Annotated in this window: 55 protein-coding genes (1 of these 55 cut by a window edge); 20 read left to right on the top strand and 35 right to left on the bottom strand. The window is 60.9% G+C overall.

Annotation, left to right across the window (positions count from 1 at the left end):
- Positions 1-185, top strand: the 3' portion of a protein-coding gene (locus tag ACPYOP_RS00275) for a MaoC family dehydratase (RefSeq protein WP_481408399.1). 304 nt of this gene lie to the left of the window's left edge; only the last 185 of its 489 coding nucleotides appear in the window; its start codon lies beyond the left edge, outside the window; its stop codon occupies positions 183-185.
- Here the strand turns inward: ACPYOP_RS00275 and ACPYOP_RS00270 are convergent.
- From ACPYOP_RS00270 to ACPYOP_RS00245, 6 genes are all read right to left on the bottom strand, one after another.
- Positions 182-730 (bottom strand): sarcosine oxidase subunit gamma, encoded by a 549-nt coding sequence (locus tag ACPYOP_RS00270; protein WP_481408398.1) that lies wholly within the window; start codon positions 728-730, stop codon positions 182-184. The two genes, ACPYOP_RS00275 and ACPYOP_RS00270, sit on opposite strands and share 4 nt — an antisense overlap.
- Positions 723-3,719 (bottom strand): sarcosine oxidase subunit alpha, encoded by a 2,997-nt coding sequence (locus ACPYOP_RS00265; protein ID WP_481408397.1) that lies wholly within the window; start codon positions 3,717-3,719, stop codon positions 723-725. Before ACPYOP_RS00265 ends, ACPYOP_RS00270 begins: the two co-directional genes overlap by 8 nt.
- Positions 3,716-4,081, bottom strand: a complete 366-nt coding sequence (locus ACPYOP_RS00260) for a sarcosine oxidase subunit delta (protein WP_481408396.1) — start codon at positions 4,079-4,081, stop codon at positions 3,716-3,718. Before ACPYOP_RS00260 ends, ACPYOP_RS00265 begins: the two co-directional genes overlap by 4 nt.
- 15 nt (positions 4,082-4,096) lie before the next feature.
- The gene (locus ACPYOP_RS00255) at positions 4,097-4,516 is read right to left on the bottom strand and encodes a hypothetical protein (protein ID WP_481408395.1); all 420 of its coding nucleotides are present in this window, start codon (positions 4,514-4,516) and stop codon (positions 4,097-4,099) included.
- Entirely contained in the window at positions 4,516-5,769 is a 1,254-nt protein-coding gene (locus ACPYOP_RS00250) for a sarcosine oxidase subunit beta family protein (RefSeq protein ID WP_481408394.1), read from the bottom strand. Before ACPYOP_RS00250 ends, ACPYOP_RS00255 begins: the two co-directional genes overlap by 1 nt.
- Before the next feature lie 162 nt (positions 5,770-5,931).
- The gene (locus ACPYOP_RS00245) at positions 5,932-6,210 is read right to left on the bottom strand and encodes a hypothetical protein (protein ID WP_481408393.1); all 279 of its coding nucleotides are present in this window, start codon (positions 6,208-6,210) and stop codon (positions 5,932-5,934) included.
- Positions 6,211-6,560: 350 nt separating this feature from the next.
- Between ACPYOP_RS00245 and rpsU the strand changes: the two genes are divergently transcribed.
- The 4 genes from rpsU to ACPYOP_RS00225 all read left to right on the top strand — a co-directional run bounded on the left by rpsU (position 6,561) and on the right by ACPYOP_RS00225 (position 10,872).
- Positions 6,561-6,773 carry a 30S ribosomal protein S21 gene (rpsU, locus tag ACPYOP_RS00240; RefSeq protein ID WP_004117638.1) on the top strand — a complete coding sequence of 71 codons (213 nt, stop codon included), beginning with the start codon at positions 6,561-6,563 and terminating at the stop codon, positions 6,771-6,773.
- 137 nt (positions 6,774-6,910) lie between these two features.
- Positions 6,911-7,786, top strand: coding sequence for a tetratricopeptide repeat protein (locus ACPYOP_RS00235; protein WP_481408392.1), 876 nt, complete (start codon positions 6,911-6,913; stop codon positions 7,784-7,786).
- Positions 7,787-7,891: 105 nt separating this feature from the next.
- Complete coding sequence (locus ACPYOP_RS00230; protein WP_481408391.1) at positions 7,892-8,962, top strand: NAD(P)/FAD-dependent oxidoreductase; 1,071 nt, start codon at positions 7,892-7,894, stop codon at positions 8,960-8,962.
- A 254-nt stretch (positions 8,963-9,216) separates the two neighbouring features.
- On the top strand, positions 9,217-10,872 hold the full coding sequence (locus tag ACPYOP_RS00225) for a sensor histidine kinase (protein WP_481408390.1): 1,656 nt from the start codon (positions 9,217-9,219) through the stop codon (positions 10,870-10,872).
- Between the two features lie 107 nt (positions 10,873-10,979).
- Here the strand turns inward: ACPYOP_RS00225 and ACPYOP_RS00220 are convergent, their stop codons facing one another.
- The 9 genes from ACPYOP_RS00220 to ACPYOP_RS00180 form a co-directional block, all read right to left on the bottom strand.
- Positions 10,980-12,236 carry an RNA polymerase sigma factor gene (locus ACPYOP_RS00220; RefSeq protein ID WP_481408389.1) on the bottom strand — a complete coding sequence of 419 codons (1,257 nt, stop codon included), beginning with the start codon at positions 12,234-12,236 and terminating at the stop codon, positions 10,980-10,982.
- On the bottom strand, positions 12,233-12,637 hold the full coding sequence (locus ACPYOP_RS00215) for a YciI family protein (protein ID WP_481408388.1): 405 nt from the start codon (positions 12,635-12,637) through the stop codon (positions 12,233-12,235). Before ACPYOP_RS00215 ends, ACPYOP_RS00220 begins: the two co-directional genes overlap by 4 nt.
- Positions 12,638-12,871: 234 nt before the next feature.
- A complete protein-coding gene (locus ACPYOP_RS00210; RefSeq protein ID WP_481408613.1) occupies positions 12,872-14,266 on the bottom strand; it encodes an NAD(P)(+) transhydrogenase (Re/Si-specific) subunit beta in 1,395 nt (464 codons plus the stop codon).
- 10 nt (positions 14,267-14,276) lie between these two features.
- Positions 14,277-14,675, bottom strand: a complete 399-nt coding sequence (locus ACPYOP_RS00205) for an NAD(P) transhydrogenase subunit alpha part 2 (RefSeq protein ID WP_481408387.1) — start codon at positions 14,673-14,675, stop codon at positions 14,277-14,279.
- 1 nt (position 14,676) lies between these two features.
- Entirely contained in the window at positions 14,677-15,840 is a 1,164-nt protein-coding gene (locus ACPYOP_RS00200; protein WP_481408386.1) for a Re/Si-specific NAD(P)(+) transhydrogenase subunit alpha, read from the bottom strand.
- A 109-nt stretch (positions 15,841-15,949) separates the two neighbouring features.
- Entirely contained in the window at positions 15,950-16,174 is a 225-nt protein-coding gene (locus tag ACPYOP_RS00195; RefSeq protein WP_481408385.1) for an aa3-type cytochrome c oxidase subunit IV, read from the bottom strand.
- 273 nt (positions 16,175-16,447) lie between these two features.
- The gene (locus ACPYOP_RS00190) at positions 16,448-17,203 is read right to left on the bottom strand and encodes an N-acyl amino acid synthase FeeM domain-containing protein (RefSeq protein ID WP_481408384.1); all 756 of its coding nucleotides are present in this window, start codon (positions 17,201-17,203) and stop codon (positions 16,448-16,450) included.
- A 357-nt stretch (positions 17,204-17,560) separates the two neighbouring features.
- A complete protein-coding gene (locus tag ACPYOP_RS00185) occupies positions 17,561-19,864 on the bottom strand; it encodes a putative bifunctional diguanylate cyclase/phosphodiesterase (protein WP_481408383.1) in 2,304 nt (767 codons plus the stop codon).
- 229 nt (positions 19,865-20,093) lie between these two features.
- Positions 20,094-21,200, bottom strand: coding sequence for a TRAP transporter substrate-binding protein (locus tag ACPYOP_RS00180; protein ID WP_481408382.1), 1,107 nt, complete (start codon positions 21,198-21,200; stop codon positions 20,094-20,096).
- 408 nt (positions 21,201-21,608) lie between these two features.
- Here ACPYOP_RS00180 and ACPYOP_RS00175 point away from each other — a divergent pair, with 408 nt between their 5' ends.
- A complete protein-coding gene (locus tag ACPYOP_RS00175) occupies positions 21,609-22,409 on the top strand; it encodes a gamma-glutamyl-gamma-aminobutyrate hydrolase family protein (RefSeq protein ID WP_481408381.1) in 801 nt (266 codons plus the stop codon).
- On the opposite strand, the gene ACPYOP_RS00170 is transcribed toward ACPYOP_RS00175, so the two are convergent.
- From ACPYOP_RS00170 to ACPYOP_RS00160, 3 genes are all read right to left on the bottom strand, one after another.
- On the bottom strand, positions 22,410-23,378 hold the full coding sequence (locus ACPYOP_RS00170; protein WP_481408380.1) for a 2-hydroxyacid dehydrogenase: 969 nt from the start codon (positions 23,376-23,378) through the stop codon (positions 22,410-22,412).
- Between the two features lie 41 nt (positions 23,379-23,419).
- Positions 23,420-24,439: a LacI family DNA-binding transcriptional regulator gene (locus ACPYOP_RS00165; protein WP_112335169.1), complete on the bottom strand. Its 1,020-nt coding sequence runs from the start codon at positions 24,437-24,439 to the stop codon at positions 23,420-23,422.
- A gap of 119 nt (positions 24,440-24,558) precedes the next feature.
- Complete coding sequence (locus ACPYOP_RS00160; RefSeq protein WP_481408379.1) at positions 24,559-25,071, bottom strand: MarR family winged helix-turn-helix transcriptional regulator; 513 nt, start codon at positions 25,069-25,071, stop codon at positions 24,559-24,561.
- Between the two features lie 86 nt (positions 25,072-25,157).
- On the opposite strand from ACPYOP_RS00160, the gene ACPYOP_RS00155 reads away from it, so the two are divergent.
- The 5 genes from ACPYOP_RS00155 (at position 25,158) to ACPYOP_RS00135 (ending at position 29,297) form a co-directional block, all read left to right on the top strand.
- A complete protein-coding gene (locus ACPYOP_RS00155; protein WP_481408378.1) occupies positions 25,158-25,961 on the top strand; it encodes a creatininase family protein in 804 nt (267 codons plus the stop codon).
- Between the two features lie 130 nt (positions 25,962-26,091).
- A complete protein-coding gene (locus ACPYOP_RS00150) occupies positions 26,092-27,189 on the top strand; it encodes a CobW family GTP-binding protein (RefSeq protein ID WP_481408377.1) in 1,098 nt (365 codons plus the stop codon).
- Positions 27,189-28,178, top strand: coding sequence for a WD40 repeat domain-containing protein (locus ACPYOP_RS00145; RefSeq protein ID WP_481408376.1), 990 nt, complete (start codon positions 27,189-27,191; stop codon positions 28,176-28,178). Before ACPYOP_RS00150 ends, ACPYOP_RS00145 begins: the two co-directional genes overlap by 1 nt.
- A 118-nt stretch (positions 28,179-28,296) precedes the next feature.
- A complete protein-coding gene (gene cysE, locus ACPYOP_RS00140) occupies positions 28,297-29,112 on the top strand; it encodes a serine O-acetyltransferase (protein ID WP_481408375.1) in 816 nt (271 codons plus the stop codon).
- Positions 29,113-29,168: 56 nt separating this feature from the next.
- Positions 29,169-29,297 (top strand): hypothetical protein, encoded by a 129-nt coding sequence (locus ACPYOP_RS00135; protein WP_481408374.1) that lies wholly within the window; start codon positions 29,169-29,171, stop codon positions 29,295-29,297.
- Between the two features lie 57 nt (positions 29,298-29,354).
- On the opposite strand, the gene ACPYOP_RS00130 is transcribed toward ACPYOP_RS00135, so the two are convergent.
- Both ACPYOP_RS00130 and odc2 read right to left on the bottom strand, forming a co-directional pair.
- Positions 29,355-29,945 carry a GNAT family N-acetyltransferase gene (locus ACPYOP_RS00130; protein WP_481408373.1) on the bottom strand — a complete coding sequence of 197 codons (591 nt, stop codon included), beginning with the start codon at positions 29,943-29,945 and terminating at the stop codon, positions 29,355-29,357.
- A 115-nt stretch (positions 29,946-30,060) separates the two neighbouring features.
- On the bottom strand, positions 30,061-31,194 hold the full coding sequence (gene odc2 / locus ACPYOP_RS00125; RefSeq protein WP_481408372.1) for an ornithine/lysine decarboxylase: 1,134 nt from the start codon (positions 31,192-31,194) through the stop codon (positions 30,061-30,063).
- 530 nt (positions 31,195-31,724) lie between these two features.
- Here odc2 and ACPYOP_RS00120 point away from each other — a divergent pair.
- From ACPYOP_RS00120 to ACPYOP_RS00110, 3 genes are all read left to right on the top strand, one after another.
- Complete coding sequence (locus ACPYOP_RS00120; protein WP_481408371.1) at positions 31,725-32,618, top strand: LysR family transcriptional regulator; 894 nt, start codon at positions 31,725-31,727, stop codon at positions 32,616-32,618.
- Positions 32,619-32,710: 92 nt separating this feature from the next.
- On the top strand, positions 32,711-33,370 hold the full coding sequence (locus ACPYOP_RS00115) for a DUF1007 family protein (protein WP_481408612.1): 660 nt from the start codon (positions 32,711-32,713) through the stop codon (positions 33,368-33,370).
- Positions 33,364-34,470: a nickel/cobalt transporter gene (locus ACPYOP_RS00110; protein WP_481408370.1), complete on the top strand. Its 1,107-nt coding sequence runs from the start codon at positions 33,364-33,366 to the stop codon at positions 34,468-34,470. The genes ACPYOP_RS00115 and ACPYOP_RS00110 overlap by 7 nt, the downstream gene beginning before the upstream one ends.
- Before the next feature lie 6 nt (positions 34,471-34,476).
- Here ACPYOP_RS00110 and ACPYOP_RS00105 read toward each other — a convergent pair whose 3' ends face one another.
- The 3 genes from ACPYOP_RS00105 to ACPYOP_RS00095 all read right to left on the bottom strand — a co-directional run bounded on the left by ACPYOP_RS00105 (position 34,477) and on the right by ACPYOP_RS00095 (position 36,254).
- A complete protein-coding gene (locus ACPYOP_RS00105) occupies positions 34,477-34,692 on the bottom strand; it encodes a hypothetical protein (RefSeq protein ID WP_481408369.1) in 216 nt (71 codons plus the stop codon).
- 81 nt (positions 34,693-34,773) lie between these two features.
- A complete protein-coding gene (locus tag ACPYOP_RS00100; protein ID WP_481408368.1) occupies positions 34,774-35,487 on the bottom strand; it encodes a tellurite resistance TerB family protein in 714 nt (237 codons plus the stop codon).
- Positions 35,488-35,615: 128 nt separating this feature from the next.
- Positions 35,616-36,254, bottom strand: a complete 639-nt coding sequence (locus ACPYOP_RS00095) for a 2-dehydro-3-deoxy-phosphogluconate aldolase (RefSeq protein ID WP_481408367.1) — start codon at positions 36,252-36,254, stop codon at positions 35,616-35,618.
- A gap of 158 nt (positions 36,255-36,412) precedes the next feature.
- Here ACPYOP_RS00095 and ACPYOP_RS00090 point away from each other — a divergent pair, with 158 nt between their 5' ends.
- The 3 genes from ACPYOP_RS00090 (at position 36,413) to trhO (ending at position 38,978) form a co-directional block, all read left to right on the top strand.
- Complete coding sequence (locus ACPYOP_RS00090) at positions 36,413-36,898, top strand: CYTH domain-containing protein (protein ID WP_481408366.1); 486 nt, start codon at positions 36,413-36,415, stop codon at positions 36,896-36,898.
- Positions 36,876-37,787, top strand: a complete 912-nt coding sequence (locus ACPYOP_RS00085; RefSeq protein ID WP_481408365.1) for a CHAD domain-containing protein — start codon at positions 36,876-36,878, stop codon at positions 37,785-37,787. The genes ACPYOP_RS00090 and ACPYOP_RS00085 overlap by 23 nt, the downstream gene beginning before the upstream one ends.
- 249 nt (positions 37,788-38,036) lie before the next feature.
- Positions 38,037-38,978 (top strand): oxygen-dependent tRNA uridine(34) hydroxylase TrhO, encoded by a 942-nt coding sequence (gene trhO / locus ACPYOP_RS00080; RefSeq protein WP_481408364.1) that lies wholly within the window; start codon positions 38,037-38,039, stop codon positions 38,976-38,978.
- Positions 38,979-39,014: 36 nt separating this feature from the next.
- Here trhO and ACPYOP_RS00075 read toward each other — a convergent pair whose 3' ends face one another.
- The 3 genes from ACPYOP_RS00075 to ACPYOP_RS00065 all read right to left on the bottom strand — a co-directional run bounded on the left by ACPYOP_RS00075 (position 39,015) and on the right by ACPYOP_RS00065 (position 43,422).
- Complete coding sequence (locus tag ACPYOP_RS00075; RefSeq protein ID WP_481408363.1) at positions 39,015-41,225, bottom strand: putative bifunctional diguanylate cyclase/phosphodiesterase; 2,211 nt, start codon at positions 41,223-41,225, stop codon at positions 39,015-39,017.
- A gap of 109 nt (positions 41,226-41,334) precedes the next feature.
- Positions 41,335-41,883: an NADPH-dependent FMN reductase gene (locus ACPYOP_RS00070; protein ID WP_481408362.1), complete on the bottom strand. Its 549-nt coding sequence runs from the start codon at positions 41,881-41,883 to the stop codon at positions 41,335-41,337.
- Between the two features lie 165 nt (positions 41,884-42,048).
- The gene (locus ACPYOP_RS00065; RefSeq protein ID WP_481408361.1) at positions 42,049-43,422 is read right to left on the bottom strand and encodes a GH1 family beta-glucosidase; all 1,374 of its coding nucleotides are present in this window, start codon (positions 43,420-43,422) and stop codon (positions 42,049-42,051) included.
- A 238-nt stretch (positions 43,423-43,660) separates the two neighbouring features.
- Between ACPYOP_RS00065 and ACPYOP_RS00060 the strand changes: the two genes are divergently transcribed.
- Positions 43,661-44,065 (top strand): DoxX family protein, encoded by a 405-nt coding sequence (locus ACPYOP_RS00060; RefSeq protein WP_481408360.1) that lies wholly within the window; start codon positions 43,661-43,663, stop codon positions 44,063-44,065.
- Positions 44,066-44,110: 45 nt separating this feature from the next.
- Here ACPYOP_RS00060 and ACPYOP_RS00055 read toward each other — a convergent pair whose 3' ends face one another.
- From ACPYOP_RS00055 to ACPYOP_RS00035, 5 genes are all read right to left on the bottom strand, one after another.
- On the bottom strand, positions 44,111-45,298 hold the full coding sequence (locus ACPYOP_RS00055; protein WP_481408359.1) for a Gfo/Idh/MocA family protein: 1,188 nt from the start codon (positions 45,296-45,298) through the stop codon (positions 44,111-44,113).
- A 190-nt stretch (positions 45,299-45,488) separates the two neighbouring features.
- Positions 45,489-46,541, bottom strand: coding sequence for a sugar phosphate isomerase/epimerase family protein (locus ACPYOP_RS00050; protein WP_112343252.1), 1,053 nt, complete (start codon positions 46,539-46,541; stop codon positions 45,489-45,491).
- A 258-nt stretch (positions 46,542-46,799) separates the two neighbouring features.
- On the bottom strand, positions 46,800-47,747 hold the full coding sequence (locus ACPYOP_RS00045; RefSeq protein WP_481408358.1) for a substrate-binding domain-containing protein: 948 nt from the start codon (positions 47,745-47,747) through the stop codon (positions 46,800-46,802).
- Between the two features lie 69 nt (positions 47,748-47,816).
- Positions 47,817-48,827, bottom strand: coding sequence for an ABC transporter permease (locus ACPYOP_RS00040; RefSeq protein WP_481408357.1), 1,011 nt, complete (start codon positions 48,825-48,827; stop codon positions 47,817-47,819).
- Between the two features lie 61 nt (positions 48,828-48,888).
- A complete protein-coding gene (locus ACPYOP_RS00035; RefSeq protein ID WP_481408356.1) occupies positions 48,889-50,412 on the bottom strand; it encodes a sugar ABC transporter ATP-binding protein in 1,524 nt (507 codons plus the stop codon).
- A gap of 166 nt (positions 50,413-50,578) precedes the next feature.
- Between ACPYOP_RS00035 and ACPYOP_RS00030 the strand changes: the two genes are divergently transcribed.
- Together ACPYOP_RS00030 and ACPYOP_RS00025 are read left to right on the top strand one after the other, a co-directional pair.
- Positions 50,579-51,604, top strand: coding sequence for a LacI family DNA-binding transcriptional regulator (locus ACPYOP_RS00030; protein ID WP_481408355.1), 1,026 nt, complete (start codon positions 50,579-50,581; stop codon positions 51,602-51,604).
- 12 nt (positions 51,605-51,616) lie between these two features.
- On the top strand, positions 51,617-52,021 hold the full coding sequence (locus ACPYOP_RS00025) for a VOC family protein (protein WP_481408354.1): 405 nt from the start codon (positions 51,617-51,619) through the stop codon (positions 52,019-52,021).
- On the opposite strand, the gene xylA is transcribed toward ACPYOP_RS00025, so the two are convergent.
- From xylA to ACPYOP_RS00005, 4 genes are all read right to left on the bottom strand, one after another.
- Complete coding sequence (xylA, locus tag ACPYOP_RS00020; RefSeq protein ID WP_481408353.1) at positions 52,012-53,322, bottom strand: xylose isomerase; 1,311 nt, start codon at positions 53,320-53,322, stop codon at positions 52,012-52,014. The genes ACPYOP_RS00025 and xylA overlap by 10 nt on opposite strands.
- Positions 53,323-53,490: 168 nt before the next feature.
- Complete coding sequence (gene xylB, locus ACPYOP_RS00015) at positions 53,491-54,948, bottom strand: xylulokinase (RefSeq protein WP_481408352.1); 1,458 nt, start codon at positions 54,946-54,948, stop codon at positions 53,491-53,493.
- A 37-nt stretch (positions 54,949-54,985) separates the two neighbouring features.
- Positions 54,986-56,011: a LacI family DNA-binding transcriptional regulator gene (locus ACPYOP_RS00010; protein ID WP_481408351.1), complete on the bottom strand. Its 1,026-nt coding sequence runs from the start codon at positions 56,009-56,011 to the stop codon at positions 54,986-54,988.
- 153 nt (positions 56,012-56,164) lie between these two features.
- Positions 56,165-56,365, bottom strand: a 201-nt coding sequence (locus tag ACPYOP_RS00005) for a transposase (RefSeq protein WP_481408350.1), incomplete at its 5' end; no start/stop codon positions are given.

Below are 56,365 nucleotides of genomic sequence, written 5' to 3'. Positions count from 1 at the left end.
TCAAATGCGGCGCGCGGGTGCGCGGCCGCTTTAAGCTCGCCGAAACGCGACTGCGCGGCGCCAACATGCTGATGCTGACCTATGACGTGACGGTCGAGATCGAAAACGAGCGCAAGCCGGCACTGACTGCGACATGGACGACCATATCGCAGTTCGATCCGAAGGATCGGCCGGAAGAGGCTTAAAGCCCCGCATCCTCCGCACCCTCGGCCAGAAGACCGAAGGCGTAGTCGGAGAAGGAGCGCCAGACTTCGACACGGAACGTCTCTTGATCGAGGCGCAAGATCACCACTTCCGCCTTGCCAAGGAGCGTGCGAGAGCAGCCGCCGACGGGGAATGCCCCTAAGGAAACATCCTGTGGGCAGCCGGCGGCAAGCGTTGCTTCCGCGCCGGGGCCGGAGACGATGACGGCGGTATTGCGATGCGAGACATCGGTCGCCGAATGCAGCACGCCGGACGATCCAGCCACGCCGACCAGATCGGCACCGTTCTCATCGATGACGAGCCATTCATCCGGGCCAAGCCACAGCGCATGACGCCCGTTGGCGCTGGCCGAGGTCTTCGGCCGGGTCGGCAGTTGCAGGCCAAGCGCCTGTGAAAGGCCGCCGACGGAATCGGCAGGCGCGCGCAGCGAAATGCGGCTTGCGGGGGCTGCGGGCGCCAGCCGGACGGTCGAGGAACCGCCGTGGCGGCCGGCGAGCGGCAATTTGCGGGTAGCGAGATCAGCCATTGATCCGGCCTCCTTCCTTGTCAAAGAACACCAGATCCGTCACCTCGACTGATATCATCTTGTCGGGCATCGGCACATAGAGCGTCTTGCCCATGCGCTCGCGCCCGCCGGCCACCAGCGCGAAGGCGATGGAGCGGCCGAGATTTTCGGACCAGTAGGAGGAGGTGACATGGCCGAGCATGGTCATCGGCTTCTGCTCGTTCGGATCAGCGACGATCTGCGCGCCTTCCTCCAGCACCACCTTCGGATCGCGAGTGACGAGACCGACAAGCTGCTTGCGCCCTTCCTTGACGAGATCCGGGCGCTTCAGGCCCCGGATGCCGACGAAATCGGTCTTCTTCTTGGAAACGGCCCAGGAAAGACCGGCGTCGTCGGGCGTGACAGTACCGTCAGTGTCCTGGCCGACGATGATATAGCCCTTCTCGGCGCGCAGAACGTGCATGGTCTCCGTGCCGTAGGCGCAGGCGCCCATCGGCTCGGCTCGAGCCCAGACGGCTTCCCAGACGGACTGGCCGTAATCAGCCGGCACGTTGATTTCATAGCCGATTTCACCGGTGAAGGACACGCGGAACAGCCGGGCCGGCACGCCGCAGACCTTGCACTCGGCCACGCTCATATGCGGGAAGGCCTCGTTGGAGAGATCCTGACCTTCGACGAGCGGCTCGATGATCTCGCGCGCCTTCGGACCCTGGATCGCGATGACCGCCCATTGCTCGGTGGTCGAGGTCAGCCACACCTTCAGATGCGGGAATTCGGTCTGCAGATAATCTTCCATGTGGTGCAGCACGCGCGGCGCGCCGCCGGTCGTGGTGGTCACATGGAAACGATCGTCGGCGAGACGCCCGACGACGCCGTCGTCGTAAACGAAGCCATCCTCGCGGGTCATGATACCGTAGCGGCAGCGGCCCGGCTTCAACGTATCCCAGGCATTGGTGTAGAGGAGGTTCAGGAATTCCGCCGCGTCTGGCCCGACGACTTCGATCTTGCCGAGCGTCGAGGCATCGAACACGCCGGCCACGTCACGCGCCGTGCGGCACTCGCGATTGACGGCCTGATGCATGGTCTCGCCGGCGCGTGGATAGAACCAGGCGCGCTTCCAGTTGCCGACATCTTCGAATACAGCGCCATGTGCCTCTTCCCAGGCATGCATCGGCGTCTTGCGGGCGGGATCGAAAAGAGGCCCGCGCGAATGGCTGATCAGCGTGCCGTAAGTGACGGGCGTATAGGGCGCGCGGAAGGTGGTGAGACCGACCTGCGGAATATCCTTGCCGAGCATTTCGGCAGCGATCGCCAGCCCGTGCATGTTGGAAAGCTTGCCCTGGTCGGACGCCATGCCGTTGGTGGTGAAACGCTTGATGTGCTCGATGGAATGCATGCCCTCGCGCACGGCAAGACGGATATCCTTGGCACAGACGTCGTGCTGGAAGTCGACGAAGGCCTTCGCATTCGTGTCCGGCCCTGCCCCTTCGGCAGCACCGATCATGCCGCCGGTCCACTCGAAAGCCTGCTCGGCATGAAGCTGGATCTTCTCTCCGCCATTGGTGCTACCCGTGGCGCGCGCCATCAGCTCGCCGGCGGCAAGCGATTCCTCGATCGCGGCTTGCAGTCCGTCGGTGCCGTTGCAGGCACCCACCGAAAGGCAATCCTGGACATAGGTGCCCGGCAGGAAGCGCTGCTTCTCGGTATCGAATTTCAGCTTGCCACGCGACTGCGAAAACATATGAACGGAGGGCGTCCAGCCCGCCGAAACCAGCAGAGCGTCGATGGCGATCTTGCGGGTGGCGGAGCTGCCGTTGCGCGTAACGGTCATGGAGGAAACGCGAAGCTTGCCTGAAGTATCGACGACGGCATAGTCGGTCATCACCTCGATGCCGAGCCGCTTTGCCTCTGCCAGAACCGCCTCGCCCGGACGGGCACGGCTGTCGACGATGGCGGCAACCGAAACGCCGGCACGCTTCAGATCGAAGGCGGCTTCATAGGCCGAATCATGCGCCGTATAGACACCGATCTTCGCGCCGACCACGACGCCGTAATGATTGAGATAGGCGCGCGCGGCCGAGGCGAGCATGATGCCTGGCCGGTCATTGTTCGGAAACACCATATGGCGTTCGATGGCGCCTGTCGCCAGGATGGCCCGCTTGGCGCGAACCTGCCACAGGCGCTCGCGCGGCAGGTCGCGGTCCGGCCTCGCCAGATGATCGGTCACGCGTTCGGCAAGACCGAAGAAATTGTGGTTGTAGTAGCCGAAGGCCGTCGTGCGGGTCAGCACCTGCACATTCGCCATCGCCTTGAGCTTGGCGAGGATAGCCTGCGCCCAGTGATAGCCTTCGACGCCGTCGATCTTGGTGCCGGTGTCAAAGCGCAGCGCGCCGCCAACCTCCGGCTGCTCGTCGCAGAGGATGACCTTGGCGCCGGTTTCAGCAGCCGCCAGCGCTGCGGAAAGACCGGCAATACCGGCGCCGACGACAAGCACGTCACAATGCGCATAACGGCTGGCGTAATGATCCGGATCTTCTTCCGTCGGCGCGACGCCAAGGCCGGCGGCGCGGCGGATGAAGGGCTCGTAAATGTGCTTCCAGGCCGCCTTCGGCCACATGAAGGTCTTGTAGTAGAAGCCGGCCGCAAAGAACGGCGACATGAGATTGTTGACGCCGCCGACATCGAAAGCGAGCGACGGCCAGCGATTCTGCGATTGCGCCTTCATGCCGTCGAAGACTTCCTGCACGCTTGCGCGCACGTTCGGCTGGCGCCGTGCGGCATCGCGGGAGATATCGAGCAGCGCGTTCGGCTCTTCGGCTCCGGCCGACAAGATGCCGCGCGGACGGTGGTATTTGAAGGATCGGCCGACGAGATGGACGCCGTTGGCAAGCAGCGCCGAGGCGACGGTATCGCCTTCGAGCGCGGTATAGCTCTTGCCGTCAAAAGTGAAGCGAGCGGTTCTGGCCGGCGTCAGACGTCCCTTGCCCGCGATACGATTGGCGCCGCTCATTCAGCAAATCCCTCTGCTTGTGCCGTCTGTTCTTGTTCGTCTTGATGCTGCGCAACGGGCTCTGCAGCGCCTGGCCGCAGCGTCGCGGGATCCGGCCTCGGCTCACCGGCCTTGTAGGTGCGATAGAAATGATCGCTCACCGTGTCGCGCGCCGCATTGAAGAAGCGGCCGCAGCCATGGATGTGCCGCCAGCGCTCGAAGATGAGACCCTTCGGATTGTCGCGCAGGAAGAAATACTCCTCGAATTCCTCATCCGAAATCCCGGCAATATTGGGCGGCCGCGCGATATGCGCATCGCCGGCGTTGCGGAATTCGAGTTCCGAACGCTCTTCCTCGCAATAGGGGCAGTAAATCAGCAGCATCGTTTTCTACCTGTGTTAAAGCTCGGAGCCCGAAAGGCTTGTGCCGGGAGGCTGGGCACAAAGCCGCCGTCCCATGGTGACGAAAGGTGTTATGCGCTTCAAAAGCGCCTCCAGCGATCCATAGGGTTTCAGCACGTCCGTAATCCCCATATTGACCAGGCTCATGCCCAAGAGATCCGTATCGAGCACGAAAGCGCGCGTTGCCTCGGGTTTCTGTTCCGGCAAGAAGTAAACGGCCGGCTTGTTCAGCACCTTGGCGCAGGCAAGCACGCCGCTTTCGGCTACAAAAGGCCATTCGGCCTCATCCTTCGCCTTGTGGATCACCTGCATGCGAAAATCCTCGGCCCCTGGAACGAGATCGTTGACTGCGGTCGCGATCGTTCCTGCCGGCAAGGAAAGCCCCGCCGCAAGAACGATCCCGACCGCCGCCGGCATCAGTGCGCCACGGCGGCCGCTGCCGCCTCGTCGATCAGGCGGCCAGTGCGGAAACGTTCCAGATTAAGCCCGGCATTGAACTTGTGCGGCTCGTCGCGGGCAATCAGATGGGCAAAGAGATTGGCCGAACCCGGCGTCGCCTTGAAGCCGCCCGTGCCCCAGCCGCAATTAACGTAGAGCCCAGGTACCGGCGTCTTCGACTGGATCGCCGAACGGTCCGGCGTATTGTCGACAATGCCGCCCCAGGAGCGCATCATCTTCACACGGCGGAACATCGGGAAGAGCTCGCAGATCGCATCCAGCGTGTGTGTGATGATCTGCAGGCCGCCGGTCTGGCTGTAGGAGTTGTACTGGTCCGTGCCGGCGCCGATGACGAGCTCGCCCTTATCGGATTGCGAGATATAGGCATGCACCGTGTTCGACATGACGACGCAGGGGAAGATCGGCTTCAGCGGCTCGGAAACGAGCGCCTGCAGTGGGCTCGATTGCAGCGGCACGCGCACGCCGGCCATCTGCATCACGACCGTGGTGTGGCCGGCTGCGGAAACGCCGACCTTCTTGGCGCCGATGAAGCCTTTGCTCGTGTCGACACCCGTCACGCGGCCATCCGGCCCACGGCGAATGCCGGTCACTTCGCAATTCTGGATGATATGCACGCCGCGATCGGAAGCGGCGCGGGCAAAGCCCCAGGCGACGGCATCGTGGCGGGCTGTGCCGCCGCGACGCTGCAGGGCGGCGCCATTGATCGGATAGCGCGCCGTCTTCGAAATATCGAGCGGCGGACAGTAAGCCTTGGCCTGTTCCGGCGTCAGCCATTCATTGTCGATGCCATAGAGACGGTTGGCATGGATATGCCGCTTGAAGGACTGCTGGTCGTGCACATTGTGCGACAGCATCATCACGCCGCGCGGCGAATACATGACGTTATAATTGAGATCCTGAGACAGCCCCTCCCAGAGCTTCATCGAATGCTCGTAGATGTGCATGCTCTCTTCATAGAGATAGTTCGAGCGGATGATCGTCGTGTTGCGGCCGGTATTGCCGCCGCCGAGCCAGCCCTTCTCGATAACAGCGACATTGGTAATGCCGTGTTCCTTGGCGAGATAGTAGGCGGCACCCAGGCCATGACCGCCGGCGCCGACGATGATGACGTCATACTCCTTGCGCGGCTCCGGCGAGGTCCATTGAGCCTCCCAGCCCTTGTGAGCCCGCATCGCTTCCCGTGCAACGGCAAAAACCGAGTATTTACGCATTCGCCCTCAACTCCTTCAGGCAAGACGCCCTTCTTGTGGGTCATACAAATCGCAAATCAAAAACCGACACAACGGCTCTTTTGCGACGCATTAGGGACCGTCTTTCGACACGGTTAAAATTGCCGCCTTCCCGGTTGACCCGCTTATGACCTCTTAGCAGTTTTATTTGCGCTGCAGATGGCAGACCTTCACCCGCCCGCCATGACCATCCCTACGCCAGACACATCCCTCTTTCCGCGGCTTCCCATTGTAAAGATAGATCCTCGCACGGTGCTTGTTGTCGAAGGTCTGATTGGAAAAGTCGTGGCCGCCGATGCGGACGTTCTTGCCGAGCCGCACTTCGCTGGCGGCGGCAGGCGCAAGCGCCGCGGCGAGAACCACGAGGACAAGCAATGGCGCTGCAAGCAATCTTCCAACGACGACGAAATCGAGCGATTTCATAAAGCGATTCTCCCTGGCTTCCGGCAATTGCCTGAATGCCGCAATTGCCATGCCGCACGAATGACTGTGATCCGGAATACTCACATGAGCATGTCAATGTCGCAAAGATCAGGGGCCGCCAATCCCTTATTCAACAGCTTCGATGAAGCGCCGCAGGCATGGCCGGCCCAACTCAGCACTCGACAACTAGCTTTTTCCTCTGCAAACTCACGATCTGGCTAGACTTTGACAAACCGATCTGTTATCTCGCCTAACCAATCGCAAGGCTGCGGCTGCGCGAACGTTATATTTTTGCCTCCTGGCGCTGCAGTCGCCGCTGGCATCAACCAAACCAAAGGAACGTGATTCTCGTGCAGGTACTTGTCCGCGATAACAATGTCGACCAGGCTCTCCGCGCTCTCAAGAAGAAGATGCAGCGCGAAGGTATTTTCCGCGAAATGAAGATGCGCGACTACTACGAAAAGCCGTCGCAGAAGCGTGCTCGCGAAAAGGCTGAAGCTGTTCGTCGCGTTCGCAAGCTTGCTCGCAAGCGCGCTCAGCGCGAAGGCCTGGTTGCCAAGTAATCGCCGTTTTTTCGACGTTTTCAGATGCATGTGTGGCGGGGGCGAGTCGTTCGCCGCCGCCTTTTTGATTTATTCTCTGGGCAAATCGGATTAAATCAGAACAGCCTGATATGACGCATGGGGAAAGCGACCCGATAATGGCAATGACGACTTCCGTAAAGTTCCGCACTTCGAACCTCTCCTTACTCGTTTCGAAGCGCGCCGCGGCGCTGCCTGCTTTGGCGATGCTTGCCGCAATCGGCCTCTCCGGCTGCCAGACCGCCTCCACCGATAACGTGATTCAGATCGACAAGGCGCAAGGCTCCTCGGGAAATATCGCGTCGCTGACTTCGGTCATCAATTCCAATCCGCAGGATCCTGAAGGCTACAATGTTCGTGGCACGGCCTATGGCCGCGGCGGCGATTTCAACCGGGCCCTCGGCGACTTCAATCAGGCGATCCAGCTCAATCCGAAGTTCTATCAGGCCTACGCCAACCGCGCGCTGATCTACCGCAACATGGGCAAGCTGCCGGAAGCGATCGCTGACTATAACGCCGCGCTGCAGATCAACTCCAATTACGACGTCGCCTATATCGGCCGGGGCAACCTTTACCGCCAGTCCGGCCGCGACAACGACGCCTTCAATGACTATTCGAAGGCGATCAGCCTCGGCACAACGGACGGCCGCGCCTATAATGGCCGCGGTGTGATCTTTCAGAAGCGCAATCAGCAGGACAAGGCGATCGACGATTTCTCGAAGGCCATCTCGCTGTCGCCGAATTCGCCGGAGCCATACAACAGCCGCGGCATCTCCTATCTCGCGCAGAACGACGACGACAACGCCTTCGCCGATTTCAACCACGCCATCGAGCTCAACAACAAGGTTGCCGAATCCTGGGCAAATCAGGCCTTCGTCTATGAGCGCAAAGGCGACAAGACAAAAGCACGCCGCTCCTATCAGCACGCGGTCAATCTCGATCCGAACTACCAGCCGGCCAGGGACGGCCTGGCGCGTGTCGGCGCCGGCGCCTGATACGAAGGTCGCATCGCGATAAGACATCCAGCCGCCGGCGTTTCCTTGCCCGGCGGCTTTTCTTTGCCTAGTCTCGGGCCATCCCCATCGGAACGAGATAGCGACATGCCCTCCCCTCAGAAGATCATCGTCATCGGCGCCGGCATCATCGGCGCGTCCATTGCCTGGCATCTGAGCCGCAAGGGCGCGTCCGTCACCGTGGTCGCGGAGCAGACCGGCGGCGTGGCGACGCCGAATTCCTTCGCCTGGATCAATGCGAGCTGGGGCAATCCGGAGTTCTACTTCCATTTCCGCCACCGCTCGATGCGCGAATGGTCGAGGCTTGCAGCCGAGCTTCCCGGCCTGCCGCTCTCCTGGTGCGGCGGTCTTTGCTGGGATCTCGCGGAGGCGGAGTTGGATGCCTATGCGGCCCGGCATCACGATTGGGGCTATGGCATACAGCCGGTCAATCGAGCCACCAGCGCGATGATCGAACCCAATCTCGCCAATCCGCCGGACTATGCGCTGCATGTCGCCGAAGAAGGCGCCGTCGAACCCGTTGCCGCGGCGGAGCTGCTGTTGAAAGATGCCGCCCGCCATGGCGCCATCCTACTGTCCGGTGTCGAAGTCAAACGCCTGCTGAAGCAGGGCGGGCGAATCATCGGCATCGAAACGAGCGAAGGTGAGATACGCGCCGACCACGTCGTTCTTGCCGCCGGCGCGGGCACAGCGCCGCTTGCGGCATCGGCCGATATTCACGTGCCGCTGGAAACGCCGCCAGGACTCATCGTTCATTCCCGCCCCACCCAAAAGCTGCTGAACGGTCTGGTGATGGCGCCGGAACTGCATCTGCGCCAGACGGCGGAGGGGCGGATCATCGCCGGCGGCGACTTCGGCGGCACCGACCCCGGCAATAATCCACAGGCGGCTGCCCGCGAACTTTTCGCCAAGGTCAAGGCAACCTTGAAGGGCGGCGAGGCGCTGGAGCTCGATTTCCATACCGTCGGCTATCGTCCGACGCCTAGGGATGGCCTGCCCATTCTGGGTGGCGTCGAGGGCGTGCCGGGCCTCTATCTCGCGGTGCTGCATTCGGGCGTCACGCTGGCGCCGCTGGTCGGCCTGCTTGCCGCAGAGACGATCATCGACGGCAAAGACGATGGTCAGCTTGTCCCATTTCGCCTTTCACGCTTTGCCTGACCCTTGCAAAAAGCATGGGCGGCGCAACTCAGGGGATGCATTGCCGCAGTCGTAAATACCCGAGATCGCTTATGATTTCGAAGCAATGACTTTTCAGATGTTGCAAGGCAATTTACCGAGCCCTAACATGGACGCTTCGAGAGCATGTAGCTCGGGACTGGGCACGGGGGCGCTTGGCATGATGACCAAAACCATTCTATTCGCGTTTGCCGGCGCTTTGGATCGTCATGGAGGCACGATCGGTTGATCGCCCCATGAGGAAGCCGCATTTCCCGAAAGCGTCGATTGGAGCCTATCTGATCGCCATAGCCCTGGCGATTGCCTTGCCTATCCTCGCCTTCGTCGCCCTCCTTCTCGTCCAGCTGGAAAACAACGAGCGTGATGCGCTGAAAGGCGATACGGTTCAGGACGCCCAGGCTTTGGCGCGCGTCATCGACCGCCAGCTGCAGGATATGGCGACGACGTTGCGGCTGCTGTCCTCTTCGCCCGAGCTCGAGCGCAACGATATCGCCACCTTCTTTGCCCGGACGGAAACGGTCCTGCGCACTGATTCCCTCTTCGTCCTGCTGATGGAAAAGGATGGTCAGCTCAGGTTGAACACCCGCTGGCCGCTCGGCAAGCCGCTCGGCAAGACCGGCAATATAGCCTCGCTGCAATCGGCGCTGACCTCCGGACGGATCGAGGCATCCGATGTTTTCATCGGTACGAATGCCCGCCGCTGGGTCTACAACGTCACCCTGCCGCTCGAGCACTCCCCAGCCGGTGCTGCCTTGGCGGTCACCCAGGATGCGGACGAACTCGCCAAGCTCGTGACCACGGAAGCCTTGCCGCCCGGCTGGTCGGCTGCCATTTTGGACAAATCCGGCCATGTCGTCGCCGCCGGCGGCCCGACGACCCTCGCGCCGGGCGATACATTCAAAAAGGACATCCTGCCGAAGTTGATCGCATCCAGCGGCGTTTACCAGGATGAAAAGATCCTGCCGAATGCGGTGCTCGGCTATGCGCAAATCTCCGGCTGGTCCTGGAAGGCCGTCGTCTGGGGGCCGATCGCATCGGCGCAGGCGTCACTGATGAGCACCTGGCGCTTTCTGATCTATGGCGGTGTGACCCTGCTGTTGATCGCCCTGATTGCCGTCTATGCCCTGGCGCGGCAGGTGCGCATCACGATTCAAAGCATTGCCGACATGGCCGACCGCATGGGCCGGGGCGAGATCGTATCGCCGATCGACACGAGTGTCGTCGAGGCGAACCAGGTGGCCGTAGCGCTTTCCAACGCATCGTTCGATCGCAGCGTCACGGAAGATCGGCTGCATTTCGTCATGCACGAACTCGTCCATCGCACCAAGAACCTGCTGGCGCTGGCCCAGGCGATGACCCGGCAGCTCGCGCGGCAGGCCGATAGCGTCGACAGCTTCCAGCGCGCCGTCGCCGACCGGCTGGAAGGATTGGCGCGTTCGATCGAGGTCCTGACCAGCGAACAATGGTCCGGCGTTTCGCTGCGCCGCGTGATCGACATCCACCTTGCGACCTTCCTGCAGGCACCCCAGCAGCTCGATGTCCTCGGCAATGATTTCCTGCTGAAGCCGGAGGCGGTGCAGAATCTCGGCCTCGTCCTGCATGAGCTCGCGACCAATTCAGTAAAATACGGCGCGCTTTCGGCGCCCGAAGGCAAGATCACCATCGAATGGACGACGGAGGCCGGCGAAAGCGGACCGATGATCCGCTTCGTATGGACGGAAAACGATGGCCCCCCGGTCAAGCCGCCAAAGGAAACCGGCTTTGGCACGACAGTGACGAAAACGCACGCCGCTGCGTCCTTCAGCGGTAGCGTCGAGGTCGATTTCCGCCCAACCGGCCTCGTCTGGATATTGATGGCCCTGCGCAGCACGATGGAGCGCGAGCGGGGCTAGGGGCATGTCGCGCAAAAGTGCGCAGCGGTTTTCCGTCCGGAATGCGTAGCAAAACAAGAAGATAGGGCATTTTCGCGATTCGAAGAAAAGCGGAAATGCTCTAATGTCTATGGCTGAATGTCGGGAGTATTGGCGCGAGCAAGCAACAGGGCTCGCTCCCTTTCATTGCTGGTCAATTCGGCGGCGCGGCGGAATTCCGTACGGGCTTCGGCCGTTCGTCCCAGCTTGGCCAGAAGATCGCCCCGCACAGTCGGCAGCAGATGCGATTCCTTCAGGCGCGGCTCATCTCTCAGAGCATGGACGATAGCAAGACCCTGGGCGGCGCCGAAGGCCATGCCGACGGCAACCGCTCGGTTGATTTCGACGATCGGCGACGGCGCCGCAAGAGCCAGCGCTTGGTAGTAGGCGGCGATGGCAATCCAGTCGGTATCGGCAGCCGTCGCGGCCCGGGAATGACAAGCCGCAATCATCGCCTGCAGCAAATGAGGACCGGGCATCGACGTCAGGACCATGGCGCGACCCAGACAGTCGAGGCCGCCCCGGATCAGCGACCAGTTCCATCGGCCACGGTCCTGGTCGAGCAGCAGGATCGGATTGCCCGTTCCGTCAACCCGAGCGGCAAAGCGCGAGGCATGTAATTCCATAAGGGCCAGAAGTCCCAGCACTTCAGGCTCTTCCGGCATCAGCGCCGCCAGAGAACGGGCCAGGCGCAATGCCTCGCCGCATAAATCGGCACGCAGCCAATGCGGCCCTTCCGTTGTCACATATCCCTCGTTGAAGAGCAGATAGACCACTTCCAGTACGGCGGCGAGACGCTCCCGACGTTCTACGCCACGCGGCGTCTCGAATGCTATGGCGGCATCGCGTAAGGTTCGCTTGGCGCGCACGATGCGCTGGGCAATGGTGGCTTCGGGCAACAGGAACGCGCGACCGATCTCGGGCGTGGACAGCCCGCCCAGCAGTCGCAAGGCAAGCGCGGCCCGTTGCTCGGTCGGCAGCATCGGATGGCATGCGGTGAAGATCAGTCGCAGTAGGTCGTCGTCTATATCTTCATCAAGCGCCGCCTCGATATCCGGTACCCCGCGTTCAAGTTCGGCAAAGTCGATAGCGAGTTCGCGATGTTTGCCGTCGATCAGCGTTGTGCGGCGCAGCCTGTCGAGTGCCCTGTTCTTGGCGACTTGCGTCAGCCAGGCGGCCGGGTTGCGCGGAACGCCATCACGAGGCCAGCGTTCGAGGGCCAGCACAAAGGCGTCTTGCGCAATCTCCTCAGCCAGGCCGACGTCGCGCAGCAAGCGGTTCAGCCTGGCGGCGAGCTTTGGCTGCTCGATCCGCCAGACCGCTTCTATGGTACCTGACGTGGTCACCCCTTCAGCTCATCGAAGCCTTCAGCCGCCCTCTGCACATCCTCCGGAAATTCGCTCATTTCAAAGATGCGGCGAACCTCGATGACGTCATTTTCCGATGCCGGGCAACGGCGCGCCCACTCGATGGCCTCGTCGCGTGAACGCACGTCAATGACCCAATAGCCGCCCAGCACTTCCTTGACCTCGGCGAACGGGCCGTCGACGACGGCAGGCTTTCCACCCTTGAAGCTCACGCGAGCTCCGGAGGACGGCGGATGCAGCCCGTCGAGCGCCAGAAGCACGCCGGCCTTCTTCAACTCCTCATTGTATTTCATCATCGCCTCGACCGCCTCCGCGCTGGGCATGGTGTCGGGAGTAGCGGAAGCGTAGCCGCCGGGGATCATCAGCATCATGAATCGCATGGGTCTTTCTCCTTGGTTGGTTAGAACATACCACACGACGAACCAGGCACCGCGGAATCGACGGGAGTTCGAAAATAAATTCATCTTCTTTATGCGGAGCACGAAGAAATAAGACAGACATAAGACCTGGATACCCAGCAACACTCACCTCGACCATCTTCCGGTCAAGGAGGTTTGTCGATCCGGCTTCAAACTCAGGCGAACTCCGATCGAATGCATAAGACGTTTCGACGTCTACTCGTTCATCGCCTTGACGATCTCCTCGGTCACCTTTTTGGCGTCCCCGAGCAGCATCATCGTGCCGTCCTTGTAGAACAGCGTGTTGTCGATGCCGGCATAGCCGGAGCCGAGCGAACGCTTGACGAAGAGGCAGGTCTTGGCCTTGTCGACATCGAGGATCGGCATGCCGTAGATCGGTGAAGTCTTGTCGTCGCGCGCTGCCGGATTAGTAACGTCGTTCGCGCCGATGACGTAGGCGACATCGGCCTGGGCGAATTCCGAATTGATATCCTCGAGTTCGAAGACCTCGTCATAGGGCACATTGGCCTCGGCCAGCAGCACGTTCATATGGCCAGGCATACGGCCGGCGACAGGGTGGATAGCATATTTCACCTCGACACCATGCGCCTTCAGCCTGTCGGCCATCTCGCGCAGCGCATGCTGGGCCTGGGCCACCGCCATGCCGTAGCCCGGCACGATGATGACCTTGGAGGCATTCGCCATCAGATAGGCGGCGTCCTCTGCCGAACCGAGCTTCACGGTCTTGTCGGAATTATCGGCGCCACCCGATGTCGTCTCGCCGCCGAAGCCGCCGAGAATGACCGAGACGAAGGAGCGGTTCATGCCCTTGCACATGATGTAGGACAGGATCGCGCCCGAGGATCCGACAAGAGCGCCGGTGATGATCAGCGCCAGATTGCCAAGCGTGAAGCCGATGCCGGCGGCTGCCCAGCCGGAATAGGAATTCAGCATCGACACGACGACGGGCATATCGGCGCCGCCGATCGGCACGATCAAAAGCACGCCGAGCGCCAGTGATAGCAGGACGACGGCCCAGAAGGCGAAATGGCTCTCGCTTGCCGCCAGGCTGATGATGAAGAACACGATCAGGACAAGCAGGACAGCATTGATGATGTGCCGGTTCGGCAGCAGGATCGGCTTGCCGGACATCCGCCCGTCAAGCTTCAAGAAAGCGATGATCGAGCCGGTGAAGGTCAAGGCGCCGATCGCCACGCCGATCGCCATTTCGATGCGCGCTTCCGTATGAATATGGCCGATTTCGCCGATGCCGAAGGAAGATGGCGTATAGAGCGCCGAAGCAGCCACGAGGACGGCCGCCAGGCCGACCAGCGAATGGAATCCGGCCACGAGCTGCGGCATCGACGTCATCGGAATGACGCGGGCGATATAGGCGCCAGCCCCCCCGCCGATGGCAAGGCCGAGAATGATCAGCACGAAGCCGCCGAAGGATGGCGTTGCCAGAACCAGCGTGGTGACGATGGCAATGCCCATGCCGATCATTCCGTAGAGATTGCCGCGCCGGCTGGTTGCCGGGTGCGACAGGCCGCGCAGTGCCAGGACGAACAGGACACCGGAAACGAGATAGAGGAAAGCCGCGATATTGCTCAGCATGCCGCCCTCACTTGTCCTTCTTCTTGTACATCGCCAGCATGCGCTGGGTGACAAGGAAACCGCCGACGATATTGACCGAGACGAGCACCAGCGCCGCGAAGCCGAAGCCCGTCGCGAGACCGCTCGCGGAGATGCCGACGGCCAGCAAGGCACCGACGACGATGACCGAGGAAATGGCGTTCGTCACCGCCATCAGCGGCGTGTGCAGGGCCGGCGTCACCGACCAGACGACGTAATAGCCGACGAAGATTGCCAGCACGAAGATCGCAAGCTGGAAGACGAAGGGATCGACCGCCCCGCCGGTTGCGGCGCTGGCGACCTGCGGTGCCTGCGCGGCGGCGGTCGTGACGGCGGTAACGGCATCATTCAGTTGCTGAAGTGCCTGGTCCATTGCTTGGCTGGCCATCTCAGAGATCTCCCTTGTTGACCGTCGGCTGGTCGGGGTCGACGAAACTCGGGTGCACGACCTCGCCGTCATCGGTCAGCATCGTCGCCTTGATCAGCTCGTCGAGGCGGTTGAGGCCGAGGCTCTTGCTATCCTTGTCGACCATCGTTTCCAGGAAGGTGACGAGGTTCTTGGCGTAGAGGGCCGAAGCGCTGGCCGCGATCCGGCCGGCCATATTGGGATAGCCGATCACCCGAACGCCTTCGACGTCGGCGACCTTGCCGTATTCGGCACCCTCGATATTGCCGCCGCGCTCGACCGCGAGGTCGACGGCAACCGCGCCCGGGCGCATCGCCTTCAGCATGTCGCGGCTGACGAGCCGCGGCGCAGGACGGCCGGGGATCAACGCTGTCGTGATGATAATATCCTGCTTGGCGATATGATCGGCGACGAGCGCCGCCTGCTTGGCCTGATATTCCCCTGACATTTCCTTGGCATAGCCGCCGGCGGTCTCCGCCGCCTTGAACTCCTCGTCCTCGACGGCGATGAATTTCGCACCGAGCGAGGCCACTTGCTCCTTCGCCGCCGGCCGCACGTCGGTCGCCGATACCAGCGCGCCGAGACGCCGCGCCGTGGCGATCGCCTGTAGGCCGGCTACGCCGGCACCCATGACGAACACCTTTGCCGCCGGCACCGTGCCCGCCGCCGTCATCATCATCGGAAGCGCCCGATCGTAGACGGCCGCAGCCTCGATGACAGCTTGATAACCGGCGAGATTGGCCTGCGACGACAGGACGTCCATCGACTGAGCCCGGGTGATGCGCGGCATCAGCTCCATGGCGAAGCTCGTGAGCCCCGCGCGTGCCATCACGGCAAGTGCGGCCTCGTTGCCATAGGGATCCATGATGGCGATGACGATCGCGCCGCTCTTGTAGCCGGCGATTTCCTTGGTCGTCGGGCGCCTAACCTTGAGGATGACATCCGCCGCCTTCGCATCCCTAACGGAGCCGATCCGCGCGCCTGCGGCTTCGTATTCCGCGTCCGGGATACGCGATGAGGCGCCTGCGCCGGCTTCGATCACGATATCGAAGCCGAGCCCCCTCATCTTTTTCACCGTCTCGACGGAGGCTGCAACGCGCGTCTCTTCCGTCACGCTTTCCTTGGCCACGAAAACCAGATTGCTCAACAGCTCCACCCCACATCAAACCGCAGCCCTGCTGGTTGCAGCGGGGCAAACACTTGCGAAATCAGGTCATAATTTCAGCAAAGGCGCGGGCCGGACGGCCCGGCGTCGGTCAACGGGACAATAGGAAGCCCAAGAACGAGAGAACGACGAAGATGATGAAGCCGCCCAACAAGCCGGCATGACCGAAAAAGCCTGCCGCCATCGCAATCAGCAAAGCAGCGACGATCGCCGATCCCAGCCTGGCCACGAACAGGAACCCGTTATAGGTTTTCTGATGTTCCCTGTAGTCCATGGCGGCGCCGGTTTCGACCGGTCCGGTATGATGTTCGGCCATTCAGAAGTCTCCCCTCAATCCTCTCCCCGACCGGCCATCCGGGCCGGCGGCTGAAGCTGTTCTCAACGGCTGAGGCATAGCAGATGCCGCAGCCGAATTTCCTCTATCGAGGGGTTACACAAAGCGAGGAAAAATGCAATGCACGAGAAGGTCGCACAGGCGCGCAGCCTGGAGCATGATGCCCAAAAGTCGATTTCGGACGACATCATGCTCCAGCTATTTGATTCCGGCGCGGATTCGGATTTAGGCCATTCGACCCAAAATCATCCGATGCTAGCCGAATTGCCCGCGAATTTCGCGGCGACCGCCAATTGCCAGCCGTGCCGTCGGCAGGATGGTCAATGGAGGCGAACCGTTATCCTCGTTGCGGGAAAACATCATGCGCCTTTCATAGGGCTCTGAATCGAAGAACGGATACCGTTGCATCAGCTTGCCCCGAATTTCCTTCGAACGCGACGCCAGCAGCGTCAGCTCGAAGCCATAGGTCTTGGTCATCCGCGGCGGCACGACCGTATCCGCGTAGAAGACGCGCTTGTAGAAGGCCGCATGCGCCGGGCGGATGTGCTGCATCACGCGATCGGTGTTGAAATAGACGGCGCCGACAATCGCGGGCCGCAGCGTCAAATAAGGCAGAGCAGGCAGCTCCATCTCGAAATCGGGATCGACGGCAAAGCGTGCGGGGTCGATCAACGTCATGCCGGCATCGAGGAAAGCGTGAACTTCCTCGGGGAAAATACCGGTCGACTGGCATACGCGATGATCCGGCGTGACATGGTGTATCCGCACCGTGCTCACCAGCTCCTCGTCATAATAGACCCCGAAAACATAAGCGTGATCGTCGAAATCGATGTCGTCGATCAAGTTTTTAGCCGCCACCGGCAAGACGTCGCGCGCCTTGTAGGCCTTGTAGCGTAGCCGCGCGACACCCTCCATGTCTTCGCTGCTTTCGATCCGGCGGTATTCTACGTGGTCGAGCACCTCCATCAGCTTGCCGGCAAAGCTGTCTTTCCAAGCACTCATATGAGTCATGATGAATGTTCCATGATGGTTAACGGAACATAATTGGTATTAACTCACAGTTTGATCAACATTTGATTTAACTTTTATTAACTATTAATTCCATTAAGGTTAATTTTTTTAACGAATACCGGTATAGGCCCGGTGGCGCGCTGCCACTAAGTTATCGTTGTTATGGCGTGGGAAATAAGCAGATTTGCCCGTCTATCAGAGCCGGACAAAACGAGCACGGATCTTCGATTTTACAATTCTCATAAGCAGCTTACGGCAGGATGATCGATTGGCCCGGATCATTATGGTGGCACGATACGATCGCCAGTTTCCGGATTATTTTAGCGTCAGCGCAATGATCCGCGTTCGCTCCTTACCTCAGGCGACATGATCCTCACGCGCGCCCGGCAGCCGGCGGCTGAGGCCACCCACCATCTCAACCACCTGTTCCCGTGCCACGGGTGCGGAAAATACATAACCCTGGATGATATCGGCCAGGTTCTTCTCAACGACGAGCGCCAGCTGTTCGAGCGTCTCGACGCCCTCGATCACGATATGGAGGCTGAGCGCGCGGGAAAGATCGACGATGCCGCACAATAGCTTGAAACGGCGGCTGTCCGTCGTGATGTCGCGAACGAAGGACCGGTCGATCTTGACGACATCCACCGGCAGGGAATCCAGATAGCTGAGGCTGGAAAAGCCCGTTCCGAAATCATCAATCGCAATCGTGATGCCTTTGGCGCGCAGATCGGCAAGGATGGAGCGAACGGTTGCCACCTCATCCATCAGGCAGCTTTCCGTAACCTCGAGATGCAGCCGCGACGGCTCCAATCCCGATGCCGCGAGCGCCTCCACGACAACAGCGACAATATCGTCATTGCGCAGATCCTGCGCCGACAGATTGACCGAGACCGCGAGCGGCGCCGGCCAGGAAACGCAATCCCGGCAGGCCTGGTTGACCATGAAGCGGGTAATGCCGGCAACGATGCCCATTTCCTCGGCGATCTGCACGAAGATATTGGGCGGGATCGAGCCCTTTTCCGGATGAATCCAGCGCGCCAACGCCTCGCAGCTGACAATGCGGGAGCCGTCCGGCGTAAACATCGGCTGATAGACGGCGTGAAGCCTGCCCGCCTCGACGGCTTCACGCAGGTCTTCCTTCAGCTTCTGGCGCTCGACGTAGCGCGCATCCATCTCCTCTTCGAAGGCGCTGCATCCGCCTTTCAAGCGCGACTTGGCGTCGAACAGCGCCAGATCGACCTTGACCTGCCATTCCTCGGAGCGGAACTCCCGGCTCGGCATGGTCACATATCCGCCGCTGAAGGAAATGCGGAAGCTATTACCGTCGACGTTGTAAATGCCTGTCATCGCAGCATGCAGCGCGCGAATGCGGCCATCGATCTCCGTCGCGTTGTCCTCGTTCGGAAAAAACAGGACGAATTGATCACCCACCAGCCGTGCCGCAAGCGCCGCCGTGCCCGCAAGCTCCTTCAGGCGTTCGGCTATGGCAACAAGAAGCCGATCGCCGGCCAGATGTCCCTTTGTATCGTTGACATGCTTGAAGTCGTCGACATCGAGAACCAAGATTCCGATCCGGCCGTCCCGCATGCGCGCCGCCAACTTTTCCTTGACCAACTCGATGAAATATTCGCGGTTCGGCAGCCCCGTCAGAGGATCATAGCGGACCATATGCAGGATCTTGCGCTCCGCCCGGATACGCACGGTGACGTCTTCGAAGATCAGAATGACGATGCCGTCGGCGCGGCGGCTGGCCGAGAATTCCAGAAATTGATCCTCGTTGAACTGAATGAGCGTGCGGGAAAGCGTGCCGCTGACGAGCTGCGCCATTTGCCGGTGGATGAGCCCGGGTAGGGATCCGTCGATGAAGGCATGCCTGGCGCCATAACGCAGAACGACGTCGAATTCGCAGTCCTTGAGCTGCTCCGGATGCGCGAAGTTCAGGAGTTCGCAAGCCTTGCGGTTGACAACGAGGATGCGGTTCTGGGCATCCAGCATGAAGAGCCCGTGCGTCATATTGTTGAGCGCGGTATCGAACCGGTCGGCGATCAAGGATATCTCGCGCGAGGCAATGACGTTCTTGTAGAGAAATTCGCGCACGCCGTTCGCCATCGCCCGCGTCGTCAGCCCGAAGGGAACGAGCATGATGGAGACGATCGCCTTGTAGAGCTGCTGCGACATCAGGCAGGCGATGATGATCGGCAGACAGCAGGCCAGCGTCTGCAGGTCGATCGCCTTCTGGGAGCCGTAGTTGCGGCCGACGATCGACACCATCGACGCCATCGTCACGGCGATGCAGATGAATTCCGCCAGCGGATCCTGCACGATCAGGATGGCATAGCCGCTGCCGATGCCGAGGATGGACGCCGTCGCGGCGGCGCCGATCACATAACGCGTTTCCCATTTGGCGATATCGGCCCGCGTGAAACCATGCTTGTCCGCCGCGTCGAATTGCCGGAACGAATACATCCGCAAGATGAACACGGCGCCGAAAGCCAGGCAAAGCGTGAGATAGATATCTGCGCGCGTGCTCAGAAAAACGACGACATAGGTGAGGATATGAACGAATACGCCCGTAAACAGCGTTTTACGGTTTCCGAAAAGCGAACTGACGAACGACAGATAAACATCCGTCGGCACAGTGTCCGGGCTTGGAGGCTTCATTCAGACTTCCCCTGATGCGGCGGACACCCTAGTGGAAACGTTTTAAAATTTGATTGCCCAATAGCACCTATCTGGACAGATTTATCAATCGTGTCGGTAACTTACATCGAAGTTAGGCTTCAGTCCGCATCGTATTAGTGCAATGACTCCCGGCTCACTCTACCGTGAATGTAATATTTGAATCACTAATGAATAAAACAAGATATCACTAAAGACTTATAGAATACGATCACAGCTTGCCCGCCCGCTGCTGGATCATCATAAAAGTATCGAAAGTATACTCCGAAAGCTGCATCCAAAGATACGCATCTTTTTTATAGGAAACCTGATCCTCGTAGATGCGCTTGAAATAAGTGTTGGATTTGGAAAGATCCGCATAGAGCGCGCCGGCCGCCTGGAAGCACGCCTCCATGATCTCCTGGCTGAACGGACGCAGCGTCACGCCCTGCTGCACGATGTCCTTCAGCGCCTGTGGGTTCTTCACATCGTATTTCGCCAGCATATTGGTATTGGCAAAGGCACAGGCATCCGTGAGGATCGCCTGGTAATTTTTCGGCAAGGCATTCCATTTCTCCAGATTGAAGAAGGCATGCACCACGGCGCCGCCTTCCCACCATCCGGGATAGTAGTAGTATTTGGCGATCTGCTGCAGCCCGAGCTTCAGGTCGTCATAAGGGCCGACCCATTCGGCCGCATCGACCGTGCCCTTGCTCAGCGCGTCGTAGACGCCGTTGGCCGGGATATCCTGCTGCGGCACCACGCCGATCTTTTCGATTACCTTGCCGGCCAGGCCGGCGATGCGCATCTTCAAGCCCTTGAGATCGTCGAGCGTATTGATTTCCTTACGAAACCAGCCGCCCATCTGCGCGCCGGTATTGCCCGCGGGCAGGCCCAATATGCCCTGCGTTGCATAGAATTCGTTCATCAGCTTGTTGCCGTTGCCCTGGTAGAACCAGGCATTGGTCAGCCGCGCATTGAGGCCGAACGGCAGCGCCGTGCCGATGGCGTAGGTCGGGTCCTTGTTCCAGAAATAGTAGGAACAGGTGTGCGCCGCATCGACGGTACCGGCACTCACCGCATCGGCGGCCTGAGCGCCGGGCACGATTTCGCCGGCTTCGTAAGTCTGGATGACGAAATTGCCGTTCGTCGCGTCGGAAACATGCGCGGCGATATCTTCCGCGCCGCCATAGATCGTATCCAGGCTCTTTGGAAACGATGACGTCATTTTCCAGGTGACCTTCGGATATTCCTGGGCCAGGGCTGGGCTCGCAAGCGTGGAGGCTGCAGCGCCTGCGCCAACGGCTCCTGCCCGCCTTATGAAGGAACGGCGATCCATCGAATTCTCCCATACAGACGGCATTGCTGGGAAACGGCGCGTTCCCCCATCATGGCGCAAGCGATGGAACTAACCACGCCGCACCCAGTCTTTCAAGTTTGCTCTCTCGCACCGCATTATGGCGATTCCTGTACATCCGCATGACGAAGGGAAACAAAGCCTTATGGAGGCCGCCGCACGTTGCCGCCTACGCCGTCTTCGCGTAAATTCATGACGTGGATAACACGCCTTTGGATCGACAACATGATCATCCAGAGGTCCTACCGCCTAGAGCCGGATGATTTCAGGTCGGTTCGACCTAAAATCTGAATCCGCTCTAGAATCAAAAAATGGAGCATGATGTCGTCCGAAATCCCCTGACACTTTTCGGCATCATGCTCAACCGTTTCGCATCCTTCGGAGCCCTGAATGTCCAGACCGATCATCGCCATCCCCGCCGATATCCGCGAATTCGACGGCACGCGCTGGCACGCGGTGCAGCTGCAATATGTCCGTGCCGCCGTGAAGGCCGCCGGATTGATGGCGCTGATCGTGCCGGCGCTAGAAGACGGCCCCGAAGACGGCAATGACGCGGATGCCATTCTGGACCGGGTCGACGGGCTGCTCGTTTCCGGTTCGGCCACCAATGTGCACCCGTCCCTCTACGGAAAGGACGCACTTGAGAGCGACGGTCCGTTCGATCCGGCGCGCGACGCAACATCGTTGCCGCTCATCCGCCGCGCCATCGACCGCGCCATTCCGATGCTCGCCATCTGCCGCGGCATTCAGGAGCTGAACGTCGCGCTCGGCGGCACGCTCGCAAGCGAAATCCAGGACCAGCCTGGCATCTGGGACCACCGCAAGCCTCAGGATGTCGATCGTGACACGATGTATGCGATCCGCCAGAGCGTTTTTGTCAAGGAAGGCTCCTGCATCGCCCGTGTCGTAGGGCCGGGCGAGGTGCGCGTCAACTCGCTGCATCGCCAGGCGATCGCCGATACCGCGCCGAGGCTGCAGGTCGAGGCTCTGGCCGAGGACGGCACGATCGAAGCCGTCTCCGTCATCGGAGCAAAGGCCTTTGCCGTCGGCGTGCAATGGCATCCGGAATATTGGGCGGAAACGGATTCGTCGTCGCGCAAGCTCTTCATGGCCTTCGGCGATGCCGTGCGCGACTATGCGGCGGGCAAGGAGCGACTCAAGGCCCCTCCCTATCAGCAGAAAGCCGTATGATCAGCCGCGCGGCTTGACCGGCGTTTCCGGCACCGGCGTGACAGGCCTGCCCTTTGCGAACCATTCGATGATATTGTCGGAGACCAGATCCGCCATGGCATCGCGCGTCGGCACCGAGGCGGATGCCACATGCGGCAGCAGCGAAACATTCGCCAGCGAGAGATAGCCGGCCGGGACATCGGGTTCGTCATAGAAGACGTCGAGGCCGGCAGCACCCAGCGTTCCATTGCTGAGGGCTGTTATCAGCGCGTCGTCATCGACGGACCAGCCGCGGCCGACATTGATGAACACGCCCTGCGGCCCAAGCGCCGACAGGATCTCCGCATTGATGACCCTATGCGTTTCCGGCGTCTTCGGCACGATGGAAATCAGCGTATCCACCGATTGCGCCATTTCCTTCAGGGTCGGATAGTAGTCGTAAGGCAGGGAGTCGCGCGGCGAGCGGGTGTGATAGCCGATCTTCACCTTGAACGGCTCCAGCCTTCTTGCAATCTCCAGCCCGATGCGACCGAGCCCGTAAATGCCGACGCGGCGCCCCTTCATGGAAAAGGGCGAGAGCGGAAAGGCGCCTTCCTTCGCCCAGCGCCCCTCGCGCAGCCAGGTCTCCGCCTTCGGAAACTGTCGCAGCGTATTCAAGAGCAGGGCGATCGCAGTATCGGCAACCTCGTCGTTCAGGACATCAGGCGTATTGGTGACGACGATCCCCTTCGAGGCGGCGTGCTTGACGTCGATCCCGTCGTAACCGACGCCGAAATTGGCGATGACCTCAACATTCGGAAAAGCATCGATCCAGATGGCATCGAACCCACCTGAGACAGCAACGCCGCGGATGCGGGCGGCTGTTTCCGCATCGATCTTCGGGCCGCCATCGCGTTCGACGGAAACAATATCGAACTGTTTCCCGAGCCGTTCGAGAACACGCGGGTGTATCTTCCCCGGAACGAGGATGGCGATGCGACTGTCGGACATGGATCTTTCCTCTTGAGAGACGGTTCGGCGCCGAACCGCTGCTAGCGAGCCTTGTAGGGCGCCGTGGATTGGCGGATGCGCATTTCCGGCTTGATAAGATGGATACCATCCGGCTCATGGCTTCCTGCCAACCTATCCAAAAGCGCCCGCGCTGCAAGCCTTCCGACTTCGGCCTGCCCGTTCCAGACTGTTGTCAGCGCCGGTGTCGCAATCGCCGCTTCTTCCAGATCGTCATAGCCGGTGACCGAAATGTCCCGTCCCGGCACGAGGCCGGCGCGTGAAATGCCGTTCATGAGGCCGATGGCGACCAGATCGTTCCAGCAGACCGCGGCCGTCGGCTTCTGCGGCAGCGACAGGAAATGCACCGCCGCTTCGAAACCGCCCTGTTTGGAGCGCGCGCCGGGAATACGCAGATTGGGATCGACCTCGATGGCAGCCTTGCGCAGCGCATTGACATAGCCCTGGTAACGGTCGCGCCCCGTCGAGGTCTGGTCGGTGCCGCCGATCATCGCGATGGAGCGGTGACCAAGGCTGATCAGGTGGTTGGTCGCAAGCGAAATGCCGTAGCTGTCGTCGCCGCGAAAGGTCGGCAGATCCAGCGCTTCGATCTGTCGTGCCACAAGGATGGCCGGCATGCCGTTTTCTTCCGCCAGCTCGAAATCTTCCGGCGGCGTTCCGATCGCCGGCGACATGATGACACCGTCACCGCCGAGCTGCAGCAGCGTCTCGATGAAAGTCCGCTGCTTCTCGACCGAATCATAGTGATTGGAAAGGATGAAGGTATGACGGCTGCGGTCGAGCTCGCTTTCGATCGCCTTCAGGATTTCCCCGTAGAAGGGGTTCATGATGTCGTGCACGACGACGCCGATAATGCCCGACCGCGATGTCCTGAGGCTCGCCGCGCGGCGATTGTAGATATAGCCCAGCGCGCGGGCCTGGTCCTTGATCTTCTCGCGGGTATTGACCGCGACCAATGGGCTGTCGCGTAAGGCCAGGGATACGGTTGCCGTTGAAATACCGAGCGTTTCCGCAATTGTAGAAAGCTTTATCTTTTGCGCCACGCACTCCCTCCCCCGTGAAACGCAGCCGTCAACATATTCCGTCGTTTTACGATTCCGGAATTTAAAATCTTTAATTAAAAGCTTTAATCACATCGCGCAACACGAATTCGCGGGGATTCTCAGAATTCCTCTTCGTCCTCGTCGTCGTCGCCAGCCTGAAGATTGCTTTCGATCGTCTTGAGGAGGCGCACGAGCGAGCGGATCTCCTTTTCGGAGAAGCCGCGGGTGGCCAGCTCATCACAGGTAGCGGCGGAACTTTCGATCTCGCTGACGCTATTGCGGCCGGTCTCGGTGAGATAGACCTTCGTCAGCCGGGCATCCTCGGCATCCGGCCGCCGTTCGACGAAGCCTTGCGCCTCCATGCGGCCGATCGTCCTCGTCATGGTCGGCGCCTTGACGCCGAGCTTCTGGGCCAGCGTGCCGGCCGGCAGCCCGTCATTTGCCGCGAGAGCCAGAATGACGCCGTCCTGCCCGGCATAAAGACCGCTGGCCGTCAAGCTGCGCGTCATCACCGTGCGCATGGACCGCGCCGCCTGCGTCAATGCAGGCGACAGATCGGCAAGCGTATAGTCCCGGTGATCCTTCTTTTTACCTGACTTACTTTTCTTTCCGACCTTGTTCTTCTTGCCCATCGTGATTCCATTGACCTTTTCGCCGCTAAGTCATCACGCTATGACATTGCGCAGGTTACTGACATAAACAAGAGGCACATCCTCCGATGGCGTATCCTTTGCCATGTTTCGATGACAATGATGAAACATTGACACCGCAGGAGCGATCAAAATGGATCGCCGTGCTGCCACTTGGCGCCTATGAGCAACACGGGCCGCATCTGCCGTTCGAAACCGACACGCTCATTGCCGAAGGAATCGTTTCACGTCTCAAGGTTGCTTTGCCGGTCAAACTACCGATTACCTTCCTTTCCGTCGAGGCCGTCGGCTACTCGATCGAGCACATGGATGTCGCCGGCACGAAGACGCTGACCTTCGACGAGGCCATCGGGCGCTGGCTCGGTATCGCCGAGCGGCTGAGCGGACTCGGCATCCGCAAATTCGTCATGCTGAATGCCCATGGCGGCAACTCACCGCTGATGACCATCGTCGCGACGGAGGCGCGCGTGCGCTTCGACATGCTGGCGGTCGCGACCAGCTGGACCCGCTTCGGTGTTCCGGATGGACTGATTACGCCTGATGACAAGGCCATCGACATTCACGGCGGCGATATCGAGACATCGGTCATGCTCGCACTCCACCCAGAGAAAGTGGACATGTCGAAGGCAGCGAACTTCCCGTCGCGCCAATCGGAGTTCATCAAGGGCTTCAAGCATCTGCGCGCCTATGGCCCACATGCCTTCGGCTGGAAGATGTCCGACCTGAGCCCGCAAGGCGTTGCCGGCAATGCAGGCGCCGCGACGGCGGCCAAGGGCGAGCGGCTGATCGCGCATGCCGTCAAAGGCCTTGTCGAACTGTTCGAAGATGTCGACGCATTCGATGCGACAACGCTGATACGGTCAGGATCATGAATCGGCGCCGTCCCAGACCTAATGTGATCTTATAACATATAAAAGCCTTTGAACTGACGTCTCCAACTCCTTATATGGAACCCGACCAATGTCTGCTCCCCGGGGCAACCTTCCATATTTCGAGGCTCCCATGACCGAAACAGCCACGCCAAAGCCCGTTCCCGTCACCGTTCTCACCGGCTATCTCGGCGCCGGCAAGACGACGCTGCTGAACCGCATCCTTTCCGAAAATCACGGCAAGAAATACGCCGTCATCGTCAACGAGTTCGGCGAGATCGGCATCGACAACGATCTCATCGTCGAGTCGGACGAAGAAATCTACGAAATGAACAATGGCTGCGTCTGCTGCACCGTTCGCGGCGACCTCATCCGCGTCGTCGAGGGCCTTATGCGCCGCCCCGGCCGCTTTGACGGCATCATCGTCGAAACGACAGGCCTTGCCGACCCGGTTCCCGTCGCCCAGACCTTCTTCATGGACGACGATGTCCGCGCCAAGACCGAGCTCGACGCCGTCGTCGCGCTGGTCGATGCCAAGCACCTGCCGCTGCGCCTGAAGGACAGCCGCGAAGCCGAAGACCAGATTGCCTTTGCTGATGTCGTCGTCATCAACAAGTCCGATCTCGTATCGCCTGCGGAACTGGCCCAGATCGAGGATATCGTCCATGCGATCAACCCGGCCGCCCGTGTCTACAAGACCACCCGCTCCGGCGTCGATCTCGCCCGCGTGCTGAACCAGGGCGCCTTCAACCTGGAACGCGCTCTCGAAAACGACCCGCATTTCCTCGAGCATGGCCATGAGGATCACGTCTGCGGCCCGGATTGCGATCATGACCACGATCACCACCACCATCATCATGACCATGATCATGATCATCACCACCATGATCACGACCATCATCACCATCACGCTCCTTCGCCGATCCACGACGTAACGGTGCAGTCGGTTTCGCTGCGCGGCGGCGAAATGAATGCCGAGCGCTTCTTCCCCTGGATCCAGAAGATCACGCAGACGCAGGGCCCGAACATCCTGCGCCTCAAGGGCATCATCGCCTTCAAGGACGATCCGGAACGCTATGTCGTTCAGGGCGTGCACATGATCATCGAAGGCGATCATCAGCGTCCGTGGAAAGATGGCGAAAAGCATGAAAGCCGCCTCGTCTTCATCGGCCGCGAGCTAGACCGCGAAAAGCTCGAAGCAAGCTTCAAGGCGTGCGAGGCATCCGCCTGATGCCGACTGTTGCTCCGCTTGATATCGACGGCCATGTTCTGGCCGTCGAATTTTTAGGTGATACCCCCTTCTTCGCCACCGCCGCCGGCGCGATCCACCGCCTCGAAGGCGGCGAGAAGGTAACCGAAGCCCATCAGGGCATGCTGACCTGCATCCGCGATCCCCATAGCGAGAGCCTGGTTTCGGGCGGCGAGGACGGCAAGGTTCTCCGGATTACCGCGGATGGCAGCGTGACGATGCTTGCCGAAGCGCCGCGCAAATGGATCAGCCAGGTTGCCGCCGGACCGCAGGGCGCGGTCGCCTATTCCTATGGCAAGAGCGCCTTCGTGCGCCTGGCCGACGGCACGACGAAGGAATTTGCCGAAGAGCGCACCGTCGAGGGCATCGCCTTCGCGCCCAAGGGCATGCGGATCGCCGTCGCCCGTTACAATGGCGTGTCGCTGCATTGGGTCGGCATGAGCGCCCAGCCGGTCAATCTCGAATGGAAGGGCGCCCATACCAGCGTTACTTTCTCGCCGGATGGCCAGTTCATCGTCACCACCATGCAGGAAAATGCCCTGCACGGCTGGAAGATGGATGCCAAGCCGGGCGCCGAAGCCAGGCACATGCGCATGACCGGCTATCCCGCCAAGGTGAAGTCGCTCTCTTGGTCCAGCAAGGGCAAGTGGCTTGCCTCTTCCGGCGCGCCGGCGGCGATCGTTTGGCCCTTCCAGGGCAAGGACGGCCCGATGGGCAAGGCGCCGCTCGAGCTCGGCACGCGCGCCAACATCATGGCGACTTCGGTGAAGTTCCATCCCGCGGAAGATATCCTCGCCATCGGCTTCATCGATGGTATGATCCTCGCGGTGCGCATCGGCGACGCCAAGGAGGCGCTCCTGCGCCGGCCCGGCAAGGGTGCGATCACGTCGATGAGCTGGAGCAAATCCGGCAAGCTGCTCGCCTTCGCCTCCGAAGCCGGCGATTGCGGCGTTATCGACATTTCCGCCTGAGAGTAATTCCAGGAAAAGTGCGTAGCGGTTTTCCGTCCGGGATTGTGTAAAAGCAAACACATAGAGTGGTTGAGCAATACAGTGAAGCGACCAACCACTCTAAACAGAAAGCAGGATCATGCCCCAGTCAGGAACGGCCGCCGCCGGAAATAATCCTGCCTCCGCCCAGAATGTCTGGGACGTGATCCGTTGCGAAGCCGCCGAGCTTGCGGCGCGCGAGCCGACGCTCGCCCCGCTGCTGCAGGCGCAAGTGCTCGCCAGCCGCTCCAATGCCGAAAACCTTGCCAACGTGCTGGCCGCACGGCTCTGCGTCGTCAGGATCGACCACAGCGATCTGCTTTCGCTGTTGTCCGACGTGCTGGCTCGTCATGACGCAATCCTGCGGGCAACGGAAGCCGATCTCGTGGCGGTGCGAACCCGCGACCCCGCCTGCACCACCTATCTGCATGCGCTTCTGAACCTCAAGGGCTTCCACGCCCTGCAAGCGCATCGCATCGCCCATGCGTTGTGGACCGAAGGCCGCACCGAAATTGCGAGCTGGCTCTCCAACCTCGTCTCGCTCGTCTTCGGTCCGGATATTCATCCGGCTGCTGAGATCGGCATATCGATCATGCTCGATCACGGCTCCGGCATCGTCATCGGCGAAACCGCCGTCATCGAGGATGAAGTGTCGATCCTGCAGAATGTGACTCTCGGCGGCACGGGCAAAGAGAGCGGCGACCGGCATCCAAAAATCCGCCACGGCGTCATGATCGGCGCCGGCGCCAAAATCCTCGGCAATATCGAAGTCGGCGCCTTCAGCAAGGTTGCGGCCGGCAGCGTCGTGGTGAAACCCGTTCCACCGCATTGCACCGTCGCCGGCGTCCCGGCCGTAGTCGTGCGCATCCATCGCGCCGACGAGATTCCGGCCGAGACGATGGATCAGAATATCTAGGTGTGTAGTCCCTGAGTGTAATGGTGCATCATCGATCCTGAGTCATCAGGAAGAGGATGCATTATGGGAAGTACTCTTCACGGCAGCGCCCGCACTACGCCGAGATCGCCGATGTCGTCGCCTTCCTGAAAACGCTGACGGATGGATATGATCCGGCAAGGGACAGCGCGAAGGCAACCAAATAAAAAGGCCTCTGTCCGGACGGGCTGAAGCCTTATGATACTTCGGGACGTTCGGGCGCTTTACGCAGCCTTTGCTATCGGCGGCTGGGCCAGCTTACGGCCGCTGGCGACGATCATGCCGGCGGCGCTGTCGAGCCAGCCTTCCTTGAGTTCGAGAGCCAGGAAACGCTCGCGTTGAAACGGGCCTGGCATGATAAGATGCCGCGTCTTTGCGGCAAAGAAGCCGAAGCGCTCATAGTAGGGCGCATCGCCGACGAGCAGGATGGCGCCATGGCCGCGCTTCTTGGCTTCCAGGACGGCAGCACGCATCAGCGCCGAGCCCATGCCCTTGCCTTCATAGGCGGGATCGACGGCCAGCGGACCGAGCAGCAGCGCATCGACCGGACGGGTCTCGCGATCGACACCGGCTTCGACATTCCATAAACGGACGGTGCCGACGACATGACCGGCACGATCGCGCGCGACCAGTGCCAAGCCTTCGGCCGGAACGCGGCCCTGGCGCAGCTTTTCCGACGACTTCTTGCGGCGGTCGGGACCCATGGCGCGATCCAGCAGGTTTTCGCGCGCGACGACATCGCCTGCGTTTTCCAGGTCGAGCGTGAAAGTAGAAGGCGCAAAGAATGCGCGGACAGAATCAAGAACAGCGGCCATCTCGGCCTCCCGTGCCCAATACCGTTATCAGCGGCGGTGACAGATTATTGTGAGGGTGCCGCCCCGGCTCTGGCTACGGGGGCAGCTTTGTCGAACTTCAGATCCCTACCGGACCTTAGATAATGTAGGCCTTCAGCGGATCGAAACCGTTGAACGCCACAGCCGAGTAGGTCGTGGTGTAGGCGCCGGTGCCTTCGATCAGGACCTCGTCGCCGATGGTGAGCGTCACCGGCAGCGGATAGAGGTTCTTCTCATAAAGCACGTCAGCCGAATCGCAGGTCGGGCCGGCAATGACGCAGGGCTCCGTCTCGTCGCCGTCGCGCACCGTGCGGATCGGATAGCGGATCGCCTCGTCCATGGTTTCGGCGAGACCGCCGAACTTGCCGATGTCGAGGAAGACCCAGCGCGCAGCATCGTTGTCCGACTTCTTCGAAATCAGGACGACTTCAGCCTTGATCACGCCGGCATTGCCGACCATGCCGCGGCCCGGCTCGATGATCGTGTGCGGGATCTGGTTGCCGAAATGGGCGCGCAGAGACGCAAAGATCGCCTTGCCATAGGCTTCGGCCGAGGGAACGTCGCGCAGGTACTTGGTCGGGAAGCCACCGCCCATGTTGACCATCTGCAGGTGAATGCCCTGCTTGGCGAGCGAAACGAAAACGCGCTTGGCATCGGCCAGAGCAGCATCCCAGGCATCGACCTTGGTCATCTGCGAGCCGACGTGGAAAGACACGCCGTAGGATTCCAGACCCAGCTGATGGGCATAGACGAGAACGTCGACAGCCATCTGCGGGACGCAGCCGAACTTGCGCGACAGCGGCCATTCGGCACCCTCGCCATCCGTCAGGACGCGGCAGAACACGCGGGCGCCGGGAGCGGCACGGGAAATCTTCTCGACTTCCTCATGGCTGTCGACGGCAAAGAGGTTGATACCGAGTGCATGCGCACGGGCGATATCGCGCTCCTTCTTGATCGTGTTGCCGTAGGAGATGCGCTCGGCGGTCGCGCCGGCATCCAGCGCCATTTCGATTTCAGCGACACTAGCGCAATCGAAGTTGGAACCGAGGCTTGCGAGCAGGCGCAGGACTTCCGGAGCCGGATTTGCCTTGACGGCATAGTAGATGGCGCTGTCCGGCATGGCATGACGGAAGGCGTGGAAATTGTCGCGGACGACATCGAGATCAACCACCAGGCAGGGACCGTCCGGACGTCGGGTAGCGAGGAAATCGCGAATACGTTGCGTGGTCATGTCAATTCCCTTTTCAATTCCAAAGGCTCCGGGAGAAAGACCCAGAGGACAAAGGGCGACGCTCATTCGCTCAGGAACCAGCCGGTGGAGACCCCAGTACCGTGCAAATGCGCGAAGCGCGGATAATGAACGAGTGCCGCAAGCGGCGCTAATTCGCTTTGTCTGCCATGGATTGGAGGGATAGTCCCAACCGCACTTCCGGCAATGAAGGTGTGCCTCTTCAGTAACCCCGGCTGATGGAAAGCCGGGAGAGAACAAAAAGGCCCGCACCGTCGTTGCTTCAGATGTCCTCGCATTTTTCGGTTGGCCGAAATAGCGACTGGAGGGGTTAGTTCCAGGTACCTTACCGATTTTCTCACCACATCGAGGATCGGCGGACACCCACGGGCACGTGCGACTTTGGGCTGACCCCGAAATAGGTGCATTCGCGGTCATAATCAAGAAATTTTTTCGTCGCTGTCCCAAAAAAATAATTGAACAAATCGGCGCGTTTTGTTCAACATCCGGAAACAGTTAACGGGGGCTAAACCATGGATACTTTGACCCGGATTCGCGCCTTCATCGACGTGGTGGAAGCCGAGGGATTTTCGGCCGCCGCGCGCAAGACGGGACGCTCCAAGGCGCTGCTGTCGAAATATGTCCGCGAGCTGGAGGACGAACTCGGCGCGCTGCTGCTGAACCGCACGACACGTCAGTTCTCCATGACGGAGGCCGGCCATACCTATTATCGTACCGCTTCCGACATATTGAAGGAGATCGACAATCTTGCCGACCTCGTGCGCGAGAACAACCAGCAGCTGAAGGGTCGGCTGCGCGTTTCGGTGCCGCGCACCTTCGTCGATGCCGACGTCGGGCAATCGCTGATCGACTTTGCCAAGGAAAATCCCGATCTCGCCTTGGAAATCTCCGCCGACGACCGTTTCGTGGATCTGATCGAGGAAGGCTTCGATGTGGCCGTGCGCATCACCAAGCTCGAGGATTCCGGCATGATCGCCCGCAAGATCTCGGACTTCCGCATCCATCTCTGCGCAACACAGGCATTCCTCGATCGCTATCCGACGCTGGAGCAGCCGGGCGATCTTGCCCGCGTGCCTTTCATCATCGATACCAACACGCGCTCTCAAGGTAATATTCGCTTCGTCGATGCCGACAGCACCACTTTCAACGTCGCCATCAACGGCACGCTCGAAGTCAACAGCCCGCACGCGACGCTGCGCGCGGCACTTTCCGATCTCGGCGTCGCCATCGTTCCGGATTTCATCGGCCGCAAGGCGATCGAAAGCGGACAACTGCTGACCTTATTCAATGATTACCTCCCCACCGACCGCGGCATCTATGCGGTCTATCCGCACCGGCGCTATCTGCCGGCCAAGGTGCGCATCTTTGTGGACTATCTGCACAATTGGTTCCGCAAGCACGGCTGAACGACCCGAGACGAGTGGGCCCGGTCCCAATTCCGTCTCATTTCCTGACCAGAAAACGAAGTGAATCAATGCTCGCGAAACCCATCGGACGCATGAGAAAATCCACGACCGCCTATGCTCTTGCCCTGACCGGCGGCCTGCTTCTCGTGCCGGCCGCAGCATCCGCGCATCCGCATATTTTCGTGGAAGCCCGCCTGGAAGTGCTGGCAGGCGCGGACGGGAGCGTGCAGGAACTGCGCAATGTCTGGCGCTTCGACGAGGTATTCTCCTCGTCCGTGCTGATGGATTTCGACAAGAACACCAATCTGAAGCTCGACCCGGACGAGCTGAAGGAGGTCGGCAAGACGGTGCGCGAGTCACTTGGCGACTATGATTATTATGCGAACCTGACGCTGAACGGCAAAGCGATCAAGGTGAACAAGCCCGACGTCATCAATGTCGATTATCGCGACGGCCAGCTCCTGATGTTCTTCGCCGTCAAGCCCTCCGAGCCGATGCCGCTCGCCAAGGGCAACAAGCTGAGCTTCGGCATTTACGACCCGACGCTCTATACTTCCATCGATTTCCCGAGCGACAATGAACTGGTGATGGAGGGCACTGCCTTCAAAAGCTGTGCGCAGAAAGTCGTCCGCCCCAATCCGGACGAGGTTATCGCCGAAAACAGATCGACATTGACGGATGCCTTCTTCAACGACCCGACGGGAACGACCATGTCGAAACTCTTCGCAACGCGGATAGACGTCGAATGCTGATTTCGAGACTAGGGAAGCTCGCTCCGGCTGCAGTGCTCGCCCTTTTGGCGGCTGCCGGTCTGGCGCATGCCGCGGGCTCCCCGCTCGGCATCGGCACGGCGGAACCGAGCTTCCAGCCGATCGGCGGTCCGCTTGCGCCGATCTTTCTCTACGTGAACTATGAGCAGCAGGCCTTCTATCGTGCGCTCACCAAATCCATCGAAGCCATGCGCCAGGATCCCTGGCAGCTCTGGACGCTGATCGGCCTCTCCTTTGCCTATGGCATCTTTCACGCCGCCGGCCCCGGCCACGGCAAGGCTGTCATTTCCTCTTACATGGTCGCCAACGAGATCGAGCTGAAACGCGGCATCGGGATTTCCTTCGTCTCCGCGCTCATTCAGGGCCTTGTCGCCGTCCTTGTCGTGGGCGCTGCTTATTTCGTCCTGCGCGGCTCCGGCATCACGATGACGATGGCGACCAACGCCATGGAGATCACCAGCTTCGTCATGGTCATCCTATTCGGCAGCTGGCTGCTGTTCCGCAAGCTGCGGGCGATGCTGCAGAGCCGTGCGCAGCGCCAGGAAATGCAGCTGGCGACATCGGCAGGCCCGGTCAGCCTCTCACTGTTCGAAGGAGCAGCGACGGGCACGGATTCGGCGAAAGGTTTCGCCCGCACCACGATGCCGGCAGCCAGCGGCTATCAATGCTATGATCCCGCTCATGCGACGGGCGACGGCGCTTTCTGCAAGACCTGCGGCCACGCCCATCTTCCCGATCCAAAGATGCTGTCGAACGAAAAATTCAGCGCTCGCGAAGCCTGGTCGGCCATTATTGCCGTCGGGCTGCGGCCTTGCTCTGGCGCGCTTTTGGTCATGACCTTTTCAATGCTGAACGGACTCTATCTCGGCGGACTTCTGTCCGTGCTGGCCATGTCGGTCGGCACGGCGCTGACCGTTTCGCTGCTGGCCATCATCGCCGTTTTCGCAAAAGGCACCGCCGTCCGCTTCACCGGCAAGGGCTCAAGGCTTTCGGCTTGGGTAGGCAATGGCATCGAGATTCTCGGCGCGCTGCTGGTCATCTGCACGGGCGTCATCCTCCTCGGCGCCTCGCTGCAGACCTGACGGCCGTTAAGAATCTCTGCGCCTCTGATAGCGGGCCCTCAGCCAGAATACGAAAAAGAAGGCGAGGATGACCAATACGCCGAAGCCGGTGCCGAGCCACGGCGAGATCGTTCCGAGCCAGACGATGACGTTCGGCATCAGGTAAAGCGCGACCGTCGCAACCACCAAAATAATGCCGGCGGCGATCGCCGCCGAGCGGGTGTCGCTTTTCTTGTCCATCAAATCGCCGGTCCCCAGCACACCATGAAATGTTCCGGCGAAGGCTTAGGCCAGCCGCCGCCGAAAGGCAACCGGCGCTACCAGTCAGAGCTGAACTTTGGCGCCCGCAACCGTCGCCTCGATATGGTCGACCAGGGCATCGGCCAGACCGAGCCTGCCGGCCAGCAGATCCAGATAGCCGCGCTCGGCCCGGGAATCCGGCTCGATCGCCAGGCGTGAAGCCGTATAGACCTGCACCCGCTGCTCCTCCGTCCCGGCCGAAGCGACGATGGCATCGAGATCGACGGGGTTGGCAAGCTCGCGCTGGAAGAAGGTTTCCGCCTCTGAACCGACGCCCGCCTCCTGTACCTTGCCGAGAATCCGCTGACGCTCGGCATCGTCGATATGGCCATCGGCGCGCGCGGCCGCGATCATGGCCCGGACCAGCGAAAGCGTAAAATCATTGCTGGCGACGGCCGGCGCGGTGCTGAAGCCGGAATCTGACGGCGGCGGTAGGAACTGCGGCTCGGCCTGCTGGGTCGATTGGGGTGCCGGCTGCGGCTGATTGCCATCGCGATAATTCTTGTAGGCCTGGTAGCCAAGCCCGGCTATGGCTGCAAGCCCGCCGAGCGCCAGGGTATTGCCCGCGATCTGCCGCCCGGTCTTGGTGCCGAGCAGGACACCTGCAATCGCACTGGTCGCCATCGGATTGTCCCTGGCAAGGTTGATGGCCTGCGTTGCCCTGTCTTTCACGGTTCCTTGCATTCCCGGAACCTGCGATCCCAGGAACTGGTCAAGAAGCTTGCGGGCGTCGATCATATGGATGGTCCTCCGTCCTTGTGATGGTGAAAGGGAGATAGGAAGCGCAACCGCAAATACAAATGCGCAGAATGCAAAAAGGCGCCCATGTCTCCATGAGCGCCCTGAAAATCGAATTGCAGTCTGTCTCAGCCTTTGAGTGCCGCAGCCTCGGCGGCAAGCTTGGTAATGCCAGCCCAGTCGCCGGTGGCAACCAGTTCCTTCGGCGCCACCCAGGAGCCGCCGATGCAGATGACGTTCGGCAGCGACAGATAGTCATGCGCATTCTTCAGCGAAATGCCGCCGGTCGGGCAGAAGATGGTGCCTGCCAGCGGTGAGGACAGGGCCTTGAGATAGCCAGCGCCGCCCGCCTGTTCGGCCGGGAAGAACTTGAGCACCGTATAGCCCTCTTCGCGCAGCGCCATGACTTCGCTTGCGGTGGCGGCACCTGGCAGCAGCGGCACATGCGAGGAGCGTGCGACATCAAGCAGTTCCTGCGTCGTGCCGGGGCTGACGATGAACTTGGAACCGGCTTCGACGGCCGCATCCCACTGGCTGACGTTGAGGATCGTACCGGCGCCGACTTCGGCCCCTTCCACCTCTTCGGCGACCGCCCGGATGGCATCGAGCGCGCCGGCCGTGCGTAGCGTGATCTCGATGGCCTTCAGGCCGCCGGCAACCAGCGCGCGTGCAAGAGGAACGGCCGATTTCGCATCATCGACGATCAGCACGGGTACGACCGGCTGCAGTTTCAGGATGGAAAGAAGCTTTTCGGTTTTCTCGCCCATGGTCGGTGCGCTCCTTTAAAACGATTGAAACCGGCTCTCGAATAACCTCCCCGAGAATGCTTGTCGAGACAAAAGCACGCTTTGGACGGGACGGGTAGGAATTCGTCCTGACATACTATAGTCTGCCGCGGTCTGTGCCGGTGGAGCATGTTAAACGCATGGCAAAAGAGATCGAGCGAAAGTTTCTGGTACGCGGCGATCACTGGCGTGATTTCGCTTCGGAGAAGCTGATCCTGCGACAGGGATATATCGCCTCCATGAACGACCGCTCCGTGCGGATAAGGCTGACGAACGAGACCACGGCGACCTTGACGATCAAGATCGGCAAGGCGATGACGAGGGACGAGTTCGAATACGAGATCCCCGTCGATGAGGCCGAGGAGCTTCTGGGAACGGCGATCGGCCTCGTTATCGAAAAGACCCGCCACAAGGTGCCCTTCAAGGGATTTGTCTGGGAGGTGGATGTCTTCCGCGGCGCCCATCGCGGTCTTGTCATCGCCGAAGTGGAGATGGAAGACGAAAGCGACGATCCGGAACTGCCGGATTGGATCGGCCGCGAAGTGACCGGCGAGTACCGCTATTCCAATCAGGCTCTCGCGACGCAGTTCGAACAGGAGTACGATGAGCTATCGCGTACGGCCTGACCGGGCTCTTGATGGCGAGGTGCGCAAAGCCGCCGCGCATCAACTCGGCAAAGCGATGGCTGTTCTGACGGATAGGCCTCAAGGCCTGCACGAAGCGGTTCACGCCGCGCGCAAGAACATCAAGCGCGTACGCGCGCTCTACCGCCTGATAGCGCCGATCGCGCGCGAATTTCAACAGCAGGAGAATGCCCGGCTTCGCGACATGGCCCGCTCGCTGTCAGGCGTGCGCGACGCGACTGCCCTGATAGAGGCCAACCATTACCTGCAAATGACGGCGAAATCCGAAGATGAACTGCGGGCGCTTACCCGCGTGACCGATGTTCTGACCAGCAGGCGCGACCGCCTCGCTGAGGCCGAGACCGACCTCGAAAACAAGGCGCAGCTGGCAGTCGCCACCTGCAACGAGGCACTCGAGGCGTTGAAGGATGCATCGTTTGAGAGAGGGCGACGCGATACGGCCCGCCTCATTCAGAAGAGCTGGCGCAAGAATGCCCGCAAGGCGATGCAGGCGCTTTCCGAGTGCCATGCGGAAGCGGCCCATGCCGAGTGCTTTCACGATCTGCGCAAGCGCAGCCAGGATTACTGGATGCATCACATGCTGCTGCGCGACGTCTGGCCCGCCGCCATGTATGCCAAGCAGCTTGAGGCAAAGATATTGGTCGATGTGCTCGGCCGCTATCTCGACATGTCGATATTGTCTGACGTCGCGGACCGCGAGCCGCATCTTTTCAACGGGAGTGATGATCACGCGCGCCTGCTGGAGGCGATCATTTCCCGGCAGCAAATGGCCCGTGAGGAAGCACTGAACCGAGCGCGCCGGGTCTTTGCCGACAAGCCCGAGCGCGAGGCGCGAACCATGAAGCGCCTCTGGCTGGAAGCTGCGGATTGAGGCGGACGAGACCCCTCACCCGCCCTCGTGCTTCGAGACTTCGGCCTGACGGCCTGCGCACCTCAGCGTGAGGGTTGGTCACCAGCGCCCGGCCCGTCATTGCGGCGCACTGTCTGAAGCTCAGAGGCCACTCCGCCCTCATCCTGAGCCCGTCGAAGGACGAGGGTGGCCCCGGTGGCTCCCCGGTCGCATAGTTTCAAAATACGAATCCCGATTGCCTGAAAGCTCACAAAATTGTATTTCCCCGCCATGATCGACATGCTTTCAGATCCACGGCGCGACGCGACCGGCGCATTCCTCGTTGCCGCGCTCTATCATTTCGTTTCCATTCCGCGCTTCGAAAGCCTGCGTGAGCCTTTGCTTGCGCTCTGCGAGGAAAATGGCGTCAAGGGCACGCTGCTGCTCGCGCATGAAGGGATCAACGGCACCATCGCCGGCACGGATGCGGCCATCGGCGCCGTTCTCGCCTTCCTGCGCGCTCAGCCGGAATTTGTCGGCCTGGAGCACAAGGAAAGCCGCGCGTCGAAAATGCCATTCGTGCGCATGAAGGTGAAGCTCAAGAAAGAGATCGTCACCATGGGCGTCGAGGATATCGACCCCACCAGGGTCGTCGGCACCTATGTCGCGCCGAAGGACTGGAACGCGCTGATCTCCGATCCCGATACCATCGTCATCGACACCCGTAACGACTACGAGACCGCCATCGGCGTCTTCAAGGGCGCGGTCGACCCGAAGACCAAGACCTTCCGCGAATTTCCCGAATGGGTGCGCGAAAATACCGGCCTGCACAACAAGCCGAAGATCGCCATGTATTGCACCGGCGGCATCCGCTGCGAGAAGGCGACCGCCTTCATGAAGCAGCAGGGTTTCGACGAGGTCTATCACCTCAAGGGCGGCATCCTGAAATATCTGGAGGAAGTACCGGCGGAAGAGAGCCTCTGGGAAGGCGCCTGCTTCGTCTTCGACGAGCGCGTCTCTGTCGAGCATGGTCTGAAAGAGGGCAATCACAAGCTCTGCCACGCCTGCCGCAATCCCATCACGGCCGAGGAAGTGACCTCACCCTTCTACGAAGCCGGCGTCTCCTGCAGCCATTGCCATCACGAGCGCAGCGAAGAGGATCGCGAGCGTTACCGCGAAAGGCAGCGGCAGATCGCACTCGCCCGCAAGCGCGGTCACGAACATATCGGCTGAAGCATTTCCAGGAAAAGCGGAAATGCTTTGAGCATGTCAGGCGGCGGCATGCTCCTCGTCCAGCTCCGCGGCCATCTGCACGGCGAGCCGCTTGTTGATCTCGGCCTCCGGCATCGGCTTGCCGTAGAAATAGCCCTGCAGCTCGTCGCAGCCGAAGCCTTCCAGCGCCCTTCCCTGCGCCTCGGTCTCGATGCCTTCGGCCGTAACGGGAATATCGAGCGAACGGGCCAATGCCACCGTCGCCTGCAGCATCTCGCGGGCGCGGTCGTCTTCCAGCACGTTCATGGTCAGTGAACGATCGATCTTGATGCGATCGAAGCCGAACTGGCGCAGATAGCCGATGGAGGAGAAACCAGAGCCGAAATCGTCGAGCGCCACCTTGACCCCGAGCCTCTTCAGCCGCTCGATCGACTGGCGGGTGCGCTCCGGATTCTGGATGATATAGCCTTCGGTGATTTCCAGCGTCACCCGCTCGGCCTCTATCTCCGTACTGTTCAGCACGCTGCGGACGTAATCGGCGAAGGCAGGATTGCGGAACTGACCCGGCGACACGTTGACGGCAATCCGAAGATCCGGCCATTGCCGCGCGGCCTCGCAGGCCTTACGCAAGACGAGCAAACCCAGCGCTTCGATCAGGCCGCTGGTTTCAGCAATAGGGATGAAGGCCTCGGGCGAAATGGGACCATGACCAGGACGGTTCCAGCGCACGAGCGCTTCGACGCCGGTCATTTCGCAGCTCGACGCATCGACCAGAGGCTGATAGGCGAGCGTCAGCTCCTCCATCTCGATGGCGCGGCGCAGATCGAGTTCCAGCGCGTTGCGCTCCTCGCGATCGGCATCCATGGCCGTGTCGTAGCAGGTCATGCGGGCGCGACCCGCCTCCTTGGCCTTGTACATGGCAAGATCGGCTCGCCGCACCAGTTCCTCTCTGTCGATACGGCCTTCCGGCGAGCTCGCTATGCCGATGCTGGTACCGACGACGACCACCCGCCGGCCGATTTCCAAGGGCTCGGACAGAAAATCCAAAATCTGTTCCGCCAGCTGCAAGGCAGGCGCGTCGTTGAGTTCCTTGGTCGGGAAGACGATGGCGAATTCGTCTCCTCCAACTCTCGCCAGCGCTGCCTGTGGCGGCACGAGCACGCTGAGGCCCGCCGCCACGGCGCGAATGAGCTGATCACCCGTGCCATGCCCATAGGAATCATTGATTTCCTTGAAGCCATCGAGATCGAGATAGAGAAGCAGGACGTTGGTGCCGTCGGAGCGTGCCCGTTCGACCAGCCGGTCCACATCGAGCCGTAGCCCCTCCCGATTGAGGAGGCCGCTCAACCGGTCGCGCAGCGAAACCTGACGCGCCTGAACCTCCTCCGACCGCAACCGGCGCCCTGCCAATGATCCCAGGATCAGCAGCACGACAAAGAACAGTCCGACAAGGCCGAGCGCGCCGAGAACCAGTGGGCGGACCTTTTGGTAGCTCATGTCGCCCGGTTCACGCGAGCTCCAGACCAGCCGCCCCAGCGACTTGCCCAGCGGATCGACGATGGAAACGGCGTAGCGAGCCACGGTTTCCGGCGGCATCAGCGTCAGGCCGCTGATGACATAGGTGTTGGAGAGCATCTTGATCCGGGCTGCGTCGAGATAGCGCACGAGGATCAGATAACGCCGCTGGCCTTCCGGCACCGGAATGCGGCCGGATCTTTCGCGGATCGTCGCGGCGCCGGCGGCGGCGATGCCATCCCTGGTCATGATATAGCCCGAGGCTTCCGGCACGCCGGTCACGCGCATGGTGCGCGCCTGATCGACCAAGGCCCATACGGCGGTACCGAGGACCTGCTCGATATTCTCCGTCAACGGCGCGCCGTCGTGATAGGCGATGATCGGTTTGTTATCGTCGTCGACGATCACGGCGGTATCGAACAGGGCGCCGTCGGAGGAAATGGCGCCGTAATTGCCGGCGATCCAGCCCCGGTCGTTCGTTCCGTAGACGCTTCGCGCCGCGTCGTTGCGCGCGGAATGGTCATGCAGCGTCGCTTCCAGCTGCCCCTGGAAGGTTTTCAGGGCGCCGACGGTCGTCTCCCAGGAGCGTTCGTCATCCAGCTTGTTGGAGTAATCGGCGACACGACCGATTGCGGTCAATACCATCAGGGTCACGACGGCAACCACGAGAGCAAAGGAAATCAAAACGGCCGTCACAATGGAATGACGACCGATCTGTGTCGCTTGCCGCAATGAATTGAAAACTGCTCCCACGCCTTTTCTCCTTGGCACGGAAGTCTGCCGTCAGGTCTTCAACAAACGGTTAAGGCGTGTCGGAGATTCCTACAGGAAATGGTTGCATATTTGCCGAAGCCGGAAAAATTCACGTGCTGGCGGCAATCGTTTGCGCGAAACGGCCGAGACTCGCGGATAGGAGGCCATTTCCACGCGCCTCCAGAAGCATGGCCGCCTGCGCGTCATCGCTCTTGCCCGCAATCGGCAGGCGCAGAAAAGCGTCAGCGACGATGTTCAGCGACATGGTCTGCAGGACCTCGGTCAGCTGCGCCAAAACGAGATCGCCGCGATGCGAGGCGTGGGCAAACATCAACGGCTTGAACGGCACCTCGTCCCGCGACACCAGCCAGTCCAAGGCGTTCTTGAAGCCGCCGGGGATACCATGGGCATATTCGGGGCACGACACGATCAGCCCATCGGCTTTGCAGATTTCGTCAGCAAATTTCTCGACCACCGGCGGCGTCCTCTCGCCCTCGTTGTCGGGATTGAAGATCGGCAGTTCGCCGATCAGATCACTGATGGTGATTGTAACGCCGTCAGGGCAGGCAAGCTGCAGCGCCTTGAGCAACCTGCGACTGGTCGAAGCCTGCCGCTGGCTGCCGCAAAGCGCATAAAGGAAAATCGGCCGCTGAGTCATACATGCTGTCTATCAGGCCTCGCCGATTCGAGCGACAGCCACCCTCCCCTTGAGGGGGAGGGTCGGACCATAGGTCCGGGGTGGGGTGACCCATTGCGCCACCGAAGATCACGCCATTCACTCGTTTCACCCAACCCAGCCCTCCACGCGAGAGGCCGAACCTCATCAAACCGCCTTGTGGTTGCCCTTCGGAAACTGGGAGGCAAGCGCCTTGTACCACTTGCCGCTCTTCTTGATCGTGCGCACCTGCGTCTCGTAATCGACATGAACGAGGCCGAAGCGCATGCGATAGCCTTCCGCCCATTCGAAATTGTCCATCAGGCTCCAGGCGAAATAGCCGCGCATCGGGTAACCGTCCTTGATGAGATCGGCGACGACCCCGAGATGTTCGATGTAGTAGTCGAGACGCGGCTGGTCATCGACCTCGCCATTGACGACGCCCGTATTGTAGCAGGCGCCGTTTTCGGTGATGTAGCACTCCGGCAGTTCGTAGCGCTTGTTGAGATCCTCGACGACGTGCTTCAGGCCCGGCGCATAGATTTCCCAGCCGATATCCGTCTTCACGTCGCTTGCCGGCGGCGCTTCCTTCGTCCAGGGGAAATCGCCGCTCTTAGACGCATCATCGAAGACGCGGCTCGGCATGTAATAGTTCAGGCCCCACCAGTCGAGCTTCTGGTTGATGGTCTTCAGATCGCCGTCCTCGATGACAGGCATGCGATCGCCGAGCGCCTCGACGAATTCCTTCGGATATTCGCCCTTGAAGATCGGATCGAAGAAAGCGCCATTGTGGAACTGATGAGCGCGCTCGACGGCGGCCAGATCTTCCGGGCGGTCCGAGCCCGGCAGGATGGAGGCCGCGTTGAGCACGATGCCGACAGGCACCTTCGGCGCAACGGAGCGGATCGCTTCGACGCCGAGACCATGGGCGAGGTTCATATAGTGCATGGCATAAAGCGCCGCCTGCATGTTGCGCTCGCCCGGTGCGTGAACACCGTAAAGGTGGCTCAGCCAGACGATGCACCATGGCTCGTTGAAGGTGGCGACCGAATCCAGACGGTCGCCGAGGCGGCTCATGACGGTCTTGGCATAGCGCTGGAAGGCATGTGCCGTCGATCGCGCCGTCCAGCCGCCGTCTCCGGCGAGTGCCAGCGGCAGATCCCAGTGATAGAGGGTGGCGAAGGTCTTGATCCCCCGCGCCTTGCAGCCATCGACCAGACGGTCGTAGAAATCGAGGCCGGCTTCGTTCACGGGGCCGGTGCCTTCGGGAATGATGCGCGGCCAGGCGATCGAGAAGCGATAGGCCTCGACGCCCATCTCCTTGATCAGATCGAGATCCTGCTCCAGGCGGTTATAGTGATCGCAAGCGACATCGCCATTATCGCGCTGATAGACGCGGCCCGGCATGTTGGCGAAGGCATCCCATATGGAGGGCTTGCGGCCATCGGCCTTGGTGGCGCCTTCGATCTGGAATGCGGCGGTGGCAACGCCGAACGTGAAATCGCCTGGGAAGCGATCGGCAAGAAGCTTCGGATCGATCATGATGAAAATCCCGTCTGTTTTGGCTTCGTTGGCTGCGGTTTAGCCAACCCGGCTGGCAAAGTACAGTGTCGAATTGAGGAAACTGCAACGTTACAGATGCCAAGAAACGCAGCCGGCTAACGGCGTTATCCGGCGGCTTCCTCGCGGCGCGATAACATCAATGTCAACAGTCGTGACTTGTCTTTTCGAGGCGGATCAATTGAGGGTAGCACTCAAACTTGACAGCGAAAGGATAGAAATGCTCGCTCTGCTCCATACCCTTCACCCCTATCTGCTGAGCCTTCTGCGCATCGTCGCCTCGCTTGTGCTGTTCAGCTATGGAACGCAGAAAGTGCTGCATTTCCCGGCCGCCGAGAATGTGCCTGATGTCGGATCGCTCCCATGGATCGCCGGCCTGTTAGAGCTGACCCTCGGCTTCCTCGTCCTGATCGGCTTCCAGACGCGGATCGCGTCTTTCATCCTGTCGGGCCTGATGGCTTTCGCCTATTTCCTGCGCCATGCGCCGCAGAGCTTCTATCCCGCGCAGAACGGCGGCGTCTCCGCCATCCTCTTCTGCTTCATCTTCCTGTTTCTCGTCGGCGCCGGCGGCGGCCCGCTGAGCGTCGATGCACTGACGAAGCGCAAGCAGGAAGTCGCTGCCTGAATGAAAGGCCCGAAGCGGTTTCGCTGCCTCGGGCCTAACCAAAGATTAGAGCTTGACCCAGGCGCCATTGCGCTTCGAGGAGGCAACGCAGGCCTCGACGAACGCCACACCCTTCACACCGTCATCGACGGTCGGATAGACCACGGCCGGATCGATCGCCACGCCCTTCTTGCGGGCGTTGATGGCGCGCGCAGCCTCGGTATAGATCGTGGCGAAGGCTTCCAGATAGCCTTCCGGATGGCCCGAAGGAATGCGCGAGACACGCGCCGCGGCGGCACCCGAGCCGGCGCCGTTGCGGGTAATCAGCCGCTTCTGATCGCCGAACGGCGTGTACCACAGATAGTTCGGATCGGCCTGCGTCCACTCGATGCCGCCCTTGGTGCCATAGACACGGAGCTTCAGGCCATTCTCATGGCCCGGCGCCACCTGGCTGCACCAGAGCATGCCCTTGGCCGGCTTTTCCTTGCCCTTCGCCTTGAAGCGCAGCAGCACATGGCCGTTGTCGTCGAGGCGACGTCCCTCAACGAAGCTATCGAGATCGGCGGCAAGGCTGTCGAGTTCGAGGCCGGTGACGAAGGACGCGAGATTATAGGCATGTGTGCCGATATCGCCCGTCGAACCCCCAGCGCCGGATTGGGCGGGGTCGGTACGCCAGGCCGCCTGCTTTTGGCCGGACTGCTCGATGTTTTCGGTCAGCCAATCCTGCGGATATTCCGCCTGCACGATACGGATATCGCCGAGCTCGCCATTCTCGATCATCTCGCGCGCCTGGCGGATCATCGGATAGCCGGTGTAATTATGCGTGAGGATGAAGAGCGCGCCGCTTTCATCGGCCACCTTCTTCAGCTTCTTGGCATCGGCGAGATTGGACGTCAGCGGCTTGTCGCAGATGACATGGATGCCGCGGCGCAGGAATTCCTTGGCAGCATCGTAGTGAACGTGATTCGGCGTGACGATCGAAACCGCCTCGATGCCGTTCTTCAGCTTCGCTTCGCGGATCGCCATGTCGCGATAGCTGGAATAGGTGCGCGAGGGATCGAGACCGAGATCGCGGCCGGAAGCCACGGCCTTTTCCGGCGACGACGAGAGCGCGCCGGCGATGAGATCGAACTGATCGTCAATGCGCGCGGCGATGCGATGTACAGCGCCGATGAACGCCCCGGTGCCGCCGCCCACCATGCCAAGCCGGATGCGCGGCTCCCGCGTCTGTTCCGATGATCCTTCGATTGCCATTTTGTCCTCCTGAGAATGGAATTGTACTTCCCTTCTCCCCGCGGGGAGAAGGTGGCCCGAAGGGTCGGATGAGGGGGAAACTCAGCGGACGCTGCCTTTCGCTCGTCGCTCAAGGCACTCGTCGCGACGCTCCTCGTCCCCCTCATCTATCCTTCGGACATCTTCTCCCCGCGGGGAGAAGAGAAAAAGATTACAGCCCCAGCATGCGCCGGTTTGCCGCCTGGTCCGTGCCGCTGCCGGCAAAGTCGTCGAAGGCCTTTTCCGTGACGCGGATGATGTGTGCCTTGACGAATTCGGAGCCTTCGCGAGCACCGTCCTCTGGATGCTTCAGCGCGCATTCCCATTCGACCACGGCCCAGCCGTCGAAGTTGTTGGCGGTCATCTTCGAGAAGACCGCGCCAAAATCGACCTGGCCGTCGCCGAGCGAACGGAAGCGGCCGGCGCGTTCGACCCAGCCCTGATAGCCGCCATAGACGCCCTGACGCCCGGTCGGATTGAACTCCGCATCCTTGACGTGGAACATCTTGATGCGGTCCTTGTAGATGTCGATGTTCTCGAGATAATCGAGGCACTGCAGGACGTAGTGCGAGGGATCGTAGAGCATGTTGGCGCGCGGATGGTTCTTCACGCGCTCCAGAAACATCTCGAAGGTAATACCGTCATGCAGGTCTTCGCCCGGATGGATCTCGTAGCAGACGTCGACGCCGTTTTCGTCGGCATGGTTGAGGATCGGCGTCCAGCGGCGCGCAAGCTCCTCGAAGGCGGTTTCGACGAGGCCGGCGGGACGCTGCGGCCAGGGATAGATGAAGGGCCAGGCAAGCGCGCCGGAAAAGGTCGCATGCGCCTTGATGCCGAGATGCTTCGAAGCCGTCAGCGCCATCTTCACCTGCTCGACGGCCCATTCCTGCCGCGCCTTCGGATTGCCGCGCACTTCCGGCGCCGCAAAGCCGTCGAAGGCTTCGTCATAGGCGGGATGCACGGCGACGAGCTGGCCCTGAAGGTGGGTGGAAAGTTCGGTGACCTCGACGCCGTTGGCGCGGGCGACACCGGCGAATTCGTCGCAATAATCCTTCGAGGAGGCCGCCTTCTTCAGGTCGATGAGCTGGCTTGCCCAGGTCGGAACCTGCACGCCGATATAGCCGGCATCGGCAGCCCATTTGGTGATCGAATCCCATGAGTTGAATGGCGCCGCATCACCGGCGAACTGGCCGAGAAACAGGCCTGGCCCCTTGATCGTCTTCATCAGTAATTCCTCCCTAATCGCGTTCTGTAAACGTTTCCGATGCCTTTCCGACCCCCATCCGAGGCGGCATGGATGCCGGAACCTCAAAAACTATAGGGTCGTCGGGCTGAAAGTCGAATGCCCCGTGAACTAATCACGGCCTGCCGCTGGCGGCAAGAGGTACGTGCCGCAAAAATTGCCGCAGGATGCGAAACGAAGCGGCAGCCGCATAAAAAACGCCCGCCGAAACCGGCGGGCGCATCTGTCTGGATCAGCCGATCAGAACGGTGAATCGGCGAAGTAGAAGTCCTTGGCGTTGTCCTTCGTGACGAGCGTCGCATCGAGGATGTAATTGCCGCGGACCGGAACCTGATCGTAGAAATTGGCGGCAGTCAGCTCCATGGCGGTGCCGACCATTGCCGGCGGATAGAGCACGTCGACCGGGATCAGCTTGTCGCCATCCATGACCCTCTTGATCATGTCCTTCGAACCGGCGCCGGCGACGACATACTTGATGTCGGTGCGCTTGGCCTGGTCGATCGCCTGCAGCACGCCGACGGCCATGTCGTCATCCTGGCACCAGACGACATCGATCTTCGGGAACTTGGTCAGGTAATCCTGCATGACCTTGAAGGCGTCGTCGCGGTTCCAGTTGCCGTATTGACGGTCGAGAACCTTGACGTTCGAGCCGGCGATACCCTTGTCGAAGCCGTCCTGGCGCTGCTGGTCGATCGGGATCGGCAGACCGCGGATGACGACGACCTGTGCATCCGGCGTGTTCTTCTTGATGTATTCGCCCGCGACCTGCCCAAGCGCCGGATTGTTGCCGGCGACATAGAGGTCACGGACGGAATTATCGTTGTTGCTCGGCGCACGGTCGACGAGCGCCACGAACTTGCCCTTGTCCTTGACTTCCTTGATGGCGTTGACGAGCGGATCCGGATCCGACGGCAGGATCACGAGAGCATCGATGCCCTGTGTCTCGAGGTCCTGCACCGCATTGGCCTGGCTCGCAGCGTCAGGCGAAGTCTTGACGATGACGTTGAGCCCCGGATGCTCCGCCATTAGCAGCTTGGCAACGCGCTCGGCATGGAACACCACGCCCGAGGTCCAGCCGTGATCGGCGGCCGGAATGGAAACGCCGATCGTCACCTTCTTGTCCGCGGCATGTACCGTGCCGGCCAGAGCCGCCATCACGACAGCCACGCCCAATAGTCTTTTTCGCATGTTTCTTCCTCCCAGATAGAGACAGGGCCTTGTCACCAAGAACCGGGCGCCCCCTGACCCGGCTATTCACTATTTGCGAGCAAGCGAGCGCTGAACCAGCATGGCGATGATGATGATCGCCCCCTGGATGGCACTCAGTAGATACTCGCTGATGAAATTGGAAAGCAGCATGATGTTGCCGACCAGCTCAAGGATGAAGGCGCCGCAGATCGTGCCCCATACCCTGCCCGCTCCGCCCTTCAGCGCCGTGCCGCCGACGACGACGGCGGTGATCGCCTGCAACTCCCACAGGCTGCCGGTCGTCGCCGACGTCGAGCCAAGCCGTGGCACATAGAGGAGTACGGCGATCGCCACACACAGGCCCTGAATGACGAAGGCGATGGTGCGCACGCGATTGACCGCCACGCCGGAATAGCGCGCAACGTCGCGATTGGAGCCGACGGCAATGACGTGCCGCCCATAGCGGGTGCGATAAAGAATGAAGGCCGCAATGCCGGTGACGACAAGGATGACCAGGATCGGCACCGGCACGCCGAGCACGGAGCCGTAATAGGCGGGCTTGTAGAGCGCCTGCAGATCCGCCGGGCGCAAGGTGATGGCGCCGCCCTGTGACAGCCAGGTCGTCAAACCGCGGTAGACGCCCATGGTGCCGAGGGTCGCGATGAACGGCTCGATCTTGCCCATGGTCGTGATCAGGCCGTTGGCCAGGCCGCACAGGACACCGGCGACGATCGAAAACAGGACGGCCGCCGCCAGCATCAGGGCGGGATCGGCGATGACACCCGAGTTCATCAAGAGGATCATCAGGCTTGCGACGAAGGCGACCATCGCGCCAACGGACAAATCGAGATCACCAGCCGAGATAACAAAAGTGGCACCGACCGCGATGATCGCAATATAGGCGCATCTTGTCGCGACATTGGTGAGATTGGTGATGCCGATGAAGTTCGGGTTGACCAATGCGCCTACGATCAGAAGCAGCACCAGCGCTGCAAACGGCGCAACGGCCCTGAGATCGACATCCCGCCAGGAACGCCCTCGCCGACCGGCTTTTCCGCTGCTGTCTTCACCCACGCTCATAACCAAAACCAACCTCCCGTCCCATGACTGCTGGGAATTCGCTCTGCCCTGTGCTGCCCGTTCAGGCAGCGGTCTTTTTCTTCAGGCCCGCCGCATAACGCATGATTTCCTGCTCGGTGATCTCTTCGCCTTCGAGCACGCCGACGATCCGGCCCTCGCGCATGACCGCGATCCGCGTGCACAGCCCGATCACCTCGGGCATTTCCGAGGAGATCACGATGATCGAATGACCGTCACGCGCCAGCGCCGAAATGAAATGATAGATCTGCTGTTTCGTGCCGACGTCGATACCGCGGGTCGGTTCATCGATGATGATGATCTGCGGCTCGGTCTCCATGACCTTCGCCAGAAGCAGTTTCTGCTGATTGCCGCCGGACATGCGGCCGGCAACGATATTTCCGTCTCGCACCCGGATGTCGAAGCGACGGCGCGCCCGCGCCAGCGCATCCGCCTCGCTGGAGGCGCTCAGATAACCGAACTTGCCGTGCCGATCGAGCGACTGCAGGGTCAGATTGACGACCATGCCCGAATTCAGGAGCAGGCCCTTCGACTTGCGGTCCTTGGTCATATAGGCAAGCCCGGCGTCGATAGCCGCATGCACGTCATGCGACGGTACCGTTTGGCCGTTGGCAACGACGTCGCCGGCAGCGCGCGAGCGCAGGCCGACGATCGCCTCCATCAGCTCGGTACGGCCCGAGCCGATCATGCCGGAAAATCCAAGAATCTCGCCCTTGCGCAGCTCGAAGCTCGCATCATGGACATAACCAGTCGAAAGGGAGACGACGCTGAGCACGACCTTCTCGTCGACATCGGGCTCGTTCTTGGCGGGATAGAGGCTCGAGAGCTCGCGCCCGACCATCAGCTGGGCGATCGATTCGCCGTCAAGCAGCGAGGTCGGCGATGTCTTCACCCATTGGCCATCGCGCAGCACCGTGACCCGATCCGTCAGCTCCATGACCTCATCGAGCTTATGCGAGACAAAGACGAAACTCGTTCCCTGATCGCGCAGCTTGCGCACTTGCTTGAACAGGAAATTGGTCTCCTCGCGCGAAAGAACGGCGGTCGGTTCGTCCATGAAGACGATGCGCGCATCGCGGCTGATCGCCTTGGCGATCTCCACCATCTGCTTGTCGGCGATGGAGAGCGTACTGATTATGGCGTTCTCGTCGACATGCGAGCCGAGAAGGTCGAGCACACGGCGCGTCTCGGCGCGCATATATTTGCGGTCGAGCACGCCCAGCCGCGTGACTTCGCGGCCGAGAAACAGGCTCTCGGTGACGGTCAGATGCTCCGCAAGATTGAATTCCTGGTGGATGATGACGATGCCGAGCGCCTCGGCAGCGCCGTTCGGCGGCAGCTTCACCGGCTCGCCATCGAGCAGGATTTCGCCTGACGTCGGCTGCTCGAAACCGGACAGGACCTTGACCAGCGTCGACTTGCCGGCGCCATTTTCGCCCATGAGCGCATGGATCTCGCCGGCCCGAAGATCGAAGTTGACGCTGAACAGCACCTGCACGCCGTTGAAGGATTTCGATATCCCTCTCGCAGACAGCACGACCGTACCGTCGACGGCTTCCGAACTCATTGAATCCTCCCTGCGGTCCCACCCGCTTTCCCTGTTGTGTAAACCTTTACATAACCTGTGTAAAGGTTTACATCATTGGATATCGCATAATTTTTCGCGGTCACCTTTGACCTCCACCGAAGTCTGTGTAGTCTCCAGCCCCAGACGAGACCCAAGGCAGAGCGCAGTGTCGAATTCCACGCCCGCAACTATCGAAGACGTCGCCCGAATTGCCAATGTTTCGATAGCAACGGTTTCGCGGGCAATCCATATGCCGGAGAAAGTCGCCAATTCAACGCGGCTGAAAGTCAATCAGGCGATCGCCATCACCGGTTATACCACCAATGCCATGGCGCGCAGCCTCCGGCTCGGACGATCGAACATGATTCTCGTCGTCGCTCCCGATATCGGCGACCCCAATTTCTCCAATATTCTCATCGGCTTGGAGAATGAGGCGCGTTCGCACGGCTACGGTATCCTCATCGGCCATACGCAGAACGATGCGCAGCGCGGGCTCGAATATCTGAAGTTCCTGAATTCCAACCAGGCAGCCGGATTGATCCTCTTCACCGGTATCCTGCCCTTCGGACATCAGACGATGACCGCCAGGCTGCCGCCGAGCGTCGGCGTTTTCGAGCCGGTCTTCAACGGCGGCATCCCCTATGTCGGCGTCGACGACGTCGCCGGTGCGCGCAAGGCAATCGACCTGCTGATTGCCGAGGGTCATCGCAAGATCGCCTTCGTCGGCGATTCCCGCACCCGCCTTGCCTATAGCCGCCGGCGCATGGGCTATGAAGCCGGGCTGGACGCCGCCGGCATTAGCGCCGATCCCCGCATCGTGCTCGAAGGCGACGGCACCATCGAAAGCGGCCGGCTCGCCGTCGAGCAGCTCTTCATGCGCGACACGCTGCCGACAGCCTTCATGTGTGTCAACGATCAGACCGCGATCGGCGTGATGATCGGCCTGAAGGCGCGCGGCTACGACATCCCCGAGGATTTTTCGGTAACCGGCTTCGACGACGTCCCGCAAGCCGTCTTCATGACGCCGTCGCTGACGACGATCCGCCAGCCGCGCACCGCCATCGGCAAGCACGCCATGGCGCTGCTGCTCGAGCTCCTGTCGGATGGCGAGCCTGCGGAAACGGAAATCTTGCTGCGGCCGGATCTGATTGTGCGCAATTCGGTTGCAGCGCCGGCGCGCGCCCGGCGATAGGCAAGCGCAGCGATGCCGCTCGGCAGAATCACCCTCTACGTCCGTGATGTCGAAGCGACGGTCAGCTTTTACGAGAAGCATTTCGGGTTCAAGCCGCTCCGGCAGGAGGGTGATCGGATTGTCGAACTGCTGGCGCAGGATGGCGGCGCCAATCTGATGATCCATCCGGCAGGAAAGGCGCAGAAAATGGGCCAGGTGCTGGTAAAGCTGGTCTTCGACGTCGAACATGTCGAAGCTTTCCGCGCGAAATGCGCGGAAGACGGACTTGAGTTCGGACCCTTGCATAAAGCCGACGATTATGTCTTCGCCAATGCCAAGGACCCCTGCGGAAATTCCATATCTATTTCCAGCCGCGCATTCCGGCTGAAATCGGGAGGCGATGAACCACCGCCTCCCGAACCTATCGGTCAAACGTAGCGATTGACGATGTTTTCCAGGAGTTCCTGCTTGCCGGACTTCGGCTGCGGGTTGACGTCCTTGGTCTCGACCCACTGGGCGATCTGATCGAGCGAATATTCGCCGCGCAGCAGCTTCTGCCCTTCGGCTGAATCCCAGCCGGCGTAACGGTCGGCGAGCGGCTTGGAGAGTGCCTTGTCCTCGATCATCTTGGCGGCAGCCTTAAGGCCGCGTGCGCAGCAATCCATGCCGCCGATGTGGCCAATCAACAGGTCTGCGGGATCGAGCGACTGACGGCGCAGCTTGGCGTCGAAGTTCGTGCCGCCGGTCTTGAAGCCGCCGCCTGCCAGAACCTGGTAGTATGCCAGCGTCATTTCCGGAACATTGTTCGGGAACTGGTCGGTATCCCAGCCGGACTGGTAGTCGTTGCGGTTCATGTCGATGGAGCCGAAGACACCGAGCGCGTTGGCGAGCGCCAGCTCGTGCTCGAAGGAATGGCCGGCGAGGATCGCATGGCCCTGCTCGATGTTGAGCTTCACTTCGTTTTCCAAGCCATACTTCTTGAGGAAGCCGTAGACCGTGGCGACGTCGTAGTCATACTGGTGCTTGGTCGGCTCCTGCGGCTTCGGCTCGATCAGGATCGTGCCCTTGTAGCCGATCTTGTGCTTGTACTCGACGACGAGATTGAGGAAGCGGCCCATCTGGTCCAGTTCGCGCTTCAGGTCGGTGTTGAGCAGCGTCTCGTAGCCTTCGCGGCCGCCCCAGAGAACATAGTTTTCGCCGCCGAGCTTATGGGTGGCGTCCATGCAGGTCTTCACGGTCGCAGCCGAGAAGGCGAAGACGTCCGGATCCGGATTGGTCGCAGCGCCCGACATGAAGCGGCGGTTCGAGAAGAGGTTCGCCGTGCCCCAAAGCAGCTTCACGCCGGTTTCGGCCTGTTTCTGGGCGAAGTAATCGACGATCTCGTTGAGGTTCTTGGTGTTCTCGGCGAAGTTCTTGCCTTCCGGACGCACGTCGGCATCGTGGAAGCAGTAGTAGGGAGCGCCAAGCAGCGTGAAGAATTCGAAGGCCACGTCGGCCTTCAGCTTGGCGGCTTCCATCGTCTCGTTGAACCAGGGACGAAGGAAGGTCTGGCCACCGAAGGGATCGCCGCCCGGCCAGGTGAAGGTGTGCCAGTAGGCGACGGCGAAACGCAGATGGTCTTCCATGCGCTTGCCGGCAACGACTTCGTCCTTGTTGTAATAGCGGAAGGCCAGCGGATTGGTGCTGTCGGGACCTTCGTACTTTACCTTGCTGATGTCACCAAAAAATCCGGTGCTCATATCTCATCTCCTTGGGTTGGTGTTTCGGTATTGTTGTTCTGTCGGCAACGCCCCCTCATCCGACCCTTCGGGCCACCTTCTCCCCGAGGGGAGAAGGTATGGGCGGCTGCCGCAAACTCGGTTTCACCCTCTCCCCTCGGGGAGAGGGCAGGGTGAGAGGGTTTCACCTCAAGCTATGCTCAGCGGCTTGATCGCCGGATAGACCGCCCGGTAGCGCTTGTAGGCATCCGCATAGGCATCCGTCAGCGACGTCACGGGATCGATCGAGCCGGCCGTCTGCGGTGGCGTGCAGACCGCGACGGGATCGGCGCCGGTGGCGGCGATCAAACCCAGACGCGCGGCACCGAAGGCCGCTCCGAAATCGCCGTCGGCCGGCAAGTCGACGGGCACACCGAGCGCGGTGGCGATCGAGGCCAGCCAGTAGCGCGAGCGCGAGCCGCCGCCGATGGCGGTCACGCGCGTAATGTCGGTGCCAGCCGAACGCAGCGCCTCCAGATTGTCGCGAATGGCGAAGGATACGCCCTCGAGCACGGCTTGCGTCAGCACGGCGCGGCCGCTTTCATGGCCAAGGCCGATGAAGGCGCCGCGGATCGTCGCATCGTTGTGCGGCGTGCGTTCGCCCGAGAGATAGGGAAGGAAGGTGACGCTGGTCGGCGCCTTCAGCGTGTCACCAAGCTCGGTGGTGAGTTCGGCAGCGGATTTGCCGGTCACATGCGAATGCCAGTTGAGCGCATCGGTTGCCGAGAGGATGACACCCATCTGGTGCCAGGTGTTCGGCAGTGCGTGGCAGAAGGCGTGAACGGCGCTTTCCGGCTTCGGCAGATAGGAGCCGTTGGCCGCAAAGAGCACGCCCGAAGTCCCGAGCGAAACGAAAGCGGCGCCATGGCTGACCGTGCCCATGCCGCAGGCCGAGGCCGCATTGTCCCCTGCCCCGCCGGCAACCACGGCATCGCCGGCAATGCCCCATTTCGAGGCCAGCTCGCCGCGCAGCTTGCCGGCAACGTCGGTGCCTTCGACCAGGGTCGGCATCTGCTTCTCATCGAGATTGGTTGCCGCCAACAGCTCGGAAGACCATTTCCGCTTGCCGGTATCGAGCCAGGAGGTGCCGGCCGAGTCAGACATTTCCGACATGTGCTCGCCCGTCAGCCAAAGGCGCAGATAGTCCTTCGGCAACAGCACCCAACGCACCCTCGCGAAAATCTCCGGCTCATGCTTGGCGACCCATGCGAGCTTCGGGGCGGTAAAACCCGGAAAGACGATATTGCCTGTCAGCGCGCGGAAGCGTGTGTTGGCGTCAAGCGCGGCAGCCTCCTGATAGCTGCGGGTGTCGTTCCAGAGGATGCAGGGGCGCAGCACCTTGTCGTCGGCATCGAGCAGCGTCGCGCCATGCATCTGGCCGGAAAGGCCGATACCGCGCACGGCAGCCAGCTCTTTCGGATGCGCCGCCTTCAGCCCGGCAACAGCTTCCTCCGTCGCCCGGATCCAGTGGGCCGGATCCTGCTCGGACCAGCCGGGATGTGGACGCGACACATCGAGCCCGCCATTGGCCGAGCCGATGATCTTCTGATTGCCGTCGATCAGCATCGCTTTGACGCCGGACGTTCCGAGATCGAGACCCAAATACATCAGATGTAACTCCCTATACTCTGCCGCTTTCGAATGCTCAGGGCAGATTGTCCTTCAAGAAAATATCGAGGCGGATGCGCTCTTGATCGGCGATGACGGCCTGGCCGTCGGCGGTCGCCTTCATGACGCGGATGGCGCTGCGCACCTCGTGGCCAGCATCCTGGTTGAGAACGGCATCGACCGTACCGTCCACGAGCGCTGCGCGCGTATGCTGCGTCAGTTCATGCACGACGACGGTCAGTTCGCGCTCGGGCCTGACGGCTTTCAAGGCCGCGATCAGGCCCCGGTTGCCGGCACCGAGATTGTAGATGCCGATAATGTCCCGGCTTTGGGACAATGCCCTGGAAACGAGCGATCGGGCGAGTTCCGGATCGTCACGCCCTTCCAATACAGGCAGCAGCCGCAGCTTGGGAAACTCCTCGGCCATGACGTCGGAGAAACCCTGCAGGCGCTCGCGATGGTCACGCACCAGCATGGAACCGGCGAGAACTGTAATTTCACCCTTGTGACCACCAAGGAATCGCCCGAGCAACCGGGCGGCCGTGCGGCCGGCGGCGATGTTGTCGATACCGGCATAATGATGCCGCACCGAATCGGTCAGATCGGAAACAAGCGTGACGACGGGGATGCGCTCGGAGACCAGCCGGCCGACCGCAGCACGCACGTCAGGCGCATCGGTCGCCACCAGGGCGACCCCGGCGATATCCTGCCCCTGCAAAGCCTCAAGCGTCGCCACCAGCGCCGGCACATCGAAGGGTGGCACCTCGATGATGCGGATATCCGTGCGTTCTATGCTCGCCCGTAAGGTTGCATGATGCACCTCTGAACGCAGTCCGTGCATGAAGGAGTTGTCGCCTGTCGGCACGATGAATACGAGAGGATAGACACGGCCCTTGGCCAGATTGGCGGCAGCGACGTCGCGGATATAGCCGATCTCGCGAATAGCGGCCTCCACCTTCTCCCGCGTCACCAGCCGCACGCCAGGCCGCCGGTTCAAGACGCGGTCCACGGTGGCGAGGCTGACGCCCGCGGCGGCGGCGATGTCATGCACGGTCGGTCTCATCGGCTCCTCCTGCCGAAATCCTTTACCGCCATTTCTGATGTACGTAAATCAAAAATTTCCGGCCACTTAATTTTCCACTGATGGCCATGAATAAAAAAGGCCCCTCACGAGGAGGGGCCATGCCTTGGGAGCATTCTTTAGAGCGGGATGAATTTAAGCCCGTTCATAGCCAGCGTTTATGAAGTAGTTTGAGCATTCTTGTGGCGCAATGGTACGAAGGATGTCTCCAAGTACGTCGTAGATGGCCTGCCGGGTTCTGGCCTGGGCTTTGCGCAATTGGTGTTTGACCTTTGCGAAGAGCTGTTCGATCGGATTGAGGTCGGGAGAATATTGCGGCAGAAAGAGCAAGTGGGC

The organism is Rhizobium sp. KNZ2-6A, from assembly GCF_056755475.1.
The sequence above is the reverse complement of the archived record's forward strand: the minus strand, read 5'-3'. Positions and strand labels throughout refer to the sequence as shown.

Coding starts and splice junctions, on each gene's coding strand:
- ACPYOP_RS00025 (WP_481408354.1), top strand. CDS start 51,617: ATGCCGCTCGGCAGAATCACCCTCTACGTCCGTGATGTCGAAGCGACG.
- ACPYOP_RS00150 (WP_481408377.1), top strand. CDS start 26,092: ATGACCGAAACAGCCACGCCAAAGCCCGTTCCCGTCACCGTTCTCACC.
- ACPYOP_RS00190 (WP_481408384.1), bottom strand. CDS start 17,203: ATGACTCATATGAGTGCTTGGAAAGACAGCTTTGCCGGCAAGCTGATG.
- ACPYOP_RS00170 (WP_481408380.1), bottom strand. CDS start 23,378: ATGTCCGACAGTCGCATCGCCATCCTCGTTCCGGGGAAGATACACCCG.
- ACPYOP_RS00070 (WP_481408362.1), bottom strand. CDS start 41,883: ATGACTCAGCGGCCGATTTTCCTTTATGCGCTTTGCGGCAGCCAGCGG.
- ACPYOP_RS00095 (WP_481408367.1), bottom strand. CDS start 36,254: ATGGGCGAGAAAACCGAAAAGCTTCTTTCCATCCTGAAACTGCAGCCG.
- ACPYOP_RS00115 (WP_481408612.1), top strand. CDS start 32,711: ATGAGAAAATCCACGACCGCCTATGCTCTTGCCCTGACCGGCGGCCTG.
- ACPYOP_RS00250 (WP_481408394.1), bottom strand. CDS start 5,769: ATGCGTAAATACTCGGTTTTTGCCGTTGCACGGGAAGCGATGCGGGCT.
- xylB (WP_481408352.1), bottom strand. CDS start 54,948: ATGTATTTGGGTCTCGATCTCGGAACGTCCGGCGTCAAAGCGATGCTG.
- ACPYOP_RS00060 (WP_481408360.1), top strand. CDS start 43,661: ATGCTCGCTCTGCTCCATACCCTTCACCCCTATCTGCTGAGCCTTCTG.
- ACPYOP_RS00195 (WP_481408385.1), bottom strand. CDS start 16,174: ATGGCCGAACATCATACCGGACCGGTCGAAACCGGCGCCGCCATGGAC.
- ACPYOP_RS00120 (WP_481408371.1), top strand. CDS start 31,725: ATGGATACTTTGACCCGGATTCGCGCCTTCATCGACGTGGTGGAAGCC.
- xylA (WP_481408353.1), bottom strand. CDS start 53,322: ATGAGCACCGGATTTTTTGGTGACATCAGCAAGGTAAAGTACGAAGGT.
- ACPYOP_RS00145 (WP_481408376.1), top strand. CDS start 27,189: ATGCCGACTGTTGCTCCGCTTGATATCGACGGCCATGTTCTGGCCGTC.
- ACPYOP_RS00160 (WP_481408379.1), bottom strand. CDS start 25,071: ATGGGCAAGAAGAACAAGGTCGGAAAGAAAAGTAAGTCAGGTAAAAAG.
- ACPYOP_RS00090 (WP_481408366.1), top strand. CDS start 36,413: ATGGCAAAAGAGATCGAGCGAAAGTTTCTGGTACGCGGCGATCACTGG.
- ACPYOP_RS00110 (WP_481408370.1), top strand. CDS start 33,364: ATGCTGATTTCGAGACTAGGGAAGCTCGCTCCGGCTGCAGTGCTCGCC.
- ACPYOP_RS00035 (WP_481408356.1), bottom strand. CDS start 50,412: ATGAGTTCGGAAGCCGTCGACGGTACGGTCGTGCTGTCTGCGAGAGGG.
- ACPYOP_RS00245 (WP_481408393.1), bottom strand. CDS start 6,210: ATGAAATCGCTCGATTTCGTCGTCGTTGGAAGATTGCTTGCAGCGCCA.
- ACPYOP_RS00055 (WP_481408359.1), bottom strand. CDS start 45,298: ATGGCAATCGAAGGATCATCGGAACAGACGCGGGAGCCGCGCATCCGG.
- ACPYOP_RS00180 (WP_481408382.1), bottom strand. CDS start 21,200: ATGGATCGCCGTTCCTTCATAAGGCGGGCAGGAGCCGTTGGCGCAGGC.
- ACPYOP_RS00155 (WP_481408378.1), top strand. CDS start 25,158: ATGGCGTATCCTTTGCCATGTTTCGATGACAATGATGAAACATTGACA.
- ACPYOP_RS00175 (WP_481408381.1), top strand. CDS start 21,609: ATGTCCAGACCGATCATCGCCATCCCCGCCGATATCCGCGAATTCGAC.
- ACPYOP_RS00235 (WP_481408392.1), top strand. CDS start 6,911: ATGGCAATGACGACTTCCGTAAAGTTCCGCACTTCGAACCTCTCCTTA.
- ACPYOP_RS00215 (WP_481408388.1), bottom strand. CDS start 12,637: ATGCGATTCATGATGCTGATGATCCCCGGCGGCTACGCTTCCGCTACT.
- trhO (WP_481408364.1), top strand. CDS start 38,037: ATGATCGACATGCTTTCAGATCCACGGCGCGACGCGACCGGCGCATTC.
- ACPYOP_RS00225 (WP_481408390.1), top strand. CDS start 9,217: ATGAGGAAGCCGCATTTCCCGAAAGCGTCGATTGGAGCCTATCTGATC.
- ACPYOP_RS00065 (WP_481408361.1), bottom strand. CDS start 43,422: ATGATCGATCCGAAGCTTCTTGCCGATCGCTTCCCAGGCGATTTCACG.
- ACPYOP_RS00010 (WP_481408351.1), bottom strand. CDS start 56,011: ATGAGACCGACCGTGCATGACATCGCCGCCGCCGCGGGCGTCAGCCTC.
- ACPYOP_RS00270 (WP_481408398.1), bottom strand. CDS start 730: ATGGCTGATCTCGCTACCCGCAAATTGCCGCTCGCCGGCCGCCACGGC.
- ACPYOP_RS00205 (WP_481408387.1), bottom strand. CDS start 14,675: ATGGCCAGCCAAGCAATGGACCAGGCACTTCAGCAACTGAATGATGCC.
- ACPYOP_RS00040 (WP_481408357.1), bottom strand. CDS start 48,827: ATGAGCGTGGGTGAAGACAGCAGCGGAAAAGCCGGTCGGCGAGGGCGT.
- ACPYOP_RS00185 (WP_481408383.1), bottom strand. CDS start 19,864: ATGAAGCCTCCAAGCCCGGACACTGTGCCGACGGATGTTTATCTGTCG.
- ACPYOP_RS00050 (WP_112343252.1), bottom strand. CDS start 46,541: ATGAAGACGATCAAGGGGCCAGGCCTGTTTCTCGGCCAGTTCGCCGGT.
- ACPYOP_RS00265 (WP_481408397.1), bottom strand. CDS start 3,719: ATGAGCGGCGCCAATCGTATCGCGGGCAAGGGACGTCTGACGCCGGCC.
- ACPYOP_RS00255 (WP_481408395.1), bottom strand. CDS start 4,516: ATGCCGGCGGCGGTCGGGATCGTTCTTGCGGCGGGGCTTTCCTTGCCG.
- ACPYOP_RS00230 (WP_481408391.1), top strand. CDS start 7,892: ATGCCCTCCCCTCAGAAGATCATCGTCATCGGCGCCGGCATCATCGGC.
- ACPYOP_RS00100 (WP_481408368.1), bottom strand. CDS start 35,487: ATGATCGACGCCCGCAAGCTTCTTGACCAGTTCCTGGGATCGCAGGTT.
- ACPYOP_RS00045 (WP_481408358.1), bottom strand. CDS start 47,747: ATGCGAAAAAGACTATTGGGCGTGGCTGTCGTGATGGCGGCTCTGGCC.
- cysE (WP_481408375.1), top strand. CDS start 28,297: ATGCCCCAGTCAGGAACGGCCGCCGCCGGAAATAATCCTGCCTCCGCC.
- ACPYOP_RS00130 (WP_481408373.1), bottom strand. CDS start 29,945: ATGGCCGCTGTTCTTGATTCTGTCCGCGCATTCTTTGCGCCTTCTACT.
- odc2 (WP_481408372.1), bottom strand. CDS start 31,194: ATGACCACGCAACGTATTCGCGATTTCCTCGCTACCCGACGTCCGGAC.
- ACPYOP_RS00085 (WP_481408365.1), top strand. CDS start 36,876: ATGAGCTATCGCGTACGGCCTGACCGGGCTCTTGATGGCGAGGTGCGC.
- ACPYOP_RS00135 (WP_481408374.1), top strand. CDS start 29,169: ATGCATTATGGGAAGTACTCTTCACGGCAGCGCCCGCACTACGCCGAG.
- ACPYOP_RS00260 (WP_481408396.1), bottom strand. CDS start 4,081: ATGCTGCTGATTTACTGCCCCTATTGCGAGGAAGAGCGTTCGGAACTC.